This window comes from Azospirillum endophyticum (genome assembly GCF_016595245.1).
Classification (GTDB): Bacteria; Pseudomonadota; Alphaproteobacteria; order Azospirillales; family Azospirillaceae; genus Azospirillum; species Azospirillum endophyticum.
In genome coordinates this window covers 55,558-113,228 of the sequence record NZ_JAENHM010000058.1, presented here as the reverse complement: position 1 = coordinate 113,228, position 57,671 = coordinate 55,558, and the positions used below count along the sequence as shown (strand labels likewise).

Genomic DNA, 57,671 nt, shown 5'->3' with positions numbered 1-57,671 from the left:
CAGCGCCGATCCCGGCGCCAGGGTGGCGCAGACCGCCCGCATGGCGATGGTCAGCGGACGGGTCGGATCTCCCGGCTCCACCCGCGCATGGCCCTGGGTCAGCGGCAGCACCTGCCCGTCGGGCCGCAACACCGACAGCACCGCGCTGACGTCGAAGGACGGGGCGTCGGCTTCCACCCACACGTCCAGCGCCACCCGCCCGGCCAGCATCAAAGGCTCGTCCAGCGGCAGGCTGGTGTAGGTGGCGACGTCGGGACGGCGGTCGACGGCGGCACGGTCGAAGCGCCCGGCGACATCCGGCACCGCATGGCCTCCCACCGTCGGCACCGGCGTGCGCGGATCGTGCACCACCACGTCGAGCGCCTCCAGATCGGGCATCTCCAACTCGAGACGCCCGCCCTGCCGGTTCGCGAGGCCATCGCTGGACAGATGCAGCACCGCCTCGGCCGCAGGCAGGCCGGGCAGGTCGTGCCAGCGTCCGGTCTCCACATCATGCAGGCGGACCGGACCGCCGCGGTCGCCGCCGTCTCCCTTCAGCACCCGATCGAACCAAGCCAGTTGCAGCGTGTCGAGCGTCGGTGCCTGCCCCGGTACCGCGGCGGGACCATCGGCGCCCCAGGAACCGACCACAAGCCGCACCGGCGCTCGCCCGCCGCGTGCCGCGAAGCGCTCATGGGCATCCAGCATGCCGGCCAGCCGCGGGTCGTACCAGCCGCCGACCTGCAGGACCGCAACATCGGCCGGCATGGCCTCCTGCATCGCCTTGGGCGACAGCGCGGCCCAGGGCGGACCGGGCACCGGATTGGTCAGCCAGTCGTCGTAATGGGAATAGCGGGCGTAATCCCGCAGCGCCTGCGGACGCGAGGGAATTTCATCGTCGACCGGCAGGCTGCGCGCCGCATCCGACAGCAGCCGGTGTCCGGTGCCGTCCTCGACCCGCCGCGCCGCATCGGCAGCGGTCCGCAATGCCCAGCCCATGGCGTCGGCCAAGCGGAAGGCCCCGCCCTCGTAGGCCCAGTCGGAAAAGACGTCCCAGCCGGCGAAGGCCGGCACCACCGCGCGCAGCGCCGCAGGCGCCTCGGCCAGAGCCAGCCACTGCGCCATGCCGGCATAGCCGCTGCCATACATCGCCACCGCTCCCGACGATCCCGGCAGGGAAGCTGCCCAGGCCACCGCTTCCGCCCCGTCCTCCCGCTCCGCCTCGAAGGGGCGGAAGCGACCGTCCGAGGTGCCGCAGCCGCGGATGTCCTGCACCACCACGACATAGCCGCGCGCCGCATACCAGCGCGGATGGGCGTAATGGCTGGTCAATGCCGTGCGCCGGCCGCAGGGAACGCGCAGGAGCAGGGTCGGCCAACTGCCGGTGGCATCCGGCCGGTAAAGGTCCGCATCCAGCCGCACGCCGTCCCGCGTCCGCATCGACACGGTTTCCGGCGGCCGGACCGGCAGCAGGTCATGCGACTGGTGGAACATCGGGGCCAGATGGGTCATGGCGGCTCGGGCTCGCTCGATGGCGGCGTCAGTTGACGTGCCGTCGTGGCAAAGCCCGTGCCAGTGGCCAAGCTCCGCCATTTCCAAGCTCATGCAATGGGCACCACCCCATTCCTGTCCGCCCGCTTCCGCAACCGTTGCCGTTTTTCCAGGCAAATCGCCCGATCAGGCGGCAATCAGTTCGAAGCGATCGACATCGACCATGCCGCGGTCGGTGATCTTCAGGTGCGGGATGACCGGCAGCGGCAGAAAGGCCAATTGCAGAAAGGGCTCGGCCAGCGGACAGCCCATGGACCGCACGGCGGCGCGCAGGGACCGCAGCCTCGCCTCCACCGCTTCGAACGGCTCCAGGCTCATCAGCCCGGCCAGCGGCAGGGCCAGTTCGCCGACCACCTGCCCGTTGCGCACGGCGACGAAGCCGCCCTGCAGTTCGATCAGCCGGTTCACCGCCACGCGCATGTCGGCATCGCTCGCCCCGACCACGCAGATGTTGTGGCTGTCATGCCCCACCGACGACGCCAGCGCCCCTTCCGTCAGGGCGAAGCCCTGGACGAAGCCGCGGCCGATATTGCGGTTGCTGCCATGGCGGGCGAAGACGCAGATCTTCAGCAGGTCGCGCGACGGGTCGGCCACCATCCGGCCGCCCACAGTCGGCACCTCGATCCGCCGGTGTTCGGTCAGGATCCGGCCCGGCTCCAGCCCGATCACCGACTGCACCGACCCGCCGGACGGAACGGCGAAATCCTCGTCCGCCACCGGCTCCAGCTTCACCGAATCGAGCCCCACCGCCGACACCGTCGGCCGGCCGTCGAAGCTGTGCGGGCCGACGACCCTGCCGTTGCGGATGACGCGGTTGACCGCGCAGTCCTCCAGATCGTCGAGCAGGACGAGATCGGCGCGATGACCCGGCGCCACCAGCCCGCGGTCATACAGGCGGAAGCCGCGGGCCGCCGACCAGGTGGCGGCGCGGTAGACATGGGCGACGGGCGCACCGAGGCGGATGGCGCTGCGGATCAGGTGATCCATATGCCCTTCCTCCGCGATGTCCAGCGGGTTGCGGTCATCGGTGCAGAAGCCCAGGAAGGGCGAGGTTTCCGGCGTGATGACTTCGGCCAGGGCATGGACGTCCTTCGACACCGACCCGTCGCGGATCAGCACCTGCATGCCCTTGCGCAGCTTCTCCATCGCTTCGGCGGCGCTGGTCGTCTCGTGGCAGTTGCGGATGCCGCAGGAGAGATAGGCGTTCAGCTCCTTTCCCGTCACCAGCGGGGCATGGCCGTCGATGTGGCGCCCGTCGAAGGCGGCCAGCTTGTCCAGCACCCCGTCCACCTTGTGGAAGACACCGGGGAAGTTCATGAACTCCGCCAGCCCCAGCACGCGCGGATGGTCCATGTGGCGGATCAGGTCCGGCGCCTCCAGCCGGGCACCGGAGGTCTCCAACTCCGTCGCTGGCACGCAGGAGGACAGCTGTACGAACAGGTCGAGCGCCGTTCCGCCGGCACTGTCGAGGAAATAGCGCAGGCCCTGCTCGCCCAGCACGTTGCAGATCTCGTGCGGATCGCAGATGGCGGTGGTGGTGCCGCGCGGCAGGACGCAGCGGTCGAACTCCTGCGGGGTGACGCAGGTGGATTCGCAATGGACATGGGTGTCGATGAAACCGGGAACCACGGTCAGCCCACGCCCGTCGATCTCCTCCACCCCGGCGTAGGACTCATAGGTGCCGACGATGACTTCGCCGCAGACGGCGATGTCGCCCTCCGCGATCTCGCCGGTGACGACATTGAGGAAGCGCGTGTTCTTGATGACCAGATCGGCCTTCGCCTCGCCCAGTGCCTGTCCGATGCGCGTCTTCAGATCGTCCCGGCTCGCCGTCATGTCGCACCCCGCCCGTCATCCGTTCAAAGAGGCAAGGTGGCGTGGCCGGTCGCACCGTGCAAGCGGCTATCGGCCGGTCCGCGGCCGGAAGGGGCAATGGGCCTGCTCCCGTGCGAAGGCGGCGAGAGCCTTCGTATTGTGCAGCTCCAGACTTACCGCCACCGCTCGGCGCATGTTGGTGTGCAGGAACCAATGGCAGGCTCCTGCATCACGGCCATCTCATTTCCGGATCATGCACCGTCGTATGGCGGCGCCACCGGCAGGCGCACGCTGACCGTCGTGCCCTCCCCTTCCCGGCTGCGGATGTCCAGGGTGCCGTTCAGCAGATCCACGAAGGACCGCACCAGCGGCAGGCCAAGCCCGGTGCCGCCGGACCGGCGGGACAGCTGGCTGTCGACCTGACCGAAGGGTTGCAGGGCGACGACGATGCCTTCGGCGCTCATGCCGATCCCGGTATCCGCCACCTCGATCAGGATGCGCTCGGACTCGGGACGGACCCGCAAGGCGACCCGGCCGCCGGCAGGGGTGAATTTCACGGCGTTGGTCAGCAGGTTCAGCAGGATCTGCTTTACCCGCACCGGGTCTCCCAGCAGGCGAGGGGTGTCGGGGGCGATATGCTGGCTCAGGATCAGGCCGCTTTCCTCGGCCCGTTCGGCGATCAGCAGGAGCGAGCTTTCCACCGCGTCCCGCACGTCCATCGGCTGCGGATGCATCTCCAGCTTGCCGGCCTCGATCTTGGCGACATCCAGGATGTCGCTGATGACGGCCAGCAGATGTTGGCTCGACTTGCCGATCACCTTGGCATAGTCGAGGTATTTGGGGTGGCCGAGCGGTCCGACGATCTCGCTCTCCATCATCGAGGAAAAGCCGATGATGGAGTTCAGCGGGGTGCGCAGCTCATGGCTCATGTTGGCCAGGAACTCGCTCTTGGCGCGGTTGGCCAGTTCGGCCTGTTCCTTGGCCTGGATCAGCGCCTGTTCGGCGCGGCGGCGTTCCTGGATTTCCTGCATCAGGGCACGGGTGCGTTCGGCGACGCGCATTTCCAGTTCATCGCGGGCCTGACGCAGAGCCAATTCCGCCCGCTTGCGCCGGGTGATGTCCTGACCGACGCAGAGAATGCCCGCCGGCACGCCGTCGGTCTCGGGCAGCCTGTTCAGGTTCCACAGGAACACCCGTTCGCCGGTTCGGTCCCTCTCGCACAGCGCCTGTTCGAAATTGCGGACCTCCGTGCCCTCGCCGGCGACCGCGATCTGGGCGGCGAAGGCGCCGGTCGGCCGCTCTCCCATCACCTCGGCCCAAGCACGGCCGACGGCGTCGCCCGCCTCCAGCCCGAAAGCGCGCTCGGCCTCGCGGTTGGCCTCCAGCACGCGGCCGTCGTCGCCCAGCACCAGGATGATGCTGGCCGCCGTCTGCACCAGGGAGCGGAAGCGTGCCTCGCCGGCCCTCGCCTCGCTCTGGCGCAGGGCTGCTTCCAACTCGGCGATGCGGCATTCCAACCGGCGGATGGTGTCCGCAGGGCCGGCGGGGAAGGTCCCGTCGCTCACGCCGCGGCGTTTTCCGGCTGCATCATGTCGCCCAGCTTCGCCAACAGAAACTCCAGATCCTCCGGAGCCAGATCCTCGTACTGGGTCAGGATGCGCTCGATGACGCGGCGGCGGTGGCGCTCGCGGTCGCCGGGCTCGCCGTCATAGGGGGTCTCCTTCAGCACATCGATGGCGATGCGGCAGGCCGGCAGCAGGGCCGCCGGCAGCTTCGCCTTGTCGTACAGCGACTTCAGCCCCAGCCGCCCGGCATCGTGGATCAGCAGGCGGGCATTGGTCAGCGGCACATTCGCCATGCGCGACGTCGCCATCTCGAAGAAGGCGATGTCGCCGGTGCACAGCGACCGGACCAGCAGCGACGGCGTCAACCGACCGGTGCGGGCCAGCTGCGTCACCAGCCGGTCCAGCGCCCCTTCGTCGCTCTCGCCGGTGAACAGGGCGACGGTCGCCCGCTCGCGGCTTTGCAGGATCAGTTCGGACGCGATCCTCGACGGCAGCTCGTGATGCGAGACCAGATGCTGGCGCAGCCGCTCCGACACCACGGCCACCAGCCGTTCGGCGATGGTGATCGGCAGCTTGGAGCGATGGACCAACGGCTCCTGCACCGCCTCGCTGCCGCCGAAACGGTCGATGACGCGGCCCAGGCTCTGCTCGCCAAGCTCCGCCCCTTCGTTGGCGACGAGTGCCGCGACCGCATGTTCGGATCCGCTTTCGATCAGCGCGTCGGCGACCGCGGCCGGAACCGTCGGGCGCTGGGCGATGGCGGTGCTCTTGGCGTCGGTGCCCGATCGCAGGATCTCGACCAGATCGGCCGGGGTCAGCACGGTGGAAACGCTCAGCACCGGGATGGCCACCGCCTCCACGTCGCGGGCCAGGGTCAAGGCCACGTCGCGCGGCAGGGCGGGACTGGATTTCAGATTCTCGGCCAGGGTCTGGCGGACGCGCAGCACCGTGTCCTTGACCATCACGCGGATGATGTCCTCCGCCAGCCGGCGCTCCGACTGCGACAGCTCGGGACTGTCGAACTGCTGAGCCAGCTTGGCGGCCAGATCGGTCCGGCTGTTCGGCGACGGGTCGGCCAGCAGCCGCGCCACGTCATCCTGGGTCAGATGACCCGACTTGAAACCGTCACTCATGGGTCCCCGACCCTTCCTGCCCTGGTCCGTCTCCATATCGGTCGCGGAAAGGCGAAACCCGCGCGGATGTGGGCGGAGACTTGTCCACGGGGACAAGGATCTTCCGAAACGATTGAGCCTTCCTTAACGCCCTGCGGTCATAGGTCGTAAGGGCGGAGGCGTGGCTCACGGCATGTCGGCGAAGCTGGGCGGTTCCGGCAGGATCGGCCGGCGCCGGCGGGCGCCACGCAGCTGCAGCGCCACCTCGTCGATCTGCCGTTCCACCGAGATATGGCGTTGCGAGGCGACCTCCAGCCCGCGGTCCTCGTAGACATAGGCGCCGGGATGGGTCTCCGCCCAGCGCCGGATGGCGTCGTCGCGTTCGCGCAGCAGGCCGACGATGGTCGGGCGGAACAGCCGCATGATCGCGGTGATCCAGCGGTTGGCCGGCCAGGACGGACGGGCATGGTCGATCTCGAAGGCGCCGATCATGGCGATCACGTCATCGGCCTTGTACCAGGTCTCTCCCGTCACCCAACGGTTGGTGGTGAACAGCCGCACCGGCTGGCCGGCCACGTCCATGGCGATGCCGATGAGGTGGGACAGGGCATCGTTGTCATTGTCCGGCGGCCGGAAGTCGGCCAGCGGCGCCGGCCGCAGGCCCGGCGGCATGCCGTGCGGGCGCAGGAAGGTGTGGAAATGCCCATGCTCGCCATTGGGCCGCTCGCCTTCGGGATGGCAGTGATAATAGTACTGGGCATGGAATTCGGCGTCGTAGACGTCGCCCGGCGGATAATGCTTCCACTCGTACAGCGTGCCATGACCGCGCAGAAGCTCGCCCACCACCGTGTCGCCGGTCTTGGCAAGGATGCGCTGGCACAGGCGCACCTCGCGTCCCGCCTCGGCCATCGCCTCCAACTCTTCGGGGGACACGTCCGACAAATCCGTCATCGCCCAATCCTGCGCCGCGCGAACACCCCTATTACGTACGCGGCTATCTGGGCGTGGCAAGGTCTTTTCGGACGTCGCCTCTGCGGGCGATCAGCCGCCGGAAGGACGGAACCGCTGCGACAGCGACCAGGTCGCCAGCTCGCCGGTGACTTGGCCCAGCGCCTCGTCGAAGGCGGCGACCACGTCGGTGAAGGACCGGCCGCGCACCGGCGCCGACGCCTCGAAGGTCTCGCCGGCCTCGATGGTCCGGCGCGGCATGGCGACCAGCTTGGCCGACAGCCGCACATGCACCCGGTCCGGCAGGGCGGCGCCCGGCGTGGCGTATTCGGCCTGGAAATCGCGCAGTTCCGACTTCAGCACATAGTCGGAGCGCAGCCCTACCGTGTCGCGCCCGACCGAGACGATGCGGCCGCTGTCCTCGAAGGTCTGGACGATCAGCCCCTGCACCATGTTCGGCGCCCGGTCGGCCCAGGACACGTCGGCGAAGTAGTCGAGCGAGGTCGGCGTGCGCGCCAGCGCGATGCGCGGCGTGTCGATGCCCGCCGCCGCCGCCGGGGTCTCGACCAGCAGCTGCCAGTCGGCCTTCGGGCCGGGGGCGACGGCGGCCCGCGGGGTCAGGGTATAGAGATGCGGCGCCGTCGGGTTCAGCGTCGAACAGGCGGTCAGCCCCAGCAGCAGGGCGCCTCCCGCAATCCTGCGCACCGCCCCCGCAAGCCCGCTCCGCGCCATCGTCGCCCGACTCATTTCCCACGCACCTCCACGCCCTGCCGCGTTCCGCCGAACAGGAAGTTCGACGGGTCGTTCTCGATCCGCGTGACCACCCGCGACAGCTGCCCGGACAGATCGCGCAGCTGGGTGATCAGCAATGTCAGTTCATACAGACCCGTGGCGGTAAAGTCGCGCACCGGCTCGCGGTTTTCGGCGACGAGGCCGTTCAGCGTGTCCGACGTGCGCTTCAGCGACCGCAGCAGCTCGCGCGTCTCGCCGCCCAACTGCTTGGCCGCACCGTCCACCGTCGCCAGCGTGTCGTGCGCCTGGGCCAGCGTGCGGTCCAGCTGCGGCCCGACCGCCTCGAAGCCGATCAGCGTCCGCCGCGCCTGGGCCATCGTCTCCTCCAGCCCGGCGCTGGCGCGGGCAAGCTCGGCGCTGATGGTGCGGGCATTCGCCAGGATGTCGGCGATGGCCTTCTGGTTCTCGCCGTTCAGCATCTCGCCCAGCTTGGTGATGACCTCCAGCGCGCGGTTGACTAGTTGGGGGGCGCTGTCGACCACCGCGGTCAGCGAGCTGGGGCGCGACGGGATGGTGAGCACGCCGTCGGCATCGGTGGCGGTCAGATGCTTCCCCCCCATGGTCCCGCCGGAGATCTGGACATAGGCGCCGCCGGTGATGCCCTGGACTTCCAGCGAGGCGATGGAATCGGACATGACCGGCGTGCCGTTCTGCACCATGATCGTCACCCGCACCCGCGTCACGTTGTCGGGATCGAGCCGGATGTCCGACACGGTGCCCACCGGCACGCCGCGGTAGCGCACCGGGCTTCCCTGCTGCAGCCCGGTGACCGAGCCGCTGAAGTAGATGCGGTAGGTCTCGCGCGTCTCGTCGAGCTGGACCTTGGCGATCCAGGCGGTGAAGACCAGCAGGCCGGCGACCAGCGCCAGCACGAAGCTGCCGACCAGGATATAGCTGGCGCGGGTTTCCATGAGATGCCCCTACCCTTTCGCAAGCTTCAGAGCGTGATTGCGCTCTTTGGCGTCGAGGGCCGCGCGGCCGCGCGGTCCGTGGAAATAGTCGTGGATCCAGGGGTGCGGGTCGGCCAGATGCTGGGCCAGGGTCCCCACCCGGATCTTCTTGTCGACCAGCACGGCGATGCGGTCGCAGATGGAGGTCAGGCTGTCCAGGTCGTGGGTGACCATGAAGACGGTCAGCCCCAGGCTGCGCTGCAACCCCTGGATCAGCGTGTCGAAGGCGGCGGCGCCGATGGGGTCGAGGCCGGCGGTCGGCTCGTCCAGGAACAGGATGTCGGGGTCGAGCGCCAGGGCGCGGGCCAGGCCGGCGCGCTTGATCATGCCGCCTGACAGCTGGGCCGGATGCTTGGTGCCGGCATCGGGCGGCAGCCCGACCATGGCGATCTTCACCCGCGCCAGCTCGGCGATCAGCGATGGCGGCAGGCCGGTATGCTCCTTCATCGGCAGCATCACGTTCTCGGCCACCGTCATCGAGCTGAACAGCGCGCCGTTCTGGAACAGCACGCCGGTGCGGGCCTGGAGCGCCGTGCGCTCCGTCCGATCGAGCTCGGCGGTGTCGTGGCCCAGCAGCTCGATGCGTCCGGCGGCGGGGGAGATCAGGCCGAGGATTTCCTTCAGCAGCACCGACTTGCCGGTGCCGGAGCCGCCGACGACGCCCAGCACCTCCCCCGGCTCGACGTCGAGGTCGAGGCCGTCATGGACGGTCTGCGGGCCGAAGCGGGTGACGAGGCCGCGCACGCGGATGACGGGATCGCCGGCCATCACACCCCCAGCATGGAGAAGAGGACGGAGAACACCGCATCGATGACGATCACCAGGAAGATGCCCTCCACCACCGCCTTGGTGGTCATGATGCCGACGCTCTCGGCGCTGCCGGAGACCTTCAGCCCCTCGTAGCAGCCGACCATGGCGATCACCAGGGCGAAGACCGGCGCCTTGATCAGGCCGGCGATCACCGTGTTGATGCCGACCGCGCTGTGGAGCTGGCGGATGAACTGCCCGAAGGTGATGTCCAGCGTGGCGTAGGCCATCACCGCCCCGCCGAACAGCCCCATCACGTCGGCGTAGAAGGCCAGCAGCGGCAGGGTGATCATCAGGGCCAGCGCCCGCGGCACCACCAGCAGCTCCACCGGGTCGAGGCCCATGGTGCCGATGGCGTCGACCTCCTGGTTCACCTTCATGGTGCCGATCTGGGCGGTGAAGGCCGAGCCGGACCGGCCGGCGACGATGATCGCCGTCATCAGGATGCCGATCTCGCGCAGGACCGAGATGCCCAGCAGGTTGACCACATACAGCTCGGCCCCGAAGCGCTTCAGCTGGTCCGCCCCCTGGAAGGCCAGCACCACGCCGATCAGGAAGGACAGCAGCCCCAGGATCGGCAGGGCGTTCAGCCCGGTCTGCTCGATGTGGAACAGGACGGAGGTCAGGCGCAGGCGCGACGGGCGCAGGATCAGCCGGCCGAAGGTGACGGTGACGAGGCCGAGGAAGCCGACGAGGTCGAGGACCTCCTTGGCGGCGTTCACCGTGGTCTCGCCGGTGCGGACGACCATGTCGCGGATCGGGTGATGCTCGCGCTCGATCGGATGGGGCGGCGCCTTGCCGGCGTCGCGCACCGCGCCGAACAGGGCGGCATGCTCCGGCCGCAGCCCGGCCACCGCGACGGCATGGCCCTCCGCCTCCAGCCGATCGGCCAGCCGGCTCAGCAGATAGGCGCCGACGGTGTCGAGCGCCTCCACCCGCCCCAGGTCGAGCCGCACCGCGGCGCCCCCCTGGGGCTTCGGCGCGCGGTCGAGCGCGTCCGACGCGGCCGAAGCCGCCTCCAGCGTCCAGCGTCCGGCGGCACCGATCCGCCATCCGCCATCGGCCGGACCGGCATCGATCCGGGTCGTGACCGACGCCGCTCCATCCTTCACCAAGGTCCCAGCCACAGGCTCCGCCGCACGCATCCGCACACCGACCGGTGCGCCTGGAACGTGGCGGAGCAGCGCCGGATGGTCAACCCCATCCGGCACATGGCGGCAGCGCCGAAGCCTCCATTGCCGTCTTTGCGCCCGGCCGGGCAGCCGCTAGAGTGCCGGGCGGCGGGACCGGGCGGCACAGCGGACCGTTCATGCCGGTACGAGACTTTTTTTGACGGACACGACCTCCGATGACCCTGAAAGACCATATCCGCGGCGTCCCGGATTTCCCGAAGCCCGGCATCCTGTTCTACGACGTCTCGCCCCTGCTGGCGAACGGCGCCGCCTGGAAGGCCGCCATCGACGCGTTGGCCGAGGCGGTGCGCCCGCACAAACCCGACCTGCTGGTCGGGATCGAATCGCGCGGCTTCCTGGTCGCCGCCCCGCTGGCGCTGGCGCTCGGCATCGGGTTCATCATGGTGCGCAAGCACGGCAAGCTGCCGGGCGACAAGATCGCCCATTCCTACGACCTGGAATACGGCACCGACACCATCGAGGTGCAGGCCGACGCGGTGAAGCCCGGCCAGCGCGTGGTGGTGCTGGACGACCTGCTGGCCACCGGCGGCACCATGGCCGCGGCGATCAACCTGCTGCGCCAGGTCGGCGCCGACGTCCGCGCCGCCGCCTTCCTGGTGGAACTGACCTTCCTCAACGGCCGCGACCGCATCGACGTCCCCAGCATCTCGCTGATGGCGTATGATTCGTAAGCCGGCTCAGCGGCGGGACAACCAGCCGTCGACGCTGAAGCGCCCGGCACCCGACGCGACCAGCGACAGGAAGCCGCCGATGATGGCGAGGTTCTTCATGAACTGGATCTGCTGCATCTTCGCGGCGTCGGGCGGCGCCTCCCAATAGCGGTGGGCGATCACGGTCGCGGCGACGGTGAAGACGGCGACCAGCAACGCCGCCAGCCGGGTCCAGGCGCCCAGCACGATGGCCAGACCGCCGAACGCCTCGATCAGTGCGCCGATGGGGGCGACGATCGTGGCCATCGGCACGCCCTGGCTCTCCATCCCGGCGATGAAGCCGCCGAGCGCCATCAGCTTGCCGAAGCCGCTCTGCACGAAGATGGCGCCCAGCAGGACCCGGGCCGCCAGCAGAAGCGTATCCTGACCGGTGGTGGCGGCACCGTAGCCGGCCGATGTGCTCGCATAGTTCGTCATCTCGGATATCCTTTTCCTTCGTGTTGGAAGATGAGACGACTGCAGGCGGCCGGTTATTCCCACGGAAAAAATCAGGCGGTCTTCCACAGGCTGATGATCATGACGCCGGCGACGGTCAGGGCGGCGCCGGCGAGCTGCAGCCAGCCCATCGGCTCCGCCAGCACCAGATAGCCGAACACCGCGGCGGAGACCGGGCCGATGGCGCCGCTCAAGGCCACCAGATTGGGGCCGACCCGGCGCAGCGCCTCCGCCGTCATCAGCACCGGCAGCACGGTGCAGGCCACCGCCATCACCGCCGACAGCCCATAGACCGGCAGCGGCAGGTCGAGCGCCGCCAGGGGGCGCAGCACCAGGAATTGCAGGATGCAGCACAGGCAGGCCGCCGTCATCGCATAGGCGGTGAAGCGCATCGAGCCGATCCGCTGCACCACCCGGCTGCTGCCGACCAGATAGATCGAATAGAGGAAGGCGCCCATGAAGACCAGCGCCGCCCCGGTCGCGAAGTCGGGATGGCCGGTGCCGATCTCCGACCACACCACCAGGGCGACGCCGGCATAGGAGACCACCAGCGCCACCACCTCGCGCAGGCCGATCCGCTTGCCGAGGAACAGCGCCGACAGCACCACGACGATGGTCGGGTAGAGGAACAGCAGAAGCCGCCCCATCCCGGCCGAGACGTAGCGCAATCCGAGGAAATCGCAGAAGCTGGCGGCGTAATAGCCGGTAATGCCCAGCACGACCGTCAGGGCGAGGTCGCGTCCGGCGATGGGCGCCCGCTCCCCCTTTCCGCCCCGTGACCACAGCGCCATGCCCAGGAAGAAGGGCAGCGCGAAGACCATGCGCAGCATGATCAGCGTGACCGGATCGACGTCGTAGCGGTAGGCCAGCTTGATGATGACCGGCCGGAACGAGAAGGCGATCACCCCCGCCACGGCGAGCCCCAGCCCGACCAGCATCTGGGCCGGCGGCAGCAGGCTCGTCGCTTTTCCGGCGGGTGCGGCGGCTTCGGAAGACAGGCTGGACTGGAACAAGGCGGGAAATCCGGCGGCTGGAGGAGGGAGGCCATTCAAGCATCCCCGCCGCCCTTTGGCTTCCACCAAGGCGGCGGACGGCCATGACCGCCGCCGCACCCTGGATTGCACCAGCCGCGGTGCTGATGGTGAAGGGACCGAACCGTCAGGCGCTCCCTCCCCCTGCGGCCCCGGCCGCGACGGCGGTGCCGTCCATTGGCGCCAAGCCGGTGAAGGCGATCCGCGCCTGCTGGCCGATGGCGATGGCGTGCACGCCGGTCAGGGCGCCGGTGGACACCCAGTTCCCGGCCTTCAGCGGCCGGCCGAGCCGCGCCGCCATGCCGAGCGCCACCGCGACCGCGGCGGGAATGCCGCCCGGCAGCTTGGCGGCGCTGCCGACGCCGACGCTCTGCCCGTCGATCAGCACCTCGGCCCTGAGCGCGTCGGCGCCCTCGATGCCGCCGACGATCTCCTCGCCGACGATCAGGCCGGCGTTGTTGCCGAAGACGGAGGTCGAGGCGGTCGGCCCCAGCGTGTTGACCGGCGCCAGCGGTCCGCCCGCCACCTCGATGGCGGCATGGACGGCGGCGATGAAGGCCGCGGCCTCCGCCGGGCTGTAGTCCAGCTTGTCGGCGGGGGCGTCGGCGGCGATGCGCACGGCGAATTCCGCCTCCACGGCGCCGAAGCCGCCGGGGATGACCGGGAAGCTCAGCGACCCGCCGGCGGCCTTCACCGTGCCGGCGAAGATCGGGCCGATGTAGCGCATGGCGCCCAGCGTCTCCTCCAGCGCCGGCGGGACCCGCGCCACCTTCCAGCCGGCGACCTCGTCGGGCCAGGCCGCGGTCGCCGTCGCCTGGATGGCGTAGGCGGTGGCGAGATCGGCCGGCAGCGGACCGGGGAAATCGGCAAGGCCGGCCGCGTCGCGGCGGGCGGCGGCGAAGCGGGCCGCGATCTCGGCGATCACCGGGTCGGCCAGGGTCGGGGCGCTCAGCCCGATGGGATGCGTGACGGTCATGGTAGAGGCTCTCCACTGAGGGGCCCACTGGGGGGCGCCGCGACTGTAGCGGCCTTGGCCGGTCGGCGAAAGTGCGCCGCACAACAGCGCCTCCCGAAAGGCGGGGTGGACGGACCATCGGGATGCGGCGACACTGGTGCGGTCCTTGCCGCGGGAGAGGCCATGCGTTCCGACACCCATGCCGCAACCACCGGGGCCGCAGCCACCGGCGCCGCAACCAGCCGGCTCTTCAGGCGGATCGACCAGCGGCGCGACGATCTGGTCGCGCTGACCCAGGAGCTGATCCGCATCCCCACCGTCAACCCGCCCGGCGACGTCTACACCGACTGCGCCGAACTGATCGGCCGGCGGCTGGCGGCGCGCGGCTTCGGCGTGGAGTATGTCCGGGCGGAGGGGGCGGCCGGCGACAGCGACCGCTATCCGCGCACCAACGTGATCGCCCGCATCGAGGCGCCGCGGCCGGGGCCCTGCGTCCATTTCAACGGCCACATCGACGTGGTGCCGGCCGGCCAGGGCTGGACCGTCGATCCTTTCGGCGGGGTGGTGAAGGACGGCCGGGTCTATGGCCGCGGCGCCTGCGACATGAAGGGCGGCATCGCCGCGTCGATCATCGCGGTGGAATCGCTGCTGGAGGAGGGGCTGCTGACGGCGGGCGCCCTGGAGATCTCCGGCACGGTGGACGAGGAATCCGGCGGCTATGGCGGGGTCGGGCATCTGGCGAAGCTCGGCTATTTCTCCCGGCCCCGGGTCGACCACGTCATCATTCCCGAGCCGCTGAACGTCGACCGCGTCTGCATCGGCCACCGCGGCGTCTGGTGGGCGGAGATCGAGACCAAGGGCCGGGTCGCCCATGGCTCGATGCCCTTCCTCGGCAACTGCGCGGTGCGCCACATGGGCGCCGTGCTGCACCGGATCGAGACCGAGCTGATCCCCCGCCTCGCCGCCAAGCGCACCGACATGCCGGTGGTGCCGGAAGGCGCCCGCCAGTCCACCATCAACATCAACGCCATCCATGGCGGCCAGCGCGAGGACCATGACGGGCTGCCCAGCCCGATGGTGCCCGACCGCTGCCGCATGGTGATCGACCGCCGCTACCTGATCGAGGAGGACCCCGAGGCGGTGCGCGGCGAGATCGTCGCCATCCTGGAGGATCTGCGCCGAACCCGCCCCGGCTTCGACTATGAGCTGAGCGAGGTGCTGGCCTTCCTGCCGACGATGACCGACGCCGACGCGCCGGTGGTGCGGGCGGTGGCCGCCGCCATCGAGACGGTGCTGGGCCGCCCGGCGCAGCAGGTCGTCTCCCCCGGCACCTACGACCAGAAGCATGTGGTGCGCGTCGGCCAGCTGAAGGACTGCATCGCCTACGGCCCCGGCATCCTCGACCTCGCCCACCAGCCCGACGAATGGGTCGGCATCGACGACATGGTGCAGGCGGCGCAGGTGATGGCGCTGGCGACGCTGGGGCTGATGGGGGGCGATGACGGGGTGCGCTTCTGAGCGTGCCGGAACCGGCGTCAGGATCGGGGCATCGGGACTTGGCCTATGTTGTGGAGCGGCGGATGGAACGGCGTGGAACGGTCTGCGGCCGATGTTCCACCTACCGCCGGCCGGTGAAGGGACCGGCGGCGCGGCGGTTCACCGGGCCGGGGGTGAGGTTGGGGTAAGGCTCATGCTGGTTGACGGTCCAGGGGTAGACACCCTGCGGGCCGGTGGATTCCGGGCGGGCGAGGATGGCGGCGACGGCGCGCGGATCGGGCAGCGTGCGCTCGCGCAGTTCACCGGGGAGGTCGTCGTCGAGTTCGGGGACGGTGACGGCGGGGGGATCGTCGGGCCTGGGGGCCGGCGGGGGATTGGACGCCGGCGCGCGGCCGGGCTGGGAGGCTTGCGGCCGGGCCGCCGGCAGGTCGAGGGCGGCGAAGAGGCCGAGCCGTTCGGCCAGCCAGCGCACGGTGGAGGGATCGCCGGCCGTGACCAGCCGCTCGATCTGTTCGGCCACCAGGATGCGCAGCGAAGAGAGCCGCAGCTCGGCCTCGCGGTTCAGCGCCTGCCGCTCCCACCACACCCTGTGACGGAAGTCCTTGGAGCCATAGTAGGCGCGCCACAGCGTGGTGCGGCTGCAGCCCATGGCGCGGGAGACCTGGAGGAAGCTGTTGCCGCGGGACAGCATGCCGGCGGCCATGATCCATTGCTCCTCATGGAACTGCGAGCCGGGGACCAGCGAACCTTCGGTGGGCACCGGCGGCTCTTCGGCCCAGCAGGGGAAACGGTCGTTCTGGAGGGTACGGCTGTCGACGGGCATGGCGGAACTCCACAAGCGAGGAAACTTGCCGGAGAGATTACAGGAAAATTTTCCTCCTTACGCGAGGTTTTACAAAACCTGCCGTTGGTTGCTTCGCTGGTGGGGTTGGACGGCTTGAGCGATACCATGGTGAAAAGCAGCGCAACGAGGATACTGCGCTCAAACGGTCGACCCATGCCCCGGAAACGGCGAAGGCCGCTGGCTGGCTGCCAGCGGCCTCGATGTCGCGGAAGGGTGCGGATTCTGGCATTCTCAAGCCGGGGCGGAGCCTCAACCATCAGGTCGTACAGCCTCCTCGTCATCCTCGCCGAAGCCATACTGTTCCACCTGCTCAAAGGTACGGGGTTGGACGATGTCGGTGAGCACCGCCGGGATGTCGAACACCTGGGTGAAGAAGGATGTCGAGCCCGCTGTCGAGGAGGTCGAAATCGATGCATTCCCGCTGGGACCGGATGGCCTATCGCCGCCGCCTCGAGCAGACGGGAAAAGGCGCACGGTGATTCTCTCGCTCATGCCGAGGATCAGCTTGCGAGTCTTGGGATCGCTGATCGGAGACGACCGGCGCAAAGGCGGTGAGAGCACGATGCTATTGAGCAGACGCTGGAGGGTCGCGTCGTCCCGCCAGTGGGCCAGGCAAGTTCTCCAGCCGGCTGATGGTCGGCTGCGAGCAGAGCACCTCCGCTCTCCGGCAGCCGGCCGACCACCATCTTGAAGGCGGGATCGCTGCGCAGGGTGTCGCAGTCGTTGCAATCGGCGTACCCGGCGTCGATCAACAGAGCACGGAAGCGGATCATCTTCACCAGCGTGTGCTGGATGCGCTCAAGGGCACGCGGGCCCTTGATGCAGGCCGTCAAGCGCTCGCAGATCCCAAGCCGCCGGTTGATCTCGGCCAGCAGCAGCAGGCCGCCATCGAAGGCGGCGTGAACCGGCTTGCCGGCAACTGCTGATAAGCGGGGCAAAGCCCCGGTACTCTCGACCATGGCGGGCGTGAACGCCGTTGATCCTTGATGAAACTGCTTCAGCGCCAGTGGATGATCTGGGTTAGCGCGATGCGTCGAGGGCAGGGTCCGACGCCGATCCGGTTGCTCACTTGTCACCTGTGACATCGAGGAACGCTTGTGGCTCGGCTTGTCTTTCCTGCATCATGGACCACAGGTGAGCCACTCGGTTCACAGTCCACGGGGGACGGCGAGGCGACATCAACGGCGACGCGCCCCGGCGGAAGCGTTGCGCTTGCGCCACCAGATCAGGACGCCGGTGACAGACAGCATGGTCACCGCCAGTCCGAGCACCGCCACGAACACGCGGTAGGGCCAGCCGAAAAGCTGGGCCATGTGGAGGCCGTACATCCACTGGTTGATAGAATTGCCCGACGCTCCGGCCCTGCGGGGCAGGGACACCGCCAGCACGGTGCCGGTCGCGGCGTCGAGGAGAAGCCCGGTCGATGCCCCTTCGTCACGGACGTCGAGGTCGCTGCGGACATAATAGACGTAGAGGTCGCGCGCCCGGTCGCGCACCAGCTCACCTTCGCGCTCGACGCGGAATCCCTCGCCCGCCGCCGCCTCGCGCATCGCCGGCCGGGCGAGGTCCAACGCCTCGCCCCAGCCCAGCCGCATCGCGCGCTGGTCCGGCGGCTTGACCGGCAAGGAGCGCCGGGGCTCGTCAAAGGCGACGAAGCGGGTCATGACGCCGCGATAGACCGGCTCCAGGGTCAGCATGACGCTCGACCAAGCGAAGACGGCCAGCAGGCCCCACAGCCAGAGCCCCGACATGCGGTGCAGGTCGAGGATCCGCCGGGCGGGGGCGGCCGGCCGCTTGATCAGCCAGGCCGGCTTCCAGCGCGACCACCATCCTTTGCCCGTCCCGTCCCGTCCCGACCCGGCCCGCTCCGCAGCGGCAAGGTCAGGAGCGCGCCGGTCAGGCCGTCGATCGTCCACAGGATGGCGGCGGTCCCGAGGATCAGAGCCCCCCAGACGGGCGGCAGGGCGAGGCTCTGGTGAAGCCGGTAGACGAAGCCGACCACCGTCCGCCGCTGGAAGGGCGACTCCCCGGAACGGCGGGTTCCCAACAGGCGGCCCGAATAGGGATCGAAGAACGCCTCGTCATAGTCCAGGACAGGGGGATCCAGGACGGCCGGCGGCCCGCCTTGGGAGACGCCCTGCGGCCCGGCGACCGGCACCATCCTGACCCGGACGCTGTCGGATGGCCCGCCCTGCAACGGCAGCCAGCGGGGTTCCGCCCCCGGCAAGGCGGCGGCCATGCGGGTCGCGAGTTCGGCCGGTTCCAGGCGGACGGCCGCCGGTCCGGCCTCGACGACGAAGAGATCCGGGTTGAGCCAGCGGTCCAGTTCGGTTTCGAAGGCCAGCAGGCTGCCGGTGATCCCCGCCAGCGCCAGCGGTGCGGCGATGGCGAGGCCCACCCAGCGGTGCAGCCGGACCAGCAGGGCGCGCAGCCCGCGCGGCATCCCTCAAGCCCCTCCCGCGCGGCCGCTCACCAGCTGTAGCGCAGGGTCAGATCGACCGTCCGCGGCCGCCCGTACCAGCAGTTCCCGTAGCAGGAGTTGATGTAGGTCCGGTCGAAGATGTTGCTGGCGGTCAGCGCGATCCGCCAGCGGTCGACCTCGTAGGCGGCCATGGCGTCGACCAGTGTGCGCCCGGCAAGCTTGACCGTGTTGGCGACGTCGTAGGTCCCGCTGGTGTAGCGGCCGCCGACACCGAAGCTGAGGCCCGACAGGCGCCCCTCGCGGATGCTGTAGTCGGCCCACAGCGAGGCCATCCGCGCCGGCGTGTCCACCGGGACCAGACCGATCTCGGCCGCGACGTTGCTCTTGGTCACCTCGGCGTCGGTCAGCGTCAGCGCGCCGCGCAGGCGCAGATTGTCGGTGAGGTCGGTCTGCGCCTCCAACTCGACGCCGCGCGAGCGGATCTCGCCGGTCTGCACCTGCGCGCCCGGATGAGCCACCTGGTCGGGGTCGGGGGTGGGGACGTTCTGCTGGGTCAGGTGGTAGGCGGCGAGCGTCACCAGCGTGCGGCTGCCATGGGGCTGGAACTTGATGCCGGCCTCGTACTGGCGGCCTGTGGTCGGCATGAAGGGGGAGCCGTCCCAGGTGCTGCCGGCGGAGGGCTCGAAGGATTCCGAATAGCTGAGGTAGGGCGCGAAGCCGCCGGGGGCGAGGTAGGTCAGGCCGGCGCGGTAGGTGAAGGCGTCGTCCTTCGTCCGCGTCTGCGCGTTGCTCGCCGTCACCACCGTCTCGGCCCAGTCCTTGCGCCCGTTCAGGGTCACCACCCAGTGGTCGTCGAACTTGCTCTGCTGCTGGAGGTAGAGTCCGGCCTGGCTGAAGCGGATCGGGTCGTCGATGCGGGGCGCGGCGAAGGCGATGGTGCCGAGGTTGCCGTAGACCGGCTCGTAGAGGTCGATCGAGCGGGCGGCTCCGAACCAGCGGGTCCGCTGGTAATGGCTGCGCGCCAGATCGAAGCCGGCCATGGTGGTGTGCTCGCCGCCCAGCCCGCTCCATTTGGCTTGGATGTTGTTGTCGGCGACCAGCGTGTCGGAATCGTCATGCCGCTTGATGGCGCCGCGCGTGACGGTGCGGTTGTCGGCCAGCAGCTGGTCCAGATAGAGATAGCCGTAGTCGAGCTTGGATTCGCCGTAGCGCAGGCCGCTGCGGACGGTGATCGCCTTGTTGATCTGCTTCTCGAACAGGTAGCCGATGTAATAGGCCTCGGTGTTCCAGTAATTCAGGTCGGGATCGCCGAGGTAGCGGTTGCGGGCGATGCGGCCGTTCGGGTTGGGCAGCACACTGCCCTGGTAGGGCACGCCGGAGTAATAGCTCGTCTCGCTCTTCTGGTAGTAGCCGAGCAGGGTCAGCGACATCGTGTCGTCCGGCCGCCAGGTGAAGGCCGGCGCGATGTAGCTCCGGTCGTCCTGGCTGAAGTCGGTCCAGCTCTTGCCGTCGCGCACCTGCGCGGTGAGCCGGTAGGAGAAGACCCCGTCGGCGTCGAGCGCCCCGCCATGGTCGGTGGCGATCTGGCGGCGGCCGAGGCTGCCGCCCTGAACTTCGATCTCGTGCAGCGGCGTCGTGGTCGGGCGCTTGGAGACCATGTTCACCACGCCGGCCGGCCCCGACTGGCCGTACATCACCGAGGAGGGCCCCTTCAGCACCTCGATGCGCTCCAGCCCATAGGTCTCCGACGCCGCGTCGAACACGTTGTAGTTCAGCCGCATGCCGTCGCGCAGGATGCCGCTGTTGCTGTTGGCGAAGCCGCGGATGGTGAAGATGTCGTAGTTGGTGCCGTCGCCGTTCAGGTAGGCGGCCGGCGCCACGCCCGAGGTGTAGCGCAGCGCGTCGGTCAGGTTGAGCGCCCCCTGGTTGTCCATCGCCTGCCGGGTGACGACGGAGATCGACTGGGGGGTCTCCAGGATCGGCGTGTCGGTCTTGGTGCCGACGCCGCTCAGCCGGGCGCCGTAGCTGGGCACCGGGCTGCTTCCCGTCTCGCGCCCGCCGGCCATCCCCTCGACCTGCATGGTGTCGAGCTGGACGGCCCCGGACTCCGCTTTGGGAGCGGGTTCGAGCGTGAAGGAGTCGGGGCCGGTCCGGCGATGGATCAGCCCGGTGCCGGCGAGCAGGCGCACCAAGGCCTCGCTCGTCCCGAAGCTGCCCTTCAGCCCCGGACTCGTCAGGCCGTTGGTCAGCGCGGAGTCGTAGAACAGCCGGATGCCGGCCTGCTCGGCGAGGCGGTTGAGCGCACCGGACAGCGGTCCCGCCGGCATGTCGTAGCTGCGCGTCTCCTGCGCCTGCGCGAGGCTCGGCAGGGCGACCACCGCCGTGCCCGCCAGGGCCGTTGCCACCATGGCCGAGGTCAGAACACCCCGCAAGCCCGCCAGACTGGGCTTCTCGACCCGCAAAATCATCACGATCACCATCCCCCGAACATCAGTTTGCGCGAGGGCACCGCATCTTGCGAATGCGCCTCATTCCTATGACGTTTCGAAATCGAAGGGGTGGAATGGAAAGTGGCGGCGGTCAGCGGTGAAGGACGACGATGAGGTTGGCGATCCGCAGCGACTCGATCCGCAGCGTGCGCTGGATGGTATCGATGGCGGCCATCGGATCGCGGACGTCGAAGACGCCGCTGAACCGCCGTTCCCGCAGATCCCCGCCGACGATCCCGATGTGGGCGGGCAGATAGCGGTTCAGCTCGGCGACGACCTCGGCGAGCGGTCGGTCGACGAACACCAGCCGGCCGCGCGTCCAGGCTTCGGCCGCCGACGCATCGACGGGGCCGGGGGCCGTCACGCCGCCGGAGCCGTAGCGCAGCCCTTCGCCTTGGCGCAGGGTGACCGGATCGCTTCCGGTCACGGCCACCTGGACGCTGTGCTCGGTGACAAGGACATCGGTGTCGCCGCCGTCGCGCCGGACGATGAAGCGCGTGCCCAGTGCCCGCGTCGCTCCATCCCCCGCCTCGACCGTGAAGGGGCGGTCGCGGTCGGCGGCGACGGTGAAGGACGCCTCGCCCTTGAGCAGCCGGACGCGGCGCGCGTCGCCGCGATAATCGACCGCGACCGCGCTCGCGGTGTTGAGCAGGACGGAGGAGCCGTCGGGAAGCGACAGCGTCCGCTGCTCCCCCATGGCCGTCATCGCATCGGCGCGCAGTCGGGTCGGCCAGTCGTCGGCCAGTCCGAACACCGCCGCCGCCAGACCGGCGGCGATCGCCGGTGCCGCCCACCGCCGCGCGCCGGCTTTCCGCCGGGCGGGAGCGGAAGGAGGCGGCCTGCCCCCATGCCCTTGCTGGCGCAGGCGGGCTTCGATCGGCGCGCTGCCCATCAGGTCCCAACTGCGCTCCAGCCGTTCGAAGGCGCGCGCGTGACGCGGATCGGCGCGCAGCCATGCGGCCAGCGCCCGCTGCTGCTGCGGTGACAGCGGGTCGGCATCGCGCTCCATCAGCCAGCGCGCCGCTTCCTCGCGAATGTTTTCGGGAATGGGCTGTTCGGACGAGGCCAAGAATTTCACTTTCCCCCGCCGCCCGGCGGCGGGTGCAACGGCATGGACGTCTTCCTGGACGATTTCATAGACTACGATGGCCGGAAGCGGTGCAAGCGGATTGTCGCGTCCGAGGCCGGAGCGTCACGGCCCCGGTCATTCGGGCGCATCACCGGGGCGCATCACCGGCGCGGATCGTGGAGTCTCGCGTCACAGTGCAGGACGGCCGCGCGCAACAGCTTCAGGATCATGTCCCGGCCCACGGCGAAGCGTGCCGCGATCTCCTCGACCGGCATCTCGTGGATCTTGCGCAGGATGAAGACGGTCCGGGTCCGCTCCGGCAGTTCGTCGAGCGCCGCCATGAGAATGTCGAGATTCTGCCGGTCGATCAGGGCGGCATCGGCCGGCGGCAGCGGGGCCACCGCCGCCTCCGGCAGTTCGCCCGATTCGAACACGCTCCGGTAACGTTGGTCGGCGCGGGCGAAATCGCAGGCCAGATTGGTGGCAAGCCGGTAGAGATAGGCCCGCTTGTTCACGATCGGGGGGTCGTCGTCGATGCGCTGGACCTTGAACCAGAGGCTTTGCGTGACGTCCTCGGCCGTCGGAGCGTTCCCAACGATCCGCTGCACGAGCCGCAGAAGAAACGGGCGCTCGTGCACGAGCAGGCGCGTCAGGGCGATGGCATTGGTCGTCATCAGGTCACGGGATCGGGGAACAGACCGGAAGCCTAACCATATTGATAATCATTCGCAAGTCGTTGTGGGCAGTGTTGGTGCAGCGAGTTCGATGCAGACGCGCGGAAGCCCGACACGACCTTCGATCAGGTGGAGCGGACAGAGTTTGGGCGCACGTCGACGTGTTGCAGCGAGGAGCGTCCGGCTGTCGTCATGAAAACGGTCCGACGATCAGTTTGTCCGGAAAGCCATCCTCAACGCGGGTTTCCGGACACTTGGGCGATTGCCCGTCAAAGGGCCGATTTGCGGACGGTGTCGGTCCAAAGCCAACGGGGTTTACCTACAATGACGTGGTGTGTCCGGGGGCGACACTCGGTAGGGTTTCCAGAAATCCTAACTTCCAGAAGATCCATGACCGCGCGCGATCAAACGACCAGGGCAAGCCGTGGCCCAGCGACATCCCAGGAAGTGCAGCTCTGCGTGATGGTCAGTTCCGGTGGGCGTGATGCCATTCGGGCGGAGGCGGTGCGACGCGGCATGACCGTGCGCGCCCTGGTGCTCGAGGCCCTGCGGTCTGCAAACGTCCCGGGGTTGGAGGGGGAGGAGGGTGGCGACCGCCGGATCGCGGCCGCGACGCTCAGGGCGCGTGTCTGGCGCGACTACAGGGATGGCGGCACCCGATGACCGGTGCCTCCTTCGGGCCGCCGGATCACACGCTTGTCCATGGCCGTGCTTTTCTGAGCGGCGGCGGCGAGATGGGTGCGCGCATGCGTGCGCACGACTGGTCCCTCACGCCCCTCGGCCCGCCGGAGGCGTGGCCGCAACCTCTAAAGACGGTGACCAGCCTTATGCTGGCCGCCAACCAGGCGATGTTCGTCGCCTGGGGACCCGAGCGCGCGATGCTCTACAACGACGCCTATGCCCAGATCCTCGGTAACAAGCATCCGGCAGCCCTCGCCTGTCCCTTTTTCGAGGTATGGTCGGAACTGGTCGACAGCGTCGGGCCGATCATGGATCGCGGTTACGCCGGCGAACCGACGTGCATGGACGACCTCCAGCTTCTCATGATGCGTAAGGGGTATCTGGAGGAAGCGCACTTCTCATTCTTCTACGCACCCGTGCGCGACGCCGACGACGCCCAGTCCCCGGGAGGGCAGGTAAGCGGCGTCTACTCCGCCTGCGTGGAGATCACCGAAAAGGTGTTCGCTGATCGACGCGCCGCCTTCCGCGGAGCGCTGGACGAGTGTCTGCGCGGCCTTGCCGATCCGCATGAGGTCATGACAACCGCTTCGGCGATGCTGGGCGAACATCTGGGTGCCGGTCAGGTGATCTACGCCGACGTCGACGACGCCGGTGTCTTTGCCACCATCGAGCGGGAATGGAACGACGGCACCATGCCCCGCAACGTCGGCCGCCACCGGATGGAGGATTTCGGGCCGGAGTTCATCGCCGCCCTGACGCACGGCGAGACGGTCGTCATCGAGGACGTCCGGCATGACCCGCGCACCGATACGCCAAGCGCCGTCGCCAGCTTCGCGCAGACCGGTATAGGCGCCTTCATGAGCCTGCCGCTGATCAAGGGGAGGCGACTGGTGGCGCTGATGTCGGTCCATAACCGCCTGCCGCGCCGATGGTCCGCGGCCGACGTTGCCTTTGCCGGAGAGGTGGCAGAACGGACATGGCAGTCCGTGGAACGGGCTCGTGCCGAAGCCGCACTGCGCCGCAACGAGGAGCGGCTCCGGGCTCTGCTGAACGCGACGTCCTACGTGCTCTACCGGATGAATCCTGACTGGACAGAATTGCGCCAGCTCGATGGCCAGGGCTTCCTTACCGATACGCAAAGCCCGAGCACGACTTGGTTGGCCGAATACATCCACCCCGACGACCAACTGCGTGTCTGGGAGGTGATCCGGGAGGCGATATCGACGAAGGGCATTTTTGAACTGGAGCACCGCGTCCGGCGGGTGGATGGTACCCTGGGATGGACGCTGTCGCGGGCGGTGCCGATCCTGGGTCCACACGGCGAGATCGAGGAGTGGTTCGGGGCGGCCAGTGACGTGACGGACCGCAAGACGGTCGAAACGGCGCTCCGCGAGAGCGAAGAACGGTTCCGGCTGATGGCCGACGCTGTTCCGCAGATCGTCTGGATCACCGACGCCGAGGGGCGTGTGGAGTTCTTCAACAAGCAGTGGTCGGACTACACCGGGATTGTCCACAATCCCACAACAGCGGCCGAAACCGCTGACAACTTCATCCATCCCGACGACGTGGCACTGACGATGGAGCGGTTCGAGGAAGCGCGGCGGACCGGCGGCACGTATCTCGTTGAACACCGGATCCGCTCGAAGGACGGAAATTACCGCTGGTTCCTGGTTCGCGGTGAGCCCTATCGCGATCCCCACAGCGGCGCGATCGTCCGCTGGTTCGGCGCTTCAACCGACATTCATGATCGCACGAAAGCGGAAGTGGTTCTGCGGACGGCGCACGACATGGCTGAGAAGGCGCGCCAGGTGGCCGAGGACGCTAACCGCTCCAAGTCGCGTTTCCTAGCGGCAGCCAGCCACGACCTGCGTCAGCCCATGCAGTCGCTGCTGCTGTTCCTGGACGTGCTGAAACCGCATGTCGCTCCCAGGGGGCAGGATGCACTCAAACACCTGGGACGTGGACTGGATGTGCTGCGCGATCTGCTAAACAGCCTGCTCGACGTCTCACATCTGGACGCAGGCATCGTTCGGCCCGCCATCGAGGATTTCGATGTGGGACAGATGATTGAACAGATCGGCAGCGCCTACGCACCAATCGCTGCGGCCAAGGGCCTGGATCTGCGTGTCACTCAGTGCGAGGCGGCGGTACGCAGCGACCCAACGCTGCTGGCGCGGATGGTGCGCAATCTGGTCGAGAACGCCTTGCGCTACACCGACCGGGGCCGCGTTACCATCGCGTGTCACAAGACGGAGGACACCCTGCGCATCGAAGTCGCCGACACCGGCATCGGCATCCCGGACGAGCACTTGAAACGGATCTGGGAGGAGTTCCATCAGGTCGGCAACCCCGAGCGTGACCGCAACCGCGGCCTTGGCCTCGGCCTCGCCATTGTGCAGCGTCTCTCGGCCCTGCTGGAGCACCCGGTGGAGGTGCGCTCAACGCCAGGCCAGGGGTCGGTGTTCTCCATTGCCATGCCGCTCGGCCGGGTCGGGCCGAAGCAGGCCGTCGTGGCGCCCGTCGAGGTGGTAGGCAACGGCCGGGTCGCCGTGCTGGTGGACGATGATGCCATCGTGCTGCTCGGGTTGAAGGCGACCTTCGAGGCGTGGGGCTACAAGGTGCTGGCCGCCACTTCGACCGAAGGAGTGCTCGCCGCCCTCCGAAAGGACGGACGGCGACCCGACATCGTCGTCGCTGACTACCGTCTGCGTGAAGGGCAGATCGGGACCGAAGCGATCCTGCGGGTGCGCGAGGCATACGGTGCCGACATACCGGGCATCATCCTGACCGGCGAGACCGGGAGCGAGGCTGAGCACGACGCGACGGCGCACAGCCTCCATGTCATCTACAAGCCGGTCACCCCACGGCAACTTGGAGAAGCTCTCGACCGGCTGCTAACCGGCAACGCGGAAAGCGCTCCGGCAACGGCCCCCCCTTCGCAAAAGCCCTTTTGAGCAAAGGCTGATCGACCGACCGGGCAGGAACTTTTGTTCGCGATGCTGTCCGTCAAAGGGTGGCGAAGCGGACACTCTGATCCAGGCGGAACAGAATGTCGCGAAAAGGAACGCTGACAACGTGGAGCCCACCACACGCTGTCACGCCGCTTTGGCAATCCTGGAGCTCATTCCCGTGCTGGACAGCGCTGCCGCAGCGGTCTTCCTGCCCCGGGCCATCGGGGGCTACCGTCATCGCAGCCGTGGGAAGCATATCCTCGACTTCGTAACGCTGTGGTGAAACTTTCAATTACCCACAAGCTGCGGCGCGATCTCTGAACCCAAGACAATATCGATCAGGCGAGACATACCCCGCCACATGACCGTGTTCCCCGGCGGTGGATCGGAGCCCCGGGCGAGATAGCCACCGAGCTTGGCAACTTTGGTGAGGTAGATGCCCAGGGTGTTGCTGCCGGGCAGGCTGGGAGCCTTGTTCGGGACCAGGAAATCCAGGATCAGTTGCTCGCGTTCTGTAAAGACGACCCCTGCATCGACATCCGGCGCCGATCGATTGATCATGGTCATCCAGAAAACTCGCCAGCTCACGAGGCAATAGACGGCGATCAATTTGACCAAGCGGTCGGCACTTCGGAGCCTCGCCTCCTCTGCCTTGCACCCCGATTTCAAAATCTTGTGAAAGACCTCGATTTTCCATCGAACCGCATACCAGCGGAGCTTTTCGATGGCCGCTTCCTGGGTGAGGACGGGCAGATCGGTGAGGAGCTTCCAGTCGATGCGCGGCCGATCGACGGGCGCCTCCCGTTCCCGGGCATGCAGGACCGTCAGGGTGAGTGCTGGATAGCGCTTCTGTTTCCCGATCGGCGGCAAGATCCGCAGGCTGCGATAGGTCAGCTCGACCTCCGCCGTGCCGACACGGCCCTGACCATCTCGGACGGTGACGGCATGCACGCCCTGAACGGCGACCTCGTCCATCACGGCGTCGACGGTCGTATCGCCGCCAAGGGCGAGCCGGTCGACGCAGGTCCGCACCAGGAAATGGGTGCCCAACTCCTGAGCCAAGCAGAACAGTTCGTAGATGTCGCTCTCGCGATCCCCGACATGGATGCAGCGCGCCGGATCGCCGAACCGCTCCGTGGTCCGGCGCAGGTTCTCCAACCAGCGGACACTCTCTTTCTGCTCGATGGGAACCCGCGTCGGGTTGATCTTCCTCTTCAATGCGGCGGTGCCCTTGAACTTGGTCCGGGTCCAGAACTTGACGGCACCGAGGCCCAGCGGCAGGCCCTCGGTCGTGACTGCCAGACTCGCGTGCATCAGCAGCCCACACACGGTGTGCATTCGAAACCGTCCCTCCTGGTCCTGACCGCTGTTCACCCGGACGGTCTGACCGATCTTCTCGGGATGCTCGCGCTGGAAGGAGAACTCCGTGGTGTCCTGAATCACCAGGAGGGGGCCGGTAGTCGCGGCGACCCGCTGGCGGGTCGCGTCGAAGTGGCCGGCGAGAATGTCCGCTTCGCTTACCCGGTCGTTGGCGAAGAACCGGTAGGCCGCCTTGGTGTTGGCCCAGTCCTGGCAGGCCAAGGGGATGCTGTCGCCCATCGCCCCGGCCATCTGATCGAGCAACGTGCTCAAGCGTCGCCCCAACCGCTCGTCGGCAAAGTGGCAGCCGGCGAGTTCATCCTCGATCCAGGCGTTGGGTCCCGTGGCCATCGGCACCTCCCGAGCATCGTTCGATGTCAACAGGCTGGAGATCGTCCTGGTTCGAGGCGGAGGCCACCATCACCGGCCGCCCGGCCGGATGTGGGTAATTGAAAGGTGGTGAAAGGGAGAGGGATCGATGTGGAGCGGGGAGTGCAACGTGCCGGCGGAAGTCGGGACGGCGACGCTGGCGAGGATGAATTGTGGTCGCTCGTTCCGGTCGAGCGACCTGGAATCGGTCGCGGCATCTGCCGGTGCTCCGGACCCTGTGCTGATGCATGCGGCTGATCGGATGATTCAGCGTGAACGGAAAGCTGGACGGAATCCGTTCTCGCCCTCCCGTCGGCTCTGGGAATGGTGCGAGCCGGCCATTGTGCCATGAAAGGGAGCGTCCGCGCCGGGGCGACTCATCGACCAGTTACGCAGAACGGTCGTGTTCATCCGTCGAGTTCGACCAGATCCTTGAAGATCAACCGGCCCCAGCTGTTTCCGCGCCCCTGCACGAGCAGTCCGCCTTCGGAAAGCCCGCCGAGCTCGATCGGCGCGAAGCCAAGCGTCTCCGCCAGCGCCCCAATCTCCCTCGCAGCGTCTTCATCATCGCTCGCCAGGAACACGACCCTCCTTCCACCCGGCAGGGCAGGATCCTGGGCCAGTTTCGCAGCGATCAGGTGGTTGAAGCCCTTGACCAGCTTCGCACCGGAGAAGGCCTGCGCGACGAACCGGGACGAGGGCTGGTCTCCCAGATCCTCAGGGTCCACGCCATAGGCATTGGTCACGTCGACGATGGTCTTGCCCTGCCAGGTGGGACGTGCCTTCGCGACATCCGGGTGCGCCCCGAAACGGACAGCCAGAAAAATGACATCCGCCTCGACCGCTTCCGCCAGCGTCTTGGGAATGACGCCGGGTCCGATCGCGGCCGCGTCGGCTGCAAAGCTTGCGGGGTCGCGCGTGGTCGCGACGGCCACGTCGATGCCGTTGCGGGCGAATGCCTTGGCCAGGGCTCGGCCGATATTGCCGAAGCCGACGATTGCGTAGCTCATATCTTCTCCCTTGATTTGCCGAACACCGGAGCGCACCAGATGATCGAACGGAACGCCCGGCCGGATCCGCGTGTCAGAGCTGTGCCAAGCCGCCGTCGACGGCGACTTCGCTGGCGGTCATGAAGCTGCTGTCCGACGAGGCGAGAAAGGCGGCAACCGCCCCGATCTCCGCCGGATCGGCCATGCGCTGGAGCGGGGTGAGCGCACCGTAGGCCTTCTGGCCCTCCTCGCCCAACGCCTCCTTCGCGAGTTCGGTCGCCGTCGCCCCGGGCGACAGCACGTTGACCCGGATGCCGCTGCCCTTCAGATCCGCCGCCCAGCTCCGCGCGAGGTTGCGCACGGCCGCCTTGCTCGCGCTGTAGGCCGTGAATCCCGGAGCGCCCGTGGTGCCGGCGCTCGATCCGGTCAGGATGATCGAACCGCCCTCACCCATCAGCGGCAGCGCCTTCTGGACCGTGAAGATCGTCCCCTTCACATTGGTGTCGAAGGTCTCGTCGATATGGCCGGCGGTGATCTGGCCGAGCGGAAGCGGGCTTCCAGCCCCGGCATTGGCAAAGACGATATCGAGGGTTCCGCGTTCGGCCTTCACCGCCGCGTAGAGGCGATCGAGGTCGGTCTCATCCGACACCGAGCCCCCCACCGCACGGGCTTTGGGCCCAAGCTCCGCCACGGCCGCATCGAGGGCTTCCTGGCGGCGGCCGAAGATGAAGACGACGGCGCCCTCCTCGATGAATCGCTTTGCCGCGGCGCGGCCGATGCCGGTGGCGCCGCCGGTGATGACGGCGGTCTTTCCCTTCAATCTGGTCATGTCCTGCATCCTTCGTTGCGCCTTCCCAGGGCTTCGGCTGCACGGGGCAGCTCCCCCGAGAGCCTCAACATGGGCCGGCGGTCGCCGGGAGGTCAGTGCGGAACCGCGCACATCGGTGGTGCGAAAACCATCCAGCCGGACGATCCTGCGCCGCGACGATCGTGCGGACCGGAGGTCGGCGTGGTAGAACGGGCTCCGGAAGGCGTAGCCCTCGGCGCGGAAATGCACCATGATCGACTGGGATGACGTTCGTTACTTTCTTGCCACCGCGCGGGGGGGCTCGGTGCGGGCTGCCGCGGGGCAGCTGGGCGTGAACCACTCGACCGTACTGCGACGCATCGCCCAGTTCGAGGACCGCCTGGGGGCGCAGATGTTCGAAAAGCTGCCTGCAGGCTACCGCCTGACGGCTGCGGGCGAGGAGGTCCTCGAACTCGCGATCCAGATGGAGGCATCGTCGCACCAGCTGGCGACGCGCGTCTTCGGGCGCGACCAGGGCGTGCGCGGGCTTCTACGGGTGACCTTGACACCGATCCTCGCGACACACCTGCTCATGCCGGACTTCGCCGATTTCGCGCGTCGGCATCCGGACATCGAGATGGAAATCCTGTCGTCCGGCGCGTTGGCAAACCTGACCAACCGAGAGGCCGACGTGGCGATCCGCGTCGTCTACGATCGCCAAACCCTGCCGCTCAATCTTCACGGTTCGAAGGGACCGGAACTGTTCGGCGGGGTCTACATGTCCCGCGAGCGACTGGCCGCATCGCGGGCGGGCGCGCCGGAGCCCCTTCGGTGGATCGTCATAAGCATGCATGGCATTCCGGACTGGGCCAGCGAGGGCGAGGTTCCCACCACGGGGGCTCCCTTCAGGATCACGGACGCCGCGGCGCAGATCGCCGCTGTCCGGCAAGGGCTCGGGATCACGACATTGCCGTGCTTCGTCGGGGATGCCGATCCCCTGCTGGCGCGGGTGCCGGGTACCGACCTGCACCTGTACGGAACGCTCTGGATTCTCACACAGGGGGAGACACGCAAGACGAAGCGCGTCCGGCTCTTCACGGAGTTCATCTCCCGCAGGATCGCCGCCTACGCTCCGTGTCTCGCGGGGCTGCCGATAGCGCGCGACTGACAGCCGGCGCTCGCCTCGACTATCGGGCTTCATTGCCGGCGCGGCGATAACGCGCCGCGCGCCATCCTGCGGCGGGAAAGGCCGATCTTGATGCCGATCAGCACGGGAGCGGCGATGACGAAGAGCAGGGCGACGGCGTTGAACGCCGTGTCGAAGGCGATCACCGTGGACTGACCCGTCACCGATCGGCCCAGAAGGCTCGTCGCGGCCCGGCCCGCCGCCGCCGCCTCCAGCCCCTTCGCCGTCAGCGCGGCTGCGCTGGTCGTCAGCCGCTCGATGAGCAAGGCGCCTCCCGCGGTGACGTTGGCGCCGAGGACCGCGGCGTTGGCGGCGACGTCATGGTCGATCAGGGTCTGGAGCACCGCGACTCCCATCAGGCCGCCAAGCTGGCGCCCCATGTTGAAGAGGCCGATTCCGGCCGCGAGAGACCGGCGGTCGAGGCTGCCGAATGCGATCAAGGTGATCGACAGGAACAGCAAGCCGAGGCCCAGGCCGCGCAGCAGGATCATCGCCATCATGTCGCCGGCACCGCTCTGCGCGGTCGAGCCGGACAGCATCCACATGGCGGCCATGATCGCCAGGATGCCGAAGGGCACCGTCGCGAAGGGGGGGACGCGGCGGACCTGGATCAGAAAGGCGGCCATCAGGAGCGAGCCGATGAAAAGCCCGCCGCTCGGCAGCAGGAGCAGGCCGGCCTCGGTGGGGGTGAAGGCCAGGACGGACAGGGCGAAGGACGGAATCAGGAACGCGCTTCCGAACAGGGCGGCTCCGGCGACGAAGCTGACGATGAAGGCGAAGGAAAAGGCGTCCGATGCGAAGGGGGAGACGTCGAGCAGCCCCCGGCCCTTCATCGAGGCTTGCTGGGCCAGAAAGACCGCCAGGGCGGCGGCGCCGGTCACGGTCAGCCACAGGATGCAGGGCTCCTCGAACCAGTCCCACCGGCTGCCCTGGCTGAGGACGCAGGTGACGCAGAAGAGCGTGACGGCGACCAGGGCGAAGCCGACCCCATCGAAAGGACGGGGCGCGGTCGCGGCGGGCATCGGCCCGTCGGCGATCAGCAGAAGTCCGGCGGCGGCCAAGGCCAGCGGAACGACGCTGAAGAAGATCCAGCTCCAGGATTGGCTGTCGAGCAGCCATCCCTGGAAAGCGGGGGCGATGGTTGCGGGAGCGACGACGGCTCCCATGGCGAACAGGGCTTGAAGGACCGGCTGGCGCGACCGGGTGCAGGCGAGAAAAAGGATCGCCTGTCCCCCGACGAGCAGCGTGCCGCCGGCGAAGCCCTGGATGGCGCGAAGGGCGACCAGCAGGTCCAGCCGATCGGTCAGGGCGGCGATGCCGCAGGCCAGGCCCATCACCAGGGTCGAGCCGGCGACCACGCCGCGCGGGGAGATTCGGGTCATCAGCCAGGGGGCGGCCAGGAAGCCGATGAGCTTGAGGGTGGTGTATCCGATGTCCAGCCAGGCGAACTCGTCGGGGGTCGCGTGCGTGTCGCCCATGATGGCGCCGCGTCCGAGCGACAGGACGGTGCCGGCGACCGCCTCCGTCAGCGCGGCCAGCAGGATGCCGGCGACGAGGAGGATCTCGGCCGCAGCCCCGTCGCGGACCGGCGCGGCGGTGAAGGCCATGGTCATTGGTCGTCTCCCTGGGCATCTCCCTTGGCGATCTCGACACGTGCCGACAGGCCGGGCACGAGGCGGCCGGGCAGCCGGTTGCCGACAAGCCGGATCTTCACCGGCACGCGCTGGACGACGCGAACGAAGTTCCCCGTCGCGTTGTCGGCGGGCAGCAGGCTGAAGGCCGACCCGCTGCCGGGCGCAAGGCTGTCGACCACGCCGTCGAGCGTCCCGTCCGGATAGCCGTCGACGGTGACGCGGGCGCGCTGGCCGGGCCGGATGTGTTCGAGCTGGGTTTCCTTGTAGTTCGCCACCACCCACACATCGTCGACCGGAACGATGTCGAGCAGGGAGGCGCCCGCCGCGACGAGGCGGCCGACGCGGACCTGGCGGTTGCCGATGACGCCGCCGACCGGCGCGCGCACCACGGTGCTGTCGAGATCGATGCGGGCGAGGTCACGCGCGGCCTCGGCCTGCGCCACGGCGGCGACGGCGGCGTCGCGCTGCGCCGCAAGCACGGCGAGGCGCTGCCGCTGGGCCTCGACCGTCGCCGCGGCGGCCGACACGCCTGCCTCCGCCTTCGAGCGCGCCGCGGCGCTTTCATCGAGGTTGGCTTGGCTGACGGCGTTGCCGCGGATCAGGTCGCGGCGGCGGTCGTAGGCCTTGGCCGCGAGGGTCATCTCGGCCATGGCCGACCGTCCCTGGGCTTCGGCCTGCCGGATCAGGATGTGCTGAAGCCGGGTCTCCGCATCGACGTCGGCAAGCCGGGCCCGGGCGGCGTCACGGTTGGCCACCGCCTGGGCAAGCCGCGCGCGGTAATCGCGGTCATCGATCCGGAACAGGATGTCGCCGGCCCCGACGGTCTGGTTGTCCGCGACCTCGACGGTCATGACATAGCCGGCAACCTTGGGGGCGAGCGAGGTCACGTCGCTGCGGATATAGGCGTTGTCGGTCGCCGTCCCGCCGTTCGAACCGGCCCAGATCCACCCGCCCGCCGCGGCCAGCACGGCGCCGAGGCAGAGCAGCACGCCGGCCGCCCTTCTTTTGCCGGGGGGCGCCGCGTCGGCGCCGACCGCGGAACGCTCGCCGGCGACGCTTGCGTCGGCAGCGCTTGCGTCGGCGACGGCGGCCCCCCTGCCCTCGATCCTGTCCATTTCCTCAGTCCCTGTTGGGTGTGACCGGCCGCCGATCGCCGACGCTCCCCGCCGCATCCGCTCAGGCCTTGGCGGCCACCGGCAGACGGAAGGGGGCGCCCAGCCGGTTGAAGGCGTTCATCGCGGCGATGGCGATGGTGAGATCGACCAGATCCTTGGGCTCGAACGCCGCCGCTGCCGCCGCATAGGCGGCGTCCGACGCGTGGGTTTCGCTGACACGGGTCACCTCCTCGGCCCAGGCCAGGGCCGCGCGCTCGGTATCGGAGAACAAATGCGGGACCTCCTCCCACACCGGCACCAGCGTGACCTTGTCGACCGACATCGTCTTGCGGAGGTCGCGGCTGTGCAGATCGATGCAGTGGGCGCAGCCGTTGATCTGCGAGACCCTGAGGAACACCAGATGGATCAGGTCCTCGGGCAGGTCGGTGCTCTTCGTCACGTAATGATGAACGCCGAACAGAGCCTTCGCGCCGTCGGGCGCGACCTCGTGCCAAGCCAAGCGTGCCATGTCCTTTTCCTTTCCTGGATATAGTCGGTTGCGGTTCCCGCTTCGCCGGCCCATGGCCGCCGCGGGGGTGTCTTCGAAGTCCTTCAGCGCCCGGTTTGCCGGCCGAGCCAGTCCTCGAAGCGGATGGCGCCGAGGCGGGGGTTCCGGCCGGGGGTCAGGGATTGATCGTCGAGAACGTCGCCGAAGTAGCGCGCGTGGATGTCCGGCACGACCTTGCGCGCGTCCTTCGTCGCCAGCAGGAAGCGCCGGACCAGCTCGTCGAGCGGGATCGCCTCCGGACCGGCGACTTCGAGCGTGCCGCCGGCCGGCGGCGCGAGGGTGACGTCGGCGAGTGCCGCCACCACGTCGTCGGAGGCGATCGGCTGGATCAGCGCCGGCGACAGGCGGATCTCCCCGCCGACGGTGGCCGACTGCGCGATCCCGCCGACGAATTCGAAGAACTGCGTGGCGCGCAGGATGGTGTGGGGAATGCCGGACGCCTTGATGAGGCTTTCCTGGGCGACCTTCGCCCGGAAATAGCCGTTGCCGGGAAGCCGTTCGCTGCCGACGATCGAGAGGGCGACGTGGTGGCGGACGCCGGCGGCCGCTTCGGCGGCGAGCAGGTTGCGGCCCGAGGTCTCGAAGAAGTCGAGGACGGCCTTGTCCTCCCACACCGGCGCGTTCGCCACGTCGACGACGACGGCGGCGCCGTCGATCGCCTGGGCCAGACCCTCGCGGGTGATGGTGTCCACCCCCGTCTTCGGGGAGGCCGCGCGCGCATCGTGGCCGCGTTCGCGCAGCGTCTTCACCAGCTTCGATCCGATGAGGCCGGTGCCTCCGATGACGACGATCTTCATGGGGTCTCTCCGCTTTTCCCGGCGGGAACCAGCGCCGCCGATGGGATGGAGAGTGCCCGGGCTTACCGGGGAAGTCCTTGCGGCGGGCTTGGATTGCCCTTCAAGACCGCTTGCTTTTCCGTCCAAGCAATGCGCCGCCGTGCTATCACTGGAACGCAGCGATCGCCCCTCGCCCCGGACAGGGAGCCGGGGATGATCGGCCCCGGGGAGATGGCGACCTTGCGGTTCACCTTCGCAGAGTGTGTGCTCGATCAGGAGCGCCGGGAACTGACCCGGCGCGGCCAGATCGTGGGCGTCGGTCCGCAGGTCTTCGACCTGCTGCTGCATCTCGTCCGCAACCACGACCGCGTCGTCAGCAAGGACGACCTGCTGGAGGCGGTGTGGAACGGACGGATCGTCTCGGAATCGACCATCACCAGCCACATCAACGCGGTCCGCAAGGCCATCGGCGACAGCGGCGACGAGCAGCGCCTGATCCGCACGGTCCCCCGCAAGGGGTTCCGCTTCGTCGGCACGATCGAAGGCGGCACGATCGGAAGCGGCGCGGTCGGAGGCGGCGCGACCGGGGAGACACCGCCTGGACCAGCCCTGCCGGACAAGCCCTCGATCACCGTGCTGCCTTTCCAGAACCTGAGCGGCGACCCCGAGCAGGACTATTTCGCCGACGGCGTGGTGGAGGACATCATCGCCGCCCTGTCGCGCATCCGCTGGCTGTTCGTCATCGCGCGCAATTCGAGCTTTGCCTACAAGGGCCGGGCGGTGGACGTGACGGACGTCGGCCGCGAGCTGGGCGTCCGCTACGTGCTCGAAGGCAGCGTCCGCAAGGCCGGGAACAGGGTGCGCATCACCGGGCAGCTCATCGACGCGACGAGCGGGACGCATCTCTGGGCGGAGCGTTTCGAAGGCATGCTCGACGACCTTTTCGAACTGCAGGACCGGATCGCCGAAAGCGTCGTCGGCGCGATCCTGCCGCAGCTCGAGCGGGCGGAGATCGAGCGCGCCAAGCGCAAGCCGACGGAAAGCCTGGACGCCTACGATTACTATCTCCGCGGCATGGCGAAGCTGCACAGCGGAACCCGCGAGGCGATCGACGCGGCGCTGCCGTTGTTCCACAAGGCGACCGAACTCGACCCGGAATTCGCATCGGCCTATGGCGGGGCGGCCTGGTGCCATCTCTGGCGCAAGGTGAACGGTTGGATGACCGACCGGCCCCGGGAGATCGCCGAGGGGGTGCGGCTGGCGCGGCTGGCGGTGGAGTTCGGCCGCGACGACGCGGTCGCCTTGACAAGGGCCGGGCACGCGCTTGGCCATTTCGCCGGCGATCTCGATGGCGGCATCGCGCTCATCGACCGGGCCGTGCTGCTCAACCCCAATTTCGCCCCGGCCTGGTTCCTCGGCGGCTACCTGCGCGCCTTCCGCGGTGAAACGGAAAGCGCAAGCGAGCATTTCGCCCATGCCGTCCGCTTGAGCCCGCTGGATCCGGAGATGTTCCGGATGCAGGCGGGAACGGCGCTCGCGCATTTCTTCGCCGGTCGCTACGATTGCGCCGCCGCCTGGGCGGACAAGGCGCTGGGGAACCTGCCCGGCCTGCTGGTCGCCATCGCCCTGACGGCGGCGAGCCACGCCCTCGCCGGGCGGATAACGGACGCGGTGCAGGCAATGCGGGGGCTGCGCGCGCTCGATCCGACCTTGCGCGTCTCCACGCTCAAGGAGTGGCTGCCGATCCACCGGCCCGAGGATCTCGCGCGGTTTGCGGAGGGGCTGAGACTGGCTGGGTTGCCCGAATGAACGCGGCCCCTGTCTGAAGCCCCGACAGAGGCGGCTTTGCATCACAAGCCGCCGCTCCCGGCCGGCCACTGCGTCCTCCAGGTCCTGCACACCCCGGCATCGACCACGACGCCGCCCTCACCAGGAGCACCATACCCATGGTGACGGGCCGGACGCCGTTGGAGAGGTTTACTTGCATATACCTAGGCGCCCCTAAGTGCGTTCTTGTAACCTAATGTCCCCTGTATATCTTGGAGGTCTTTCCACAGGAGGCATGGTCTCTGATGACTGCTACTGATGTCCTGTTCCGCCCGTTCCGGATCGGCGCCATGGAGCTGGCGAACCGCATCGTCATGGCCCCGATGACCCGCAGCTTTGCAGTGGAGGGAATCCCCGGTGCGGCGCATGCGGCTTACTATCGCCGTCGGGCGGCCGGCGGGGTGGGCCTCATCCTCTCCGAAGGCACGGTGATCGATCGGCCGGCCTCGCGGAACGACCCGGGCGTCCCGTTCTTCCACGGCGACGCGGCACTGGCGGGTTGGAAGGGCGTGATCGATGCGGTTCATGATGGCGGTGCCAGAATGGGCCCGCAGCTTTGGCACACCGGGGCGCTCAAGAGCTTCCTGACGGAGTGGGTGCCGGACTCGCCCGTCGAAAGCCCGTCCGGATTGCAGGCACCGGGAATCGAGCGCGGCGTCGCCATGAGCGATGGCGACATCGCCGACACGATCGCCGCCTTTGCCCGCGCCGCCGGCGACGCGAAGCGTCTCGGCTTCGACACCATCGAGCTGCACGGGGCGCACGGCTACCTGTTCGACCAGTTCTTCTGGGCCGCCACCAACCGTCGGACCGACCGCTACGGCGGTGCCACGATCGGCGAACGCGCGCGTTTCGCCGCGGAGGTCGTCGCGGCGGTCCGGGCGAGCGTCGGTCCAGACTTCCCGATCATCCTGCGTCTCAGCCAGTGGAAAGTGCAGGACTTCACCGCGCGGCTGGCGGAGACGCCCGATCTCATGGCCGACTGGCTGGTTCCGCTGGTGGAGGCCGGCGTCGACGTGCTGCACTGCTCGCAGCGCCGGTTCTGGGAGCCCGAGTTCCCGGAGATCGATGGCGAGCAGGGCCTGAATTTCGCCGGCTGGGCCAAGAAGCTGACCGGCGCGGCGACGATCAGCGTCGGCTCGGTCGGCCTTGCGGGAGACTTCATGGGCGCGTTCGGCGGCGAGGGCTCGTCCACCGCCAAGCTCGACAAACTCGTGGAGCGGATGGAGCGCGATGAGTTCGACCTGATCGCCGTCGGCCGCGCCCTGATCGCCGATCCGGCCTGGGTGGAGAAGGTACGGACCGGCAACAGCAGCGCCTTGAAGGACTTCGACGCCGCCGCGCTCGCCGAGCTGGTGTAGGACTTCGAAGCGCCGCCCGCCACGTCGCCAAGCGGATTCGAGACGCCGACCATGATCGGGCCGCTCGGCGCCGAGCGCCCGCCGGGGCCGCATCATATCGTTCGGCAGCCAGTGCCGATCAGACCTGCGCCATGCCGCCGTCGACCGGCAGCTCGACCCCGGTGATGAAGCTGCTTTGGTCGCCGACGAGGAACAGCACGGCCGAGGCCACGTCGTCGGCACGGCCCATACGGCCGAGCGGGATCAGCGTCTTCAGCGTCTCGCGCACCTCGTCGGACGCCGCCGCCATCATGGCGGTGTCGGTCGGTCCCGGTGCCACGACGTTGACGCGGATGTTGCGGGGCGCCAGCTCGTTGGCCCAGGTCCGCGCCAACGAGCGCACGGCGGCGATCTTTCCTGAAAGCCTGCCCATACGTCCTTACATCGCTGGTGATGACGAACGGCTATCATTCCTATATCTAATTACGAGAACGCACCAGATGGTGCTCAGATATCGTGGTGTATACCCATGTCCAAAGACGTGCTCGAACTGCCGCTCGACGTCACCGCGACGCGTCCCATCCTCGAACATATCGCCAACAAGTGGACGGTGCTGATCCTGAGCGTCCTCTGCACGCAGCCGGCGCGCTTCAACGACCTCAAGCGCCGCCTCGACGGCATCACCCACAAGGCTTTGTCCGAGGCATTGAAGCGTCTGGAGCGCAACGGCCTTGTCAGCCGCAAAGTCCTGCCGACGCAGCCGATCGGCGTCGAGTACACGATCACCGATCTCGGCTGCTCGCTGCGCGAACCCTTCGCCGCCCTTTACAACTGGTCGCTCGCCAACGGCCCCGCGATGGAAAGAGCGCAGCATGCCTATGATGCATCGAAAGGGGACGATGGGTTGGAGGAGGAGGAGGTTTAGCGACCGGAGGGCATGCCGCCTCCTGCGCGCGCCGTCCCAAACTTCGATCCCTTGCGAGACAGGCGGCGGCGAAGGGTCGGTTCGGGCCGTCGGCCTGGTTTCAACCAGCGTTTCCGCGCGACGGCACCAGTCATCCATCATGATGGATAGGCTGACGAACTGGGCTATTTGTGGGTAAGGCGGTGGCATACCAAGGTATGTTCATCGACCATTAACTCGGCCGGACCACCCTGCGGCATCTTGTCCAGGGGGGCCTTTGACGTGGGTGCCTTGTTGAGCGTTGCGGTTGCCATAGCGGGTGGATTTGTCGCCGAAATCGCGGATCTCGGCGACCGCCGCGAAATTTCCGTCGTCCGTCGAGCGGGAACGGAAGTCTATCATGAGGTGACCACGGCGTCGCTCGATGCCTGCATCAGTCGTTTCGCCGCGGGATCAGCCAGCCCGGCTTGAGCATCGGCGTGGGACATCGGGCCGGTTTCGGGCTGTCATGCACCCTGCATACTGCCCTTGCGCCCTTGGCGATCCGATCGATCCCTTCTATACACCCTCGTCATGAAAGCGGCCCCAAGTCCCATCTGCATCGCGCTCTCGCACGCTTGACGCGAAGAGCCTTGACGCGAGCCCCCTCGAAGGTGGCCCGCGTTGGATGTCTGCGCCCACGCGCAGGCAGGACGCCGCATGGTCTGCGGCTCAGATGCAGTGAGTGACTCCATGACGAACTTTTTTGAAAGCCCCTTCAAGGGCATCCGGCTGGAGATGCAGGTCACCAATCCGAACATCTCGGTCGGCCGATACAGCTATTATTCAGGCTATTATCACGGCCACGGTTTCGATGACTGCGCCCGGTTTCTTCTCCCGGACGACGGCGTCGACAAGTTGATGATCGGCAGCTTCTGCTCGATCGGATCCGGCGCAGCCTTCATCATGGCGGGTAACCAAGGGCACCGGAGCGACTGGATCAGCACCTTTCCCTTCTTCTGGATGCCCGAGGTGCCGGCATTCGCTGGCGCGCAGAACGGCTATCGGCCCGCAGGCGATACGGTGATCGGCAATGACGTTTGGATCGGCTCGGAGGCCATCATCATGCCCGGCATCACGATCGGCGACGGCGCCGTGATCGGCACACGGTCGCTGGTGACGCGAGACGTCGCCCCTTATGCGATCGTCGGGGGGAACCCCGCGAGAGTGATCCGGAAGCGCTTCGATGACTCCCTTGTCGCGCTGCTGCTTGAGATGACGTGGTGGGACTGGTCCGATGACCAGTTGCAGGATGCCATGCCGATCCTGACCAGCGGTGACATCGCAGCGCTTCATCGTCACTGGCGAGGCGTGATCGAACGCAACTGACGGCGGCCCCTGGACAGGAAGCCGGCGATCGGCAAATGAATGGCGACCGGCAGGGCCGATGTGCAGGCATCCTGCCGTCCCGCTTCAGATCCGAGAGCGTTGCAATGGCGAAGGCGAAACGAAAGACGCTGCCGAAGGACTTCGAGACCCTGTTGGAGACGGGGGACGTCGAGGCGCTGAAGGCGGTTTTCGACGGCTGCGACATGAATGCCCGCGGCGGGGTGTTCAAGCAGACCGCCCTCGCCTTCAACGACTGTCCCGACGCGCTCGCCCGCTGGCTCGTCGATCACGGCGCGGATGTTTCTGCGCCCGACAGTTACGGCGACACCCCGCTCCATGCACGCTCCGGCCACTGGCAAGGCCGGATCGAGATCCTGCTGGAGCTGGGCGCCGACGTGCACAGCGGCGAGGCTGCCCGCGGCACGCCGCTCCACAAGGCGGCCGCGGTCGGCAATCTGCGGGCGGTCGAGCTGCTGCTGGCCCATGGCGCGCGTGTCGACGCGCTGAATGGCAGCGGCCAGACGCCGCTGGCCTATGCGTTGCTGCGCTGCGCCAACAGCGACATCAGGCGGGTGGAGGCCGTCGCCCAGGTGCTGGTGGCCGCCGGACGCCGGCCGGCAGCGGCCAAGCCGAAATCCCTGCTCGGCCGCCTCTTCGGCAAGGGCGATGACGACGGGAGCGTGGCGACGCCGGAGATCGCCGCGCTGGTGGAGCGCATCGGCAAGCAGTTCGAGTTCCATCGCGCCGGGTACAACCCCGACGACGTCGAGGCGACGAGTGCGGCGCTGGACCGGCTCTATGCGCTGTTCGGCGTGACGCCGGTTCCGCGCCGGGTGATGCATGACGGCAAATCGCCCGTCGTCGCCACGGCGGTCCGCTGGGAGGACCGGTACCGGGAGCTTTGGGACCTGCTGGTGCCATCGGCCGGTCCCGCGGCCACCGTCCAGGGCGAGGTCATCCGCATCGCCGGCAGGATCAACGACGAACTCGAACGCAACGGCGGCGTCAACTGGGATGCGGAGTATCGGAAGATGGCCGACGCCTTCCTGCACCACATCCGCTCCGCCACGCCTTTGCCCGAGTCCGCGCTGTCGGAAGCCGACCGGACGATCGCCGAGGCGAAGGGCAGGATCGGTGACGACACCGTCCGGCTTCGTGCGCTCGCCGTCGACTGGGTGGCGTTGAACCCGGCCCCCCTGCCGCTGCCACGGCCGACCTACAGGCGCTGAGACCGCGGCGTGCGCCACGACGGGCCTGATGACGGCTTCCCGGTGGAATCCCGATCCCGGGCATCGCCGCCTGTCGGGCGGAACGGCGATGCCCTTTGCCCGGATCAGCCGGTGACGAACCAGCCTGCCGAAACCTGATCCGCCCGGATCCCCGCCAACTGGACGCCGTCGGACGGGCTGAATCGCACCAGCGCATCGGCGCCCAGGCTTTCCACCGTCCAAGCCTGCCCGGCTCCGATCCGCAGGCGGTCGCCGCCGGCTCCGTCGAAGTCGGTGATGACGTCGATGCCGCTGCGCGCGCCGAAAACGAAGAGGTCGGCCCCGGCCCCCCCGGTCAGCGTGTCGGACCCGGCCCCGCCCACCAGCACGTCGCTGCCGTCGCCGCCGCTCAGCCAGTCGTCGCCCAGGCCTCCGGACAGATAGTCGTCGCCAGCCCCGCCGGTGAGGGTGTCGGCGAAGCGGCCGCCGACCAGCAGGTCGGTGCCGCCGTCACCGGTCAGGGCGGCGCCCGCCGCCGCGGACGGGTCGGCCACCTGGGCACGGAAGGCGGCGCCCGATGTCCGTCCCTGCGCGTCGGTCAGGGTGACGGTGCCGGCGAAGGTGCCGCCGGCATAGAGGTGGTTCACCGACAGGCTGCCGGCCCCGTCCGTCACCGCCCGCGTGGTGGTCTGCCCATCGCCCCAGGCCACAGAGACCGAGACGGCGGCGTCATGGCCCGCCCCGGCCGCAAGCCCGCCGCCGGCCAGCCCACCGATGGTCAGGTCGACGGTGTTCGCGTTGCCGGCCAGCCTGTCCTCCGGCAGCCGGTCGAGGTCGATGGCGAGGACATCCCGGACCTGGTTCGCCTCGCCGGACGCGGTCGAGTGCTTCGTGCCGAGATAGGCGACGCTGTCGGAGGTCAGGGTGAGCACGTCGTAACCGGTGCCCAGATCCGATCCGTCGGCGGCGGTGATGCGGCGGACGGCGCCGCTGTCGAGGTTCTTGACGTAGAAATCCGCCACCCCGTTGGTATCGCCGGCGTCGAGGTTGGTCGCGGTGCTGGAGAACACCACCGACCGCCCATCGGCGCTGAATTTCACGGCGCTGCTGATGCCGTTGGCCGCCGTGCCGTCCGCCGCCGCGCTGACCAGCTCGACGGCCCCGGTCGCGGTGTCGAGGATGTTGACGCTGCCGCCCTGTATCCGGCTGAACAGGACGAAACGCCCATCCGCCGACAGGTCGATGGGGGCGGACAGGTCCACATAGCCGCTCACCTCGAAAAGGGTTTCGGCGCCGCTTCCCATGTTGCGGACGACGAGGTCGGTTCGGGTCTGCATGCCGCCGGGCACGTCGGCCGGCACGTCGTTGTAGCGCGCGAAGACCAGGGTGTTGCCATCCGCGGACAGCGCGGGAGTGCCGAGCGGTCTCAGCCCGTTCTGCGTGTCGCCGAGGTTCGTCTTCGTGCCGGTGTCCGTGTCGTAATGGATGGTGGGCAGCCCATTGAAGCCACGGTAGGCCTTGCTCTGGAATGCGGCCACATCCCCGTCCCCGGAGAGGATGAGGTTGAAAGGTACGCTGGTCCCGTTGCCGACGGCGACGGTGTTCCCGGTGGCGAGATCCCGGATCCGCACCTCGCTCGGGCCGCCCATCCCGAAATACCCGCCATACTGGATGTCGCTATAGGCCATGGCCGATCCGTCATCGGACATGGCAAGCGACAACGGCGTGCTGTAGATGGAATCCCCCACCCGGTCGATCTTCGACACCGCACCGGTTTGCAGATCCTTCAGGTACAGGTCGACGCTGTAGTGGGCATAGGGCTGCTGCGGCGTCGCGGCGTCCAGCGACTTGACGCCGTAGGCGAGGTAACGGCCCTCGGCCGACATCGCCGCCACGTTGACGGCCTGGTCGGCGCTGCCGGTGTCGCTGTTCTTGACGATGCGCGACATGGCCGTCGCGTCGAAACCGGCCGGTCCCCAGGACAGCAGCGGCGCGGACGGACCGGCGGGATTCGGGCCGGAGGTGCCGCCGGACAGCAGCACGTTCTCGCGCGTCAGCGACGCCTTGGTGACGCCGACCAGCTGCACGCCGGTGTTGCCGCTGAAGACGAAATTCAGCCCGTCGGCGTTCTCGGTCGCAGACGCCACCAGCGCCTCGAAGCTCAGGCCACTCCAGCCCCGCAGGTCCAGCACGTCGCCGCCGGTACCGGCCTGGAAGTCGCCGATGGCGTCCCAGCCGTCGTCGGGATTGATGACGAAGTGGTCGGACCCGGCGCCGCCGACCATCCAGTCGTTGCCGCCGCCGCCGATGATGACGTCGCTGGCGGCGGTGCCGCTCAGCAGGTCGCGCGCGGCGGTGCCGGTGATGGTGTTGGATGCGGGGAGCGGACCCGACGGCTCGCCGCCGGCCAGCCGGAAATTGGCGGCGGTCAGGCTGGCCAGGGCCACGCCCTGCAGGCGCAGGCTGGCGGTAGCGCTGAAGGTGATGATGGTGTCGCTGCCCTCGGCGGTCGCTCTCGACAGCACGTCCTGGAGGCCGGCGATGCCGGTGTAGGCGGTCAGGTCCAGCACGTCGCCGCCGGCGCCGGCCTGGAAGTCGGCGATGTAGTCCCAGCCGCCGCCGGGGGCCAGGACGAAATGGTCGCTTCCGGCCCCGCCCTGCATCCAGTCGTTGCCGCCGCCGCCGGCGAGCGTGTCGTTCCCGTCGCCGCCCATCAGCAGATCGCGGCCGCTGTTTCCGGTCAACAGATCATCGCCGTCTCCGCCGCCGATGGTGTTGTCTTCGGCATTGCCCGTCAAGGTGTCGTTCCCAGCGGTACCCCAGATAGTCGCCATGCGTGCGCTCCGTCAGCTTATTATTGCAGAAGCGCGCACATCTTCGCCGCAGGGTCGTTTCCCGCAATCCGCTCACTCAGGCATCATCCATCTTGGCGTGTACAGGCCGAAGGTGATCCCGTAAGGATGATGCACAATCTTTGAGGGAGGCCGGAACCGGACACCGCCCCCTGCGCGGCCCGTCGCGCCGGCCATCGAGCGAAGGTCCGCGCCCGGTCGGGCAGGGCCTGCATTGATGGCAGCGGTCCTGCCGCGGTGTTCGAAAAGCAGATCTTCCCGCCGATGCCTGTTTCGGAAGACAGCAGCCGGGACGGCGGCAATCGAAGCCTTCGCTCGTCCAGCGACGTGCAGGATAGAATCAGCCTGTCCAAAGGGTGTCGGGAAAAGGAGCGGCGACCGCTCCGAAGGAGGTCGTCGCTCTCTCTCGGGCAGCCTATTCTCCTTGTCCGGAAACCCGTCCGACAAACTATGTGTCTGGGAAACCATCCTCGAAGCGGGTTTCCGGACAGCTTGGCGGCTGGCCATCAAACTGCGGTTTCCCGGATTGTCGGACGGCTCACCAAGAGTCGGTTTGGCGCTAGGAGTGGACATGAGCAGCCGGATTTCTACCAGATCCATCCCCGGCAATCAGCACTCATTGTATCGCGTAGCGTTACACGATACAATGATGATTATGAATGAGTCTGAAGCACCTCATCCCGGCATCTACATCCGCCAGCAGGTCCTGCCAGCAAGCCTAACTGTCACGGCCGCGGCGAAGCAATTGGGCGTGGGTCGGCCAGCCCTGTCCAATCTCTTGAACTGCAAGGCCGCCTTGTCGGCGCAAATGGCGGTCAGGCTGCAGAAGACCTTCGGCTGCGACAGCGAAGAGTTGCTGCGCCGCCAAGCCACCTACGACCGAGCGCAGGCCCAGACCCGTGAGCCTGAGATTGCGGTGCGCGCCTATGCACCAAGCGTCCTGTCGATTAAGGCCATGCAGATCGAGGCCTGGGCCGACAGAATTGATGCGCGCCACGAACTCGCGGCGCTCCTGCGCCGCTTGGTCTACTCGACCGGCGAAGGCCTCACTCAACTCGACTTTCCAGCGTTTGAGAATGCACAGCGACACGGCTGGGACGGGTTCGTCCAGGCCGACGCCGCGACGCCTTGGATTCCCCTTGGCAATTCCGGATGGGAGTTCGGGGTCAACCAAGACCCTGCCCAGAAGGCCGAGCACGACTACGCAGCCAGGACCAAGGAGCTCGGCGCCGCCGAGCGGGCAGGCCTGACCTTCGTCTTCGTGACGCCACGCCGCTGGGCCGGCAAGACGGCCTGGGTCGCGGCCAAGGCCGCTGAAATGAAGTGGAGGGGAGTCCGGGCTTACGACGCCAGCGATCTGGAGCAGTGGGTCGAAACCTCGATCCCCGGCCAAGCGTTTTTCGGCGACCGCCTGCCGCTTCAGGACACCGATCTTCTCGATCTTAAAGCTGCCTGGAGCCGGTGGGCCAACGCCGCCGAGCCGCCGCTCAGCAAGAGCCTGTTCAAGGCCGTAGCCTCGTCGGCCGCTTATCTCTTAAGTAGCTGGCTTAGCAGCCCCCCCGAGCGGCCGTTCACGGTGGTGGCTGATTCCACGGCGGAGGGTCTGGCCCTTCTGGCCTGTGCATTCGAGTCCGGTGCACTTGAAGACGGGCGCGCGCGCGAGCGCGCCGTCGTCGTCAAGAGCCCTGCGGCGCTGTCCAAGCTGATGGCGGCGACCTCTGGGTTCACCGCGATCATCGATTCCACGGCGGTCGAGTCGCAGGCCGAGGATGTTTTCCACCGCCACCACACTATCGTGGTAACCCACCGCAACGGCGTCGAAGACAGCGCCGACTTCACCATGGACTTGGTTGAGGACGAGACGTTCCGTGGGGGCCTTGGTGAAATGGGGTTCGGGCACATCGACGTCGAACGGCTGGACCGAGAGTCCGGTCGGTCCCTGACGGTTCTCCGCCGCCGCTTGGCGCAGTTGCCTGCGTTGCGGTCGCCGCCCTGGGCGGATGATGCCAACGCGGCGCGGCGGCTGGTGCCGTTGATGCTGGTGGGCGCTTGGGACTCGGGCTCTCCGGCCGACCAGGCGGTGGTCGATGCCATGGTTGCCCAGCCCTATGACGACGCAGAAGCCACTGTGGCTGAGTGGGTCGGTGAGGCGGACAGCCCATTGTGGTCCATCGGCCGGATGCGGGGCGTGGTCTCCAAGACTGACGCCTTTTATGCCCTGCAGCGCCACATAACGCCCGCGCACCTCCGCCGCTTCTTCGACGTCGCCCGGGTCGTCCTGTCGGAGGCCGATCCCGCCCTGGACCTACCTGAGGACAAGAAGTGGTGCGCAGCGATCTACGATAAGACGCGGCGCCACTCGGGGGCCTTGCGCCGGAGCCTCTGCGAAACCCTCGTCCTGCTGTCGGTGCACGGCGACAACCTCTTCAGGACGCGCCTGGGGGTCGACGTGGTCGGCCAAGTCAACGCGCTGATCCGGGACTTGTTGACGCCCCTCGACGGCGCGACTTGGCAGTCCCAACAGCATGACCTCCCGCGCTATGCGGAAGCCGCTCCCGAGGTATTCCTCGGCTTGGTCGACGGCGATCTGCGCAGTTCCGAGCCGAAGATTCACGCACTGCTGCAACCGACAGGGCCGGGTCCGTTTTCTTGGCCCGGCCGCACGGGTCTGTTGTGGGCACTGGAGGCCCTAGCCTGGAAACCTGACCGGCTGGGCCAAGTGGTCGAACTGCTGGCGAAGCTGGCGGAGATCAAGATCAGCGACAACTGGGTCAACAAGCCGGAGAATTCGCTCGCCTCCATCTTCCGGTGCTGGATGCCGCAGACCGCCGCGCCAGTGGAGGCGAGGATCGCGGCACTCGAACGGCTCTGCCATCGTCATCCCGCGATCGGCTGGCGCATCTGCCTCAACCAGTTTGACCGCCGCGCCGCCATAGGTCATCACAGCTCCCGGCCGCAGTGGCGCGCCGACGCCGCCGGCACCGGAGAGCCGGTCTCACGGTACGAAGCCTACCAGACAGCTAGGCGAGCGCTCGACATCGCGTTGGCTTGGCCGAACCACGACGAGCACACCTTGGGCGATCTCGTCGAACGGCTGGACGGGATTCCCGATGACCAGAATGCGGTCTGGTCGGCCATCCGCGCTTGGCTGGCCACATCGCCTCCAGAGGCGGCCAAGTCCAAGCTACGCGAACAAATCCGCCGCTCCACAATGGTGCGCGCGCCGAAGCAGCCGCGTGACGGGGAACCGCCTGTGTCAGTACAGGCGCGCGAGGTGTTTGACGCACTGCTGCCCAGCGATCTGATTTGGCGCCATCAGTGGCTTTTTGCGCAGCACTGGGTGCGGGAGTCCGTTGAAGAGCTCCACGACGGGGATCTCGACTTCCGCCAGCGGGAGGCGCGGATTGAGCAGCGTAGGCGCGAAGCCCTGACCGAGGTGTGGCAAGGGCTGGGTCTTGAGGGCGTTCGTCAGCTTTGTCGCCTCGGCGACGCTGCGTCCATCATCGGCAGCATCCTGACGAAAATCCTGACACCGGTTGAGATAGACGATGTCGTTGCCGAGCTCGCGGAAGGGCCAGCCGACCATGCGATGGACCAGTGTCTGTCGGGCCTGCTCTGGAGCCTGACCTCGGATGATCGCGCAAGGGTTTTCGATGCCGCCTGCCGCCCTACCGGCGGCAATCGCTACACTGCGGCTGGCCTCCACCGCCTCGTGCTGCGTTCGCCGTTCGGGGCTGAAACCTGGTCGCGACTAGACGCGTTCCCGACTGAGGAGCGGGCTCGCTACTGGGCCGAGGTCAACCCGCGTCCGCTGTTTCGTGAGGACGGCGACGAGGTCAACCAAGCGGCCAGCCACTTGCTGGATGCCCGCCGGCCGCGGGCCGCATTCGCCACGGTCCACATGGCCTTTGGCACCCTGACAACTGACCGCCTGATGCGGCTACTGACCGAGGTCGCCACGATCGATGCCGAGCCGACCGGGCACTACCCTCTATCGCAGCATGATCTGTCGGAAGCCTTCGATGTCCTGTCCGAGCGATCGGACGCCGACCCTGACGCCCTGGCCGGCCTGGAGTTTCTGTACATTGATGGTCTCAGTGACACGAAGCACGGCATCCGCAACCTCGAACGTCAGCTTTCCGAGTCGCCCTCGTTGTTCGTGCAGGCCCTCGCCCTGACATTCCGCCGCAAGGACGAGGAAGAAGACCCACCGGAGCTGAAGACCGATAACCCGGAGCTGGCGCAGAAACGAGCGCAGTCTGCCTATACCATGCTTTCCCAGGCGCGACGCCTGCCCGGGATGAATGACAAGGGCGAACTCGACGGCCAGAAGATGCGCGACTGGATCGTCAACGCCCGCGCCCTGGCTCGCGACTTTGGCCGTGACGAGATCGCCGACAGCCAAATCGGACAACTTCTCTCCCATAGCCCGGTCGGATCGGATGGCTTCTGGCCGCATGAGACCGTGCGAGAGGTGCTTGAGGACCTGGGCACCGACAGGCTGGCCAGTGGCATGATGATCGGTAAGAAGAACGCCCGCGGCGTGGTGTGGCGTGGTCGAGGCGGCGATCAAGAGCGCGACATTGCGAAGGGCTATCGGGATGCCTCGGCAGCCGTCGCGGCTGAGTATCCCTTCACCGCCCGGTTACTGAACGAGTTGGCGCGCTTCTACGACCGCGACGCGGCTTGGCACGACGATCGCGCCTTGGTCGAAAGGCGCCTGCACAAGTGATGGCTCCGAGTTCTGTGCAGATGAACCTTAGAATCTGGCGCTTTGCGAGCGTGAGTAATGGTCCGCTTTAGGTCAACAGCGGAAGCGTAAAGGCCGTGTCCGTCAAAGGGTGGCGAAGCGGACACTCCGATCCGGGTGGATCGGAGTGTCGCGAGAAGGGGCGGACGGTGCCGGACGCGCTGGTCGAGATAGCGCCGACACGGGACAGCGTCTGAATGGCGGACGACATCGACGCTCCGCACGGCGGAGCGGTCCTGGTGCCGGGCGATGCCGCTCCGATCGCCATCGTGGAGGCGATCCAGCGCTCGGCCTATCTTGCCTATGTGGAGGCGAACGCCAGATGGCCGGTGCGGATCGGCGCGGCGGAGTTCCTGTTCGGCACGCGCCATGGCCTGGACTTCGCATGGCCGGTGGCGGACGAGCCGGGCATCCCCGGGCCCGTGACGCCGGCCCCCTGTTCCTGGCCTATCACCAGCAGACAGCGGCCGGGCCGGCGGACGGCTATCGCCTTGAGTTTGGCGATCGGAATCACGCCCGCAATCGAGTCCGATCTTACGCGATGCGATCTACATCGGCGGCGTCAGGCCGTCCTTTCCGATGCTGATCGACGAGGCGACCACGGCGGACTCCGCAACGGGCCGCCCGACGACGATGACCTTGGCCCCGGCCGTCAGCGCCGCCTTGTCGGCGGGTTCGAACGCCACCACCGGCACGTCGTCGGGGATCAGGATCCGCTTCTCGTCATTGCCATACTTGACGGTGGCAACGCGGCCGCTGGCGCTCACCAGGCTGCCCACCGTGCCGTTCGTCATGGAGCCGCCCTCGCCACCGAGATCCCAGGGGCGCGACCCTTCCCCCGTGCCGCGCATGCCCGGCGGGAAGATATGCACCTCCAGGGCTCGAAGCGTGCCGTCCGCCTGCGGCACGGCAGCCGTGCCGATGTAGCTGCCAGGCTGGATGCTCTCCAGGCTGTTCTTGACGATGTAGGTGAGACGGGTGCCCGCCGGCACCTGGACATGGACCGCGCCGCCGCTTCGCGTCGTCAGGTCCAGGGCATCGCCGGCAACGGACTCGATGGTGCCGCGCAGCCGGACCGGCTCGGCGCCGGAGGGCGGCATGGTCTGCGCCGTCGCCGCGCCGGCCATGATCACGCCAGCCGTGATCGCAAGTGTGGAGAACAGGGCGGCTACCGTGCGCCTCGTCATCGCGGTCATTTCGTTTCCCGATATCCGATGCTGTTGCACGGCAACTTAGCATCCCGCCCAGCCGACGCGCATGCCGGAAAGGCGGGGGAGCGTTCACATGTCCGTGAGGGCCAAGCGCCCGTGAGGCGCCGTGGAAAATCGGCTCACGGCGGCGGGGGCAGCCGGTCCGGAGCGACCTCGACCGGGTAATCGGCGAAGAAGACCGGGAAGGTCCCATGCTCGGCGGCCCCCAGCATCGCGACATACCAGCCGGCATAGGCCCAGTCCGCCCCCTGGCCGTCGCGGGCGATCTCGGGAAAGCGCTCGATGAACTTCGCGGCGAGGCGGCGGGCGGAATCCTGCGTCGTATCCTCCCAGCCGAAATAGCGGTCCTTCTGCCCGGTGCTGTAGCTGGCGACCCGCCGGCTCCAATCGAGCGGCTCCCAGCCGTTCGGGGCCACGTTGCCCGCCGGGGTGACGTGGCAGCGCCAGTGGCAGCCGGAAGGAGCCATGCCGGGCGCGATCCTGAGCCGCTGGTACCCGACCTTGTGAAGCTCGCCCACCATGGCGAGCAGGCGGCCGGCCCAGCGGATGGCCGGATCGCCGGGCGGAGCCAGCGACACCGCCATGATCTTCGTCTCGCCCATCCGTTCCTCCTGCCGCCGCTGCCGGCGTCGCCGATCCGGTCCCCGTCCGTCCGGTCCTCGTCCGTCCGGCCTCGCCAAGCATAGGATGAGGCATCCGGCTCAATGAGGCATCTGGAACAACTGGCGTATCCGCGCCACCATCATCGTGGCGACCGATCCGTTCCCGCCCGGTTGGTCGGCCGGCTGGAAACGATGCTGTCCCGTCGCGGCGTGGCGGGCAAGCGTGGCGCCGAGTTCCTCGACCATCCCCGGCCTGTCGCGCAGAAGCGGCGCCAGGCTGGTCTTCGCGATCTCATAGACGACGACGAAGGTCAAGGCGCGGATCGTCCCGGGCTCTCCGGCCCCCATCAGAACCCCGCCCTCGCCGAAACAGTCGCCGGGGGCAAGGCGGGTCAGCTCGATCTCGCGCCGCGGCTCGTGCCGGACGGCGGCGAGGACGCCGCTGCGGACGATCATCAGGGACTCCGCGACGTCGCCCTCCCTGATGACGACCTCGTCCTTGCGGTAGGTCCTGCGGGTCATCGTCTCGGCGAGCGCCGTCTTCTCATCCTCCATCAGGGAGGCGAAGAGCGGAAGGGCATCGAGAAGCCGCAGGGATGTCGGCCGGTGCAGGGGAGCGGCGGCCGCCGCCGGCACGCCGTCCGCTCCCGGGAGGCCGGCGGGCTGGGCGAGCCGCAGCCCCGCCGCCTTGGTGTGGCGGTAGATCAGGTCGAAGATCTCGTTGCGCGCCGCCGTCATCGCCGACAGTTCGGCGACCCAGAAGGACAGCTTGACCTCGATCGCGTGGGCGTCCATCGCGATGATCCGCACGGACGGTTCGGGCAAGGACAGGATCGCGTTGCAGCTCAGCAGGACGGCCCGCATCACCTCGCAGATCGCCGCCGGCCCGGTGGTCAGCTGCAGGCGGACCGTCAAGGTCCCACCATGGTTCCGGTCCGGGCTGCTCAGATTGGTGAGCCGGGCCTTCGCCAGATCGCTGTTGGGCAGGACGACGAGGTCGTTGGTGCCGTTGAGCAGATAGGTCGCCCGCCAGTTGGTCTCGACGACGCGCCCTTCGGTCCCGTCGTTCAGCACGATCCAGTCGCCGATGGCGTAAGGCCGGCCGATGTTGAGCGCGATGCCGGAAAACACGTCGCTCAGCGTGCTCTGCATGGCCAGGCCCAGGATGATGGCGAACACCCCGGAGGTGGCGATCAGGGTTCCCACCGGAATGCTGAAGACGTTGGCGATGACCGACAGCACCGTGCCGACATAGATCATGCCGACGACCAGATCCTGGATCAGCCGGCCTTCCCGGGGTTGCCGTTCGAAGATGAGGAAGACGCGGGCGAATCCCACCAGGGCCCAGGCCGCGTTCGTCCACCAGACCACCTTGGCGAAGCCGATGAGGATCCGCTGCAGGACGAAGGGCTCCGACGGGCCGGCCTCGTAGGGCACGATGCCGTGATAGAGCAGCAGGATGGTGAGGGCCGCGAAGAACAGGATTTGGCCGACAAGGCGATGGGTCGGGTGGTGGCGCAGCGCGACGCGGGTGACGAGAGCCCCGATCAAGGCCAGGGAGCCGGTCTGCACGATGGGATCGGCCAGCAATTCGGACAGGTTCGGATCGTTCAATCGCACGCTTCCCTTTCGCCCGGGCCGGGCGGGCCGGCACCGATGGCGAGCGTCGCATAGACCGCCGCCGGACGCCACAGCGCCGCCCGGTTCGCCGGCGGGCCGGGCGGGCCGTCACCCCGCCGGCGAGGGCTCGACCGCGGTCACCGTCTCCAGCAGCCGCTCCACCTCCTCGGCCGGGACGGGACGGCTGAACAGGAAGCCCTGGTAGCTTTCGCAGGTGAGGTCGCGCAGAAGCTGCAACTGTTCCTGCGTCTCCACCCCCTCGGCGATCACCGACAGGCCCAGGCTGCGGCCGAGCCCGACGATGGCGCGCGGGACGGAGGCGTCGCTGGCGCCGGTCGACAGATCGTGGATGAAGGAGCGGTCGATCTTCAGCTTGTCGATCGGCAGCCGGTGCAGGTAGCTGAGGCTGGAATAGCCGGTGCCGAAATCGTCCAGCGCGATCAGCACGCCGCGCCGCTTCAGCGCCGCCAGGGTCTCCGCGGCGGCTTCGACGTCATCGATCAGGGTGCTTTCGGTCACCTCGATCTCCAACTCCGGCCCCTCCAGGCCGTTGGCGTCGAGCGCCCGGGCGACCTTGACCGGCAACTGCCCGTCGCGGAACTGGGCGCCGGAGACGTTGACCGCCACCGGGATCGACAGGCCGAAGCGGGTGCGCCAGTGCCGGATCTGGGCGCAGGCCTCGGACAGCACCCAATCGCCCATCGCCAGCACCAGCCCGGTCTCCTCCGCCACCGGCAGGAAGCGGCCGGGCAGGATCATCCCCTCTTCGGGATGGCGCCAGCGGACCAGCGCCTCCAGCCCGACGATGCGGCCGGTCAGGGTGTCGACCTGGGGCTGGTAGACCAGGAAAAGCTGACCCTCGCGGATCGCCCGGCGCAGGCTGCCTTCCAGGTCCATGCGCTCGCGCGACTTGGCGCCCATCTCGCGGGTGACGAAGCGGAAGCCGTTCCGCCCCTGCTCCTTGGCGTTGTACATGGCGATGTCGGCGCAGCGGATCAGCCCTTCGGGATCGTCGGCGTCGTCGGGGTAGAGGCTGATGCCGATGCTGGGCGTCACCACGAAATTCTGGCCGCCGACCGCGAAGGGGCTGGCCAGATGCGCCACGATCTTTTCCGCGACGCAGGCCGCGTCCTTCGGTTCCGTCACCCGGCGCAGGACGATCAGGAACTCGTCGCCGCCCAGCCGGCCGACGGTGTCGCAGTCGCGCAGGCCGGCCTGCAGCCGGCGCGCCACCGACCGCAGCACCTCGTCGCCGAAGCTGTGGCCCAGGCTGTCGTTGATCACCTTGAAGCGGTCGAGGTCGATGAACAGCACCGCCACCTTGGTGTCGTCGCGCCGTCCCTCGCGCAGGGCCTGGGCGATGCGGTCGTACAGCAGCACCCGGTTGGGCAGCCCGGTCAGCGCGTCGAAATGCGCCAGATACTGGATGTGCTGCTCGGCCCGGCGCTTCTCGCCGATGTCCTCGGCGAAGGCCAGCACGAATTTCAGCGCGCCGTCCGCGGTGACCGGCTGGAAATGCAGGCTGAAATGGCTGCGCCGGCCGCCCAGCAGGAGCGGCTGGTCGGAGTCGAGCTTGCCGCTCTCCCCCTGCAGCGCCGCCTCCAGGGCGACGACCGACGCCTGGTCGCCGAAGCGCAGCCGCGCATCGGTGCCGATCAGCTCCGGCCGGGGCAGCCCGGCGGCGGCGGCGAAGGCCGGGTTGCAGTCCATGACCAGCCCGTCGGTGCCGACCAACGCGATCCCCAGCGGCGCCTGGGTGAACAGCTGCCGCCGCTCCGCCTCCTGCAGGCGCAGCGAGGCGGTCATCCCGTCGGCCAGTTCCACCGCCCGCGCGTGGGTCGCCAGCCCCATGCGCAGCGCCAGCGCCAGCGCGATGCTGAGCGCGATGCCGCCGGTCAGCAGCGCCCCGGGCACCCAGTCGCGGACGGAGAACAGGCCGTCCGGGAAGCTGTCGTAGCGGACGGTCCAGACCCGCCCGCCGACCACCAGTTCCCGCATCAGGCTGATGTCGGACGCGATCCCCACGGGGCTGCGGCTGCGGTAGAGCGGAAATTCGGCGTCGGCCTGCGGCACGTCGTAGATCTCGATCCCGGTGTCCAGCTGGCTTTCGTCGACCAGCCCGTCCACCAGCGGGCCGATCCTCACCGGAGTCAGCACCACGCCGGTGAAGGAGGCGCGCCGCGCCTCCAGCGACGGCGGCAGCGGATCGCCGCGGTATGTGGCCTGATAGAGGATGAAGGCGGGCTTGGCCCCCGCCGCCTCGTCGATCTTCAGGGTGACGGCGCGGGTGGCCGCCGGCTCGCCGCTGTCGCGCGCCCGCTCGATGGCGGCGCGGCGCGTCGCCTCCGACATCATGTCGAAGCCGACGGCCCGCGCATTCGCTTCGTTGACCGGAGCGGTGAAGACATTGACCACCCGCTCCGCTCCGGCACTTTCCGGCCAGATGCGGAAGGCCGACAGGCCGGCCGCCCGCATCGACGCCACCAGATCGCCCGCCCGCTCGGCCGTCACGGCGCGGGCATAGGCGATGGAGATGATGCCGGGATAGCGCCGCGGCATGTCCAGCGCCTCGACGAAGCGGTTCCACTGGGCCCAATGCAGGTCGGGAAAGGTCATCGCCAGCGAGGCGGCGCTGCGCGCCACCTGCTCGTACACCCGGAGGCGGTCGGCAAGCTGGGCGTGGATCTCCTCCGCCCGCGCGGAAAAGCGCCGCTCCTCCTCGCGGTGAAGCTGATGTTCCGACTGGCGCATCGCCAGCAGCGACAGGCCGGCGCCGGCAATCAAAACCAGCAGGGGAAGCGCCAGCAGCACGTGCAGATTGCGCAGAAAACGACGGAAGGCTGTGTCCGGAGCCGAGGCCGGCGGGCGGTCCGCGATGGGATCGGCTGCCGGTTCCGCCATCAGAACTCCTCGAGAATTTTGGGACTGGTCAGCAGCAGCTTTTCGATCATCCCCAGGATCTGCTCGATCTTGCTGCGGGTGGCGTCGAGTTCGTCGGCCGTCTTGTCGTCGATGCCGGCCTCCAGCAGCATGCTGTCGAAGGTGTGCAGCGTCTCGTTGAAGGCCTTCTGCTCCGCCACCAGGACGTCGAAGGCCCCCAGCGAAGCGGTCAGCGCCAGCGGCGGGTCGCTGACGAAGGAATGGCTGATGTCGGTGAAGATGGCGATGGCGCTCAGCTTCTGCCGGATCACCCATTGCGGGAAGTTCGACGGCAGTTCCCGGCCGGCGGCTCCCAGCCTTTCCTGGATCGAGAAGATCAGGCCCTGGATGTCCAGATAGGCCGCCCGAATCTCGCGGAAGCGCGGAAAGGTCTTCGGCTTTCCGGCGGCACGCAGGCGGCCAAGCGCCGCGATGTCCTCGGTCAGCTTGCGGGCCATCCGCAGCACGACGTCCGTCACCTTCGACATCACACGCCTCCGCTCAACAGGCCGCCCTCGCGCATCGTCGACGAACCGGCGCACCACCCCCGGCGGCCACCCCGGCTTCCGTCGTCCAGGCTACACCAGATCCCATCCCGATCGTTAGTGTTACCCGCCGGCGGACCAAAAGCCGCAGGGCTTCGCCGGACTTGGTCATCCCGGTCCGCGGGCCTCTCCGGCAAGCCAGTCGACGAAGCCGGCCACCAGGTTTCCGGCATCGGCCTGACGGGGAATGAGCGCGACATAGCCCGTCCTCGGAACCCGGATCTCCGGCAGCGGCGTCATCAGCCTTCCGCCGGCGACGTCGATCTCCAGCATCGGCAACGGGCCGATGCCGATGCCGAGCCCATCCTCCACCGCCTGCCGGGTCACGAAGAAATGGTCGAATATCCGGCGGGGCCGGCCGGCAAGATGCTGGAGCCCCGCCGCCTCGAGCCAGTCCGTCCAATCGCCGGCCCGGGTTTCGCTTGCGAGCAGCGTATGTCCCTCGATGTCGGCGGGCTTCAGGATCGGCCGCCGCGCGAACAGCGCCGGGCTCATGATCAGCGTGTCCACGTCCTCCAGCACCGGGACGACGCGATGCTGCGGCCACGCATGCTCGCGGGCGGCGCCGCGCCGGATCGCCACGTCGACGCCGCCGCGCAACTCCTCGAACACGGTCGAAACCGTGGTGACTGCGACTTCGACCTGCGGATGGCCGGCGTGGTAGCGATCGAGGCGCGGGATCAGCCAGCGCATCGCGAAGCTGGTCGGGGCGCTGACACGCAGGATGCGGCGCGCATCGGGCCGGCCGCAGGCTTCCGCCGCGACGGCCAGCCGATCGAAGGACAGCTCGACCTCGGCGGCGAAGATCCTGGCCATCGGCGTCGCGACCATGCGGCGCCCGTCCTTTACGAACAGCCTTTGCCCGAGCCAGCCTTCGAGCGCGGCGATCTGCCGGCTCACCGCGCCATGGGTGAGACCGAGTTCGGCCCCGGCTTCGGCATAGCTGCCGGTCCGGGCGGCGACCTCGAAGATGCGCAGGGCGTTCAGGGGGGGAAGGCGGCGCATGGGCGATCCGTAGGGCAATCCGTGAGAAAAACGAACGGTATCCGTGAGTCAAAGCAGACTAGTCGACGAAATCTCACGCGTATACCGTGTCGTCGGAATGAACCCAGCCGAACAATGCCTATTGCGCTTCCGGGAAAGCCGTCAAAGATGAAATCGGGACAGTGGTGGACCAGGAAAAAGAAGAGTCTGACGGGCGCGTGCCTCGCCCATGCGCTGCATGACGGCTACACCGACGCCCTCTATGTCTTCCTGCCGGTCTGGCAGGCGCAGTTCGGCCTGTCCTATGCG

At 68.2% G+C, this 57,671-nt stretch carries 46 protein-coding genes and 1 pseudogene (2 of these 47 only partly in view); 12 read left to right on the top strand and 35 right to left on the bottom strand.

Annotated elements, in window-relative coordinates; translation table 11 throughout:
• The 9 genes from JHL17_RS19000 to JHL17_RS18960 form a co-directional block, all read right to left on the bottom strand.
• On the bottom strand, window positions 1-1,584 hold the 5' portion of the coding sequence (locus tag JHL17_RS19000; protein ID WP_247893658.1) for a CocE/NonD family hydrolase. The gene continues 174 nt to the left of window position 1, outside the view; 1,584 of the gene's 1,758 nt are visible here — the first part of the coding sequence; its start codon is at window positions 1,582-1,584; its stop codon lies beyond the left edge, outside the window.
• Between the two features lie 72 nt (window positions 1,585-1,656).
• Window positions 1,657-3,366, bottom strand: coding sequence for an adenine deaminase (ade, locus tag JHL17_RS18995; RefSeq protein ID WP_200195411.1), 1,710 nt, complete (start codon window positions 3,364-3,366; stop codon window positions 1,657-1,659).
• 230 nt (window positions 3,367-3,596) lie between these two features.
• On the bottom strand, window positions 3,597-4,910 hold the full coding sequence (locus JHL17_RS18990) for an ATP-binding protein (protein WP_200195409.1): 1,314 nt from the start codon (window positions 4,908-4,910) through the stop codon (window positions 3,597-3,599).
• Window positions 4,907-6,043, bottom strand: a complete 1,137-nt coding sequence (gene spbR, locus JHL17_RS18985) for a SpbR family protein (protein ID WP_200195407.1) — start codon at window positions 6,041-6,043, stop codon at window positions 4,907-4,909. The genes JHL17_RS18990 and spbR overlap by 4 nt, the downstream gene beginning before the upstream one ends.
• A 165-nt stretch (window positions 6,044-6,208) precedes the next feature.
• Window positions 6,209-6,973, bottom strand: a complete 765-nt coding sequence (locus JHL17_RS18980) for a DUF6969 family protein (protein ID WP_200195405.1) — start codon at window positions 6,971-6,973, stop codon at window positions 6,209-6,211.
• Window positions 6,974-7,063: 90 nt separating this feature from the next.
• Window positions 7,064-7,717, bottom strand: a complete 654-nt coding sequence (locus JHL17_RS18975) for an ABC-type transport auxiliary lipoprotein family protein (protein ID WP_247893657.1) — start codon at window positions 7,715-7,717, stop codon at window positions 7,064-7,066.
• A complete protein-coding gene (locus JHL17_RS18970) occupies window positions 7,714-8,673 on the bottom strand; it encodes an MlaD family protein (protein WP_200195403.1) in 960 nt (319 codons plus the stop codon). The genes JHL17_RS18975 and JHL17_RS18970 overlap by 4 nt, the downstream gene beginning before the upstream one ends.
• 9 nt (window positions 8,674-8,682) lie before the next feature.
• A complete protein-coding gene (locus tag JHL17_RS18965) occupies window positions 8,683-9,480 on the bottom strand; it encodes an ABC transporter ATP-binding protein (RefSeq protein WP_200195401.1) in 798 nt (265 codons plus the stop codon).
• Window positions 9,480-10,646 (bottom strand): ABC transporter permease, encoded by a 1,167-nt coding sequence (locus JHL17_RS18960; RefSeq protein ID WP_345773840.1) that lies wholly within the window; start codon window positions 10,644-10,646, stop codon window positions 9,480-9,482. The genes JHL17_RS18965 and JHL17_RS18960 overlap by 1 nt, the downstream gene beginning before the upstream one ends.
• A gap of 221 nt (window positions 10,647-10,867) precedes the next feature.
• Between JHL17_RS18960 and JHL17_RS18955 the strand changes: the two genes are divergently transcribed.
• Window positions 10,868-11,383 carry an adenine phosphoribosyltransferase gene (locus JHL17_RS18955; protein WP_200195397.1) on the top strand — a complete coding sequence of 172 codons (516 nt, stop codon included), beginning with the start codon at window positions 10,868-10,870 and terminating at the stop codon, window positions 11,381-11,383.
• 6 nt (window positions 11,384-11,389) lie between these two features.
• Here JHL17_RS18955 and JHL17_RS18950 read toward each other — a convergent pair whose 3' ends face one another.
• From JHL17_RS18950 to JHL17_RS18940, 3 genes are all read right to left on the bottom strand, one after another.
• Window positions 11,390-11,839 carry a DoxX family protein gene (locus JHL17_RS18950; protein ID WP_200195395.1) on the bottom strand — a complete coding sequence of 150 codons (450 nt, stop codon included), beginning with the start codon at window positions 11,837-11,839 and terminating at the stop codon, window positions 11,390-11,392.
• A 71-nt stretch (window positions 11,840-11,910) separates the two neighbouring features.
• Window positions 11,911-12,870, bottom strand: a complete 960-nt coding sequence (locus JHL17_RS18945; RefSeq protein WP_247893656.1) for a DMT family transporter — start codon at window positions 12,868-12,870, stop codon at window positions 11,911-11,913.
• Window positions 12,871-13,015: 145 nt separating this feature from the next.
• Window positions 13,016-13,864, bottom strand: coding sequence for a 2-keto-4-pentenoate hydratase (locus JHL17_RS18940; RefSeq protein WP_200195391.1), 849 nt, complete (start codon window positions 13,862-13,864; stop codon window positions 13,016-13,018).
• 162 nt (window positions 13,865-14,026) lie between these two features.
• On the opposite strand from JHL17_RS18940, the gene JHL17_RS18935 reads away from it, so the two are divergent.
• A complete protein-coding gene (locus JHL17_RS18935) occupies window positions 14,027-15,361 on the top strand; it encodes an acetylornithine deacetylase/succinyl-diaminopimelate desuccinylase family protein (RefSeq protein WP_200195389.1) in 1,335 nt (444 codons plus the stop codon).
• A gap of 100 nt (window positions 15,362-15,461) precedes the next feature.
• On the opposite strand, the gene JHL17_RS18930 is transcribed toward JHL17_RS18935, so the two are convergent.
• From JHL17_RS18930 to JHL17_RS18895, 8 genes and pseudogenes are all read right to left on the bottom strand, one after another.
• Window positions 15,462-16,163, bottom strand: a complete 702-nt coding sequence (locus JHL17_RS18930) for a hypothetical protein (RefSeq protein ID WP_200195387.1) — start codon at window positions 16,161-16,163, stop codon at window positions 15,462-15,464.
• A 270-nt stretch (window positions 16,164-16,433) separates the two neighbouring features.
• Complete coding sequence (locus JHL17_RS18925; RefSeq protein WP_200195385.1) at window positions 16,434-16,676, bottom strand: hypothetical protein; 243 nt, start codon at window positions 16,674-16,676, stop codon at window positions 16,434-16,436.
• 106 nt (window positions 16,677-16,782) lie between these two features.
• Window positions 16,783-17,143 (bottom strand): annotated as a pseudogene (locus JHL17_RS37140) (transposase); the annotation flags it as partial.
• Window positions 17,144-17,362: 219 nt separating this feature from the next.
• Entirely contained in the window at window positions 17,363-18,100 is a 738-nt protein-coding gene (locus JHL17_RS37680) for a PepSY domain-containing protein (protein ID WP_200195381.1), read from the bottom strand.
• Complete coding sequence (locus JHL17_RS37675) at window positions 17,983-18,627, bottom strand: PepSY-associated TM helix domain-containing protein (protein ID WP_200195379.1); 645 nt, start codon at window positions 18,625-18,627, stop codon at window positions 17,983-17,985. Before JHL17_RS37675 ends, JHL17_RS37680 begins: the two co-directional genes overlap by 118 nt.
• A 26-nt stretch (window positions 18,628-18,653) precedes the next feature.
• Window positions 18,654-21,074 (bottom strand): TonB-dependent siderophore receptor, encoded by a 2,421-nt coding sequence (locus tag JHL17_RS18905; protein WP_247893689.1) that lies wholly within the window; start codon window positions 21,072-21,074, stop codon window positions 18,654-18,656.
• 112 nt (window positions 21,075-21,186) lie between these two features.
• Window positions 21,187-22,164 carry a FecR family protein gene (locus tag JHL17_RS18900; protein ID WP_200195376.1) on the bottom strand — a complete coding sequence of 326 codons (978 nt, stop codon included), beginning with the start codon at window positions 22,162-22,164 and terminating at the stop codon, window positions 21,187-21,189.
• Window positions 22,165-22,325: 161 nt separating this feature from the next.
• Window positions 22,326-22,838, bottom strand: coding sequence for an RNA polymerase sigma factor (locus tag JHL17_RS18895; protein WP_200195374.1), 513 nt, complete (start codon window positions 22,836-22,838; stop codon window positions 22,326-22,328).
• A gap of 390 nt (window positions 22,839-23,228) precedes the next feature.
• On the opposite strand from JHL17_RS18895, the gene JHL17_RS18890 reads away from it, so the two are divergent.
• Together JHL17_RS18890 and JHL17_RS18885 are read left to right on the top strand one after the other, a co-directional pair.
• Entirely contained in the window at window positions 23,229-23,501 is a 273-nt protein-coding gene (locus JHL17_RS18890; RefSeq protein WP_200195373.1) for a hypothetical protein, read from the top strand.
• Window positions 23,498-26,473 (top strand): PAS domain-containing protein, encoded by a 2,976-nt coding sequence (locus JHL17_RS18885; protein ID WP_200195372.1) that lies wholly within the window; start codon window positions 23,498-23,500, stop codon window positions 26,471-26,473. Before JHL17_RS18890 ends, JHL17_RS18885 begins: the two co-directional genes overlap by 4 nt.
• A gap of 285 nt (window positions 26,474-26,758) precedes the next feature.
• Here JHL17_RS18885 and JHL17_RS18880 read toward each other — a convergent pair whose 3' ends face one another.
• From JHL17_RS18880 to JHL17_RS18870, 3 genes are all read right to left on the bottom strand, one after another.
• A complete protein-coding gene (locus tag JHL17_RS18880) occupies window positions 26,759-28,180 on the bottom strand; it encodes an IS4 family transposase (RefSeq protein WP_200195371.1) in 1,422 nt (473 codons plus the stop codon).
• A 425-nt stretch (window positions 28,181-28,605) separates the two neighbouring features.
• Window positions 28,606-29,208 carry an NADPH-dependent F420 reductase gene (locus JHL17_RS18875; protein WP_200195370.1) on the bottom strand — a complete coding sequence of 201 codons (603 nt, stop codon included), beginning with the start codon at window positions 29,206-29,208 and terminating at the stop codon, window positions 28,606-28,608.
• A 73-nt stretch (window positions 29,209-29,281) separates the two neighbouring features.
• A complete protein-coding gene (locus JHL17_RS18870) occupies window positions 29,282-30,016 on the bottom strand; it encodes an SDR family NAD(P)-dependent oxidoreductase (protein ID WP_200195369.1) in 735 nt (244 codons plus the stop codon).
• A gap of 229 nt (window positions 30,017-30,245) precedes the next feature.
• On the opposite strand from JHL17_RS18870, the gene JHL17_RS18865 reads away from it, so the two are divergent.
• Window positions 30,246-31,142 (top strand): LysR family transcriptional regulator, encoded by an 897-nt coding sequence (locus JHL17_RS18865; protein ID WP_200195367.1) that lies wholly within the window; start codon window positions 30,246-30,248, stop codon window positions 31,140-31,142.
• A 29-nt stretch (window positions 31,143-31,171) separates the two neighbouring features.
• On the opposite strand, the gene JHL17_RS18860 is transcribed toward JHL17_RS18865, so the two are convergent.
• The 4 genes from JHL17_RS18860 to JHL17_RS18845 form a co-directional block, all read right to left on the bottom strand.
• Window positions 31,172-32,773, bottom strand: coding sequence for an MFS transporter (locus JHL17_RS18860; RefSeq protein ID WP_200195365.1), 1,602 nt, complete (start codon window positions 32,771-32,773; stop codon window positions 31,172-31,174).
• Window positions 32,770-33,909 carry an HlyD family secretion protein gene (locus tag JHL17_RS18855; protein WP_200195363.1) on the bottom strand — a complete coding sequence of 380 codons (1,140 nt, stop codon included), beginning with the start codon at window positions 33,907-33,909 and terminating at the stop codon, window positions 32,770-32,772. The genes JHL17_RS18860 and JHL17_RS18855 overlap by 4 nt, the downstream gene beginning before the upstream one ends.
• A gap of 61 nt (window positions 33,910-33,970) precedes the next feature.
• Complete coding sequence (locus JHL17_RS18850) at window positions 33,971-34,417, bottom strand: carboxymuconolactone decarboxylase family protein (protein ID WP_200195361.1); 447 nt, start codon at window positions 34,415-34,417, stop codon at window positions 33,971-33,973.
• A gap of 83 nt (window positions 34,418-34,500) precedes the next feature.
• Complete coding sequence (locus JHL17_RS18845; protein ID WP_200195359.1) at window positions 34,501-35,253, bottom strand: SDR family oxidoreductase; 753 nt, start codon at window positions 35,251-35,253, stop codon at window positions 34,501-34,503.
• A 192-nt stretch (window positions 35,254-35,445) separates the two neighbouring features.
• Here JHL17_RS18845 and JHL17_RS18840 point away from each other — a divergent pair, with 192 nt between their 5' ends.
• Both JHL17_RS18840 and JHL17_RS18835 read left to right on the top strand, forming a co-directional pair.
• On the top strand, window positions 35,446-37,041 hold the full coding sequence (locus JHL17_RS18840) for a winged helix-turn-helix domain-containing protein (RefSeq protein WP_247893655.1): 1,596 nt from the start codon (window positions 35,446-35,448) through the stop codon (window positions 37,039-37,041).
• A gap of 263 nt (window positions 37,042-37,304) precedes the next feature.
• Window positions 37,305-38,420 carry an NADH:flavin oxidoreductase gene (locus JHL17_RS18835; RefSeq protein ID WP_200195357.1) on the top strand — a complete coding sequence of 372 codons (1,116 nt, stop codon included), beginning with the start codon at window positions 37,305-37,307 and terminating at the stop codon, window positions 38,418-38,420.
• A 118-nt stretch (window positions 38,421-38,538) separates the two neighbouring features.
• On the opposite strand, the gene JHL17_RS18830 is transcribed toward JHL17_RS18835, so the two are convergent.
• Entirely contained in the window at window positions 38,539-38,832 is a 294-nt protein-coding gene (locus JHL17_RS18830; RefSeq protein WP_200195356.1) for an SDR family NAD(P)-dependent oxidoreductase, read from the bottom strand.
• 96 nt (window positions 38,833-38,928) lie between these two features.
• Here JHL17_RS18830 and JHL17_RS18825 point away from each other — a divergent pair, with 96 nt between their 5' ends.
• The 3 genes from JHL17_RS18825 (at window position 38,929) to JHL17_RS18815 (ending at window position 41,900) form a co-directional block, all read left to right on the top strand.
• Window positions 38,929-39,324: a winged helix-turn-helix transcriptional regulator gene (locus tag JHL17_RS18825; RefSeq protein WP_200195355.1), complete on the top strand. Its 396-nt coding sequence runs from the start codon at window positions 38,929-38,931 to the stop codon at window positions 39,322-39,324.
• 711 nt (window positions 39,325-40,035) lie between these two features.
• Window positions 40,036-40,671, top strand: coding sequence for a type B chloramphenicol O-acetyltransferase (catB, locus tag JHL17_RS18820; protein ID WP_200195353.1), 636 nt, complete (start codon window positions 40,036-40,038; stop codon window positions 40,669-40,671).
• Between the two features lie 104 nt (window positions 40,672-40,775).
• Window positions 40,776-41,900, top strand: a complete 1,125-nt coding sequence (locus tag JHL17_RS18815) for an ankyrin repeat domain-containing protein (RefSeq protein ID WP_200195352.1) — start codon at window positions 40,776-40,778, stop codon at window positions 41,898-41,900.
• Window positions 41,901-42,004: 104 nt separating this feature from the next.
• Here JHL17_RS18815 and JHL17_RS18810 read toward each other — a convergent pair whose 3' ends face one another.
• On the bottom strand, window positions 42,005-44,713 hold the full coding sequence (locus JHL17_RS18810) for a PD40 domain-containing protein (protein ID WP_200195351.1): 2,709 nt from the start codon (window positions 44,711-44,713) through the stop codon (window positions 42,005-42,007).
• Between the two features lie 589 nt (window positions 44,714-45,302).
• Here JHL17_RS18810 and JHL17_RS18805 point away from each other — a divergent pair.
• The gene (locus JHL17_RS18805; RefSeq protein WP_247893654.1) at window positions 45,303-49,463 is read left to right on the top strand and encodes a HigA family addiction module antitoxin; all 4,161 of its coding nucleotides are present in this window, start codon (window positions 45,303-45,305) and stop codon (window positions 49,461-49,463) included.
• 566 nt (window positions 49,464-50,029) lie between these two features.
• Here JHL17_RS18805 and JHL17_RS18800 read toward each other — a convergent pair.
• From JHL17_RS18800 to JHL17_RS18775, 6 genes are all read right to left on the bottom strand, one after another.
• The gene (locus JHL17_RS18800) at window positions 50,030-50,677 is read right to left on the bottom strand and encodes a hypothetical protein (protein ID WP_200195350.1); all 648 of its coding nucleotides are present in this window, start codon (window positions 50,675-50,677) and stop codon (window positions 50,030-50,032) included.
• 134 nt (window positions 50,678-50,811) lie between these two features.
• Window positions 50,812-51,294, bottom strand: a complete 483-nt coding sequence (locus JHL17_RS18795) for a hypothetical protein (protein ID WP_200195349.1) — start codon at window positions 51,292-51,294, stop codon at window positions 50,812-50,814.
• 99 nt (window positions 51,295-51,393) lie between these two features.
• Window positions 51,394-52,908, bottom strand: coding sequence for a cyclic nucleotide-binding domain-containing protein (locus tag JHL17_RS18790; RefSeq protein WP_200195348.1), 1,515 nt, complete (start codon window positions 52,906-52,908; stop codon window positions 51,394-51,396).
• 114 nt (window positions 52,909-53,022) lie between these two features.
• A complete protein-coding gene (locus JHL17_RS18785) occupies window positions 53,023-55,815 on the bottom strand; it encodes a bifunctional diguanylate cyclase/phosphodiesterase (protein WP_200195346.1) in 2,793 nt (930 codons plus the stop codon).
• Window positions 55,815-56,321 (bottom strand): hypothetical protein, encoded by a 507-nt coding sequence (locus tag JHL17_RS18780; RefSeq protein WP_200195345.1) that lies wholly within the window; start codon window positions 56,319-56,321, stop codon window positions 55,815-55,817. The genes JHL17_RS18785 and JHL17_RS18780 overlap by 1 nt, the downstream gene beginning before the upstream one ends.
• A 165-nt stretch (window positions 56,322-56,486) precedes the next feature.
• The gene (locus tag JHL17_RS18775; protein WP_200195344.1) at window positions 56,487-57,383 is read right to left on the bottom strand and encodes a LysR substrate-binding domain-containing protein; all 897 of its coding nucleotides are present in this window, start codon (window positions 57,381-57,383) and stop codon (window positions 56,487-56,489) included.
• Between the two features lie 147 nt (window positions 57,384-57,530).
• On the opposite strand from JHL17_RS18775, the gene JHL17_RS18770 reads away from it, so the two are divergent.
• Window positions 57,531-57,671, top strand: partial view of an MFS transporter gene (locus tag JHL17_RS18770; protein ID WP_200195343.1) — the 5' portion only. Its footprint extends 1,056 nt past the window's final position; 141 of the gene's 1,197 nt are visible here — the first part of the coding sequence; it begins with the start codon at window positions 57,531-57,533; its stop codon lies beyond the right edge, outside the window.

Bases quoted from the DNA above. Each gene is read 5' to 3' on its own strand.
- JHL17_RS18810 (WP_200195351.1), bottom strand. From the start codon at position 44,713: ATGGCGACTATCTGGGGTACCGCTGGGAACGACACCTTGACGGGCAAT.
- spbR (WP_200195407.1), bottom strand. From the start codon at position 6,043: ATGAGTGACGGTTTCAAGTCGGGTCATCTGACCCAGGATGACGTGGCG.
- JHL17_RS18795 (WP_200195349.1), bottom strand. From the start codon at position 51,294: ATGGGCGAGACGAAGATCATGGCGGTGTCGCTGGCTCCGCCCGGCGAT.
- JHL17_RS18870 (WP_200195369.1), bottom strand. From the start codon at position 30,016: ATGACCAGATTGAAGGGAAAGACCGCCGTCATCACCGGCGGCGCCACC.
- JHL17_RS18840 (WP_247893655.1), top strand. From the start codon at position 35,446: ATGATCGGCCCCGGGGAGATGGCGACCTTGCGGTTCACCTTCGCAGAG.
- JHL17_RS18860 (WP_200195365.1), bottom strand. From the start codon at position 32,773: ATGACCATGGCCTTCACCGCCGCGCCGGTCCGCGACGGGGCTGCGGCC.
- JHL17_RS18845 (WP_200195359.1), bottom strand. From the start codon at position 35,253: ATGAAGATCGTCGTCATCGGAGGCACCGGCCTCATCGGATCGAAGCTG.
- JHL17_RS18830 (WP_200195356.1), bottom strand. From the start codon at position 38,832: ATGGGCAGGCTTTCAGGAAAGATCGCCGCCGTGCGCTCGTTGGCGCGG.
- JHL17_RS18835 (WP_200195357.1), top strand. From the start codon at position 37,305: ATGACTGCTACTGATGTCCTGTTCCGCCCGTTCCGGATCGGCGCCATG.
- JHL17_RS18785 (WP_200195346.1), bottom strand. From the start codon at position 55,815: ATGGCGGAACCGGCAGCCGATCCCATCGCGGACCGCCCGCCGGCCTCG.
- JHL17_RS18940 (WP_200195391.1), bottom strand. From the start codon at position 13,864: ATGACCGTCACGCATCCCATCGGGCTGAGCGCCCCGACCCTGGCCGAC.
- JHL17_RS18925 (WP_200195385.1), bottom strand. From the start codon at position 16,676: ATGAGCGAGAGAATCACCGTGCGCCTTTTCCCGTCTGCTCGAGGCGGC.
- JHL17_RS18875 (WP_200195370.1), bottom strand. From the start codon at position 29,208: ATGAGCTACGCAATCGTCGGCTTCGGCAATATCGGCCGAGCCCTGGCC.
- JHL17_RS18930 (WP_200195387.1), bottom strand. From the start codon at position 16,163: ATGCCCGTCGACAGCCGTACCCTCCAGAACGACCGTTTCCCCTGCTGG.
- JHL17_RS18805 (WP_247893654.1), top strand. From the start codon at position 45,303: ATGAGCAGCCGGATTTCTACCAGATCCATCCCCGGCAATCAGCACTCA.
- JHL17_RS18905 (WP_247893689.1), bottom strand. From the start codon at position 21,074: ATGATTTTGCGGGTCGAGAAGCCCAGTCTGGCGGGCTTGCGGGGTGTT.
- JHL17_RS18895 (WP_200195374.1), bottom strand. From the start codon at position 22,838: ATGACGACCAATGCCATCGCCCTGACGCGCCTGCTCGTGCACGAGCGC.
- JHL17_RS18815 (WP_200195352.1), top strand. From the start codon at position 40,776: ATGGCGAAGGCGAAACGAAAGACGCTGCCGAAGGACTTCGAGACCCTG.
- JHL17_RS18965 (WP_200195401.1), bottom strand. From the start codon at position 9,480: ATGGCCGGCGATCCCGTCATCCGCGTGCGCGGCCTCGTCACCCGCTTC.
- JHL17_RS18935 (WP_200195389.1), top strand. From the start codon at position 14,027: ATGCGTTCCGACACCCATGCCGCAACCACCGGGGCCGCAGCCACCGGC.
- JHL17_RS18880 (WP_200195371.1), bottom strand. From the start codon at position 28,180: ATGGCCACGGGACCCAACGCCTGGATCGAGGATGAACTCGCCGGCTGC.
- JHL17_RS18885 (WP_200195372.1), top strand. From the start codon at position 23,498: ATGACCGGTGCCTCCTTCGGGCCGCCGGATCACACGCTTGTCCATGGC.
- JHL17_RS18780 (WP_200195345.1), bottom strand. From the start codon at position 56,321: ATGTCGAAGGTGACGGACGTCGTGCTGCGGATGGCCCGCAAGCTGACC.
- JHL17_RS18855 (WP_200195363.1), bottom strand. From the start codon at position 33,909: ATGGACAGGATCGAGGGCAGGGGGGCCGCCGTCGCCGACGCAAGCGCT.
- catB (WP_200195353.1), top strand. From the start codon at position 40,036: ATGACGAACTTTTTTGAAAGCCCCTTCAAGGGCATCCGGCTGGAGATG.
- JHL17_RS18975 (WP_247893657.1), bottom strand. From the start codon at position 7,717: ATGAGTCGGGCGACGATGGCGCGGAGCGGGCTTGCGGGGGCGGTGCGC.
- JHL17_RS18775 (WP_200195344.1), bottom strand. From the start codon at position 57,383: ATGCGCCGCCTTCCCCCCCTGAACGCCCTGCGCATCTTCGAGGTCGCC.
- JHL17_RS18800 (WP_200195350.1), bottom strand. From the start codon at position 50,677: ATGACCGCGATGACGAGGCGCACGGTAGCCGCCCTGTTCTCCACACTT.
- JHL17_RS18890 (WP_200195373.1), top strand. From the start codon at position 23,229: ATGACCGCGCGCGATCAAACGACCAGGGCAAGCCGTGGCCCAGCGACA.
- JHL17_RS18825 (WP_200195355.1), top strand. From the start codon at position 38,929: ATGTCCAAAGACGTGCTCGAACTGCCGCTCGACGTCACCGCGACGCGT.
- JHL17_RS18970 (WP_200195403.1), bottom strand. From the start codon at position 8,673: ATGGAAACCCGCGCCAGCTATATCCTGGTCGGCAGCTTCGTGCTGGCG.
- JHL17_RS37675 (WP_200195379.1), bottom strand. From the start codon at position 18,627: ATGCCGCGCGGGCTGCGCGCCCTGCTGGTCCGGCTGCACCGCTGGGTG.
- JHL17_RS18850 (WP_200195361.1), bottom strand. From the start codon at position 34,417: ATGGCACGCTTGGCTTGGCACGAGGTCGCGCCCGACGGCGCGAAGGCT.
- JHL17_RS18980 (WP_200195405.1), bottom strand. From the start codon at position 6,973: ATGACGGATTTGTCGGACGTGTCCCCCGAAGAGTTGGAGGCGATGGCC.
- JHL17_RS18865 (WP_200195367.1), top strand. From the start codon at position 30,246: ATGATCGACTGGGATGACGTTCGTTACTTTCTTGCCACCGCGCGGGGG.
- JHL17_RS18955 (WP_200195397.1), top strand. From the start codon at position 10,868: ATGACCCTGAAAGACCATATCCGCGGCGTCCCGGATTTCCCGAAGCCC.
- JHL17_RS18950 (WP_200195395.1), bottom strand. From the start codon at position 11,839: ATGACGAACTATGCGAGCACATCGGCCGGCTACGGTGCCGCCACCACC.
- ade (WP_200195411.1), bottom strand. From the start codon at position 3,366: ATGACGGCGAGCCGGGACGATCTGAAGACGCGCATCGGACAGGCACTG.